This is a genomic window from Rhodococcus olei (assembly GCF_039540555.1).
Classification (GTDB): Bacteria; Actinomycetota; Actinomycetes; order Mycobacteriales; family Mycobacteriaceae; genus Rhodococcus_G; species Rhodococcus_G olei.
The window spans coordinates 1-46,945 of record NZ_BAABFB010000078.1 but is presented as its reverse complement, the minus strand read 5'-3'; the positions used below and the strand labels follow the sequence as shown (position 1 = coordinate 46,945).

45 protein-coding genes and 1 pseudogene are annotated in these 46,945 nt (G+C 68.4%); 21 read left to right on the top strand and 25 right to left on the bottom strand.

Features of this window, described 5'->3' with window-relative positions; genetic code table 11:
* The first annotated feature begins 1,111 nt into the window (after nucleotides 1-1,111).
* Nucleotides 1,112-1,633, top strand: coding sequence for a hypothetical protein (locus ABD951_RS27860; RefSeq protein WP_345353402.1), 522 nt, complete (start codon nucleotides 1,112-1,114; stop codon nucleotides 1,631-1,633).
* A 68-nt stretch (nucleotides 1,634-1,701) separates the two neighbouring features.
* Here the strand turns inward: ABD951_RS27860 and ABD951_RS27855 are convergent, their stop codons facing one another.
* The 4 genes and pseudogenes from ABD951_RS27855 to ABD951_RS27840 all read right to left on the bottom strand — a co-directional run.
* Nucleotides 1,702-2,259 (bottom strand): RES domain-containing protein, encoded by a 558-nt coding sequence (locus ABD951_RS27855; protein WP_345353400.1) that lies wholly within the window; start codon nucleotides 2,257-2,259, stop codon nucleotides 1,702-1,704.
* Nucleotides 2,260-2,673 (bottom strand): antitoxin Xre/MbcA/ParS toxin-binding domain-containing protein, encoded by a 414-nt coding sequence (locus ABD951_RS27850; RefSeq protein ID WP_345353398.1) that lies wholly within the window; start codon nucleotides 2,671-2,673, stop codon nucleotides 2,260-2,262.
* 159 nt (nucleotides 2,674-2,832) lie between these two features.
* The gene (locus tag ABD951_RS27845) at nucleotides 2,833-3,264 is read right to left on the bottom strand and encodes a hypothetical protein (protein ID WP_345353396.1); all 432 of its coding nucleotides are present in this window, start codon (nucleotides 3,262-3,264) and stop codon (nucleotides 2,833-2,835) included.
* 404 nt (nucleotides 3,265-3,668) lie between these two features.
* Nucleotides 3,669-3,878, bottom strand: a pseudogene (locus ABD951_RS27840) (integrase core domain-containing protein); the annotation flags it as partial.
* Between the two features lie 119 nt (nucleotides 3,879-3,997).
* On the opposite strand from ABD951_RS27840, the gene ABD951_RS27835 reads away from it, so the two are divergent.
* The 3 genes from ABD951_RS27835 (at nucleotide 3,998) to ABD951_RS27830 (ending at nucleotide 6,024) form a co-directional block, all read left to right on the top strand.
* Entirely contained in the window at nucleotides 3,998-4,879 is an 882-nt protein-coding gene (locus ABD951_RS27835; RefSeq protein WP_345353394.1) for a zeta toxin family protein, read from the top strand.
* Nucleotides 4,880-5,043: 164 nt separating this feature from the next.
* The gene (locus tag ABD951_RS28775; protein ID WP_425569981.1) at nucleotides 5,044-5,202 is read left to right on the top strand and encodes a transposase; all 159 of its coding nucleotides are present in this window, start codon (nucleotides 5,044-5,046) and stop codon (nucleotides 5,200-5,202) included.
* 282 nt (nucleotides 5,203-5,484) lie between these two features.
* Nucleotides 5,485-6,024 carry an IS3 family transposase gene (locus ABD951_RS27830; protein WP_345353408.1) on the top strand — a complete coding sequence of 180 codons (540 nt, stop codon included), beginning with the start codon at nucleotides 5,485-5,487 and terminating at the stop codon, nucleotides 6,022-6,024.
* Nucleotides 6,025-6,363: 339 nt separating this feature from the next.
* Here the strand turns inward: ABD951_RS27830 and ABD951_RS27825 are convergent, their stop codons facing one another.
* Both ABD951_RS27825 and ABD951_RS27820 read right to left on the bottom strand, forming a co-directional pair.
* Complete coding sequence (locus ABD951_RS27825) at nucleotides 6,364-9,870, bottom strand: DEAD/DEAH box helicase (protein WP_345353392.1); 3,507 nt, start codon at nucleotides 9,868-9,870, stop codon at nucleotides 6,364-6,366.
* Nucleotides 9,855-10,778, bottom strand: coding sequence for a hypothetical protein (locus ABD951_RS27820; RefSeq protein WP_345353390.1), 924 nt, complete (start codon nucleotides 10,776-10,778; stop codon nucleotides 9,855-9,857). Before ABD951_RS27820 ends, ABD951_RS27825 begins: the two co-directional genes overlap by 16 nt.
* A 714-nt stretch (nucleotides 10,779-11,492) precedes the next feature.
* Between ABD951_RS27820 and ABD951_RS27815 the strand changes: the two genes are divergently transcribed.
* Nucleotides 11,493-12,149 (top strand): ATP dependent DNA ligase, encoded by a 657-nt coding sequence (locus ABD951_RS27815; protein ID WP_345353388.1) that lies wholly within the window; start codon nucleotides 11,493-11,495, stop codon nucleotides 12,147-12,149.
* Here the strand turns inward: ABD951_RS27815 and ABD951_RS27810 are convergent.
* On the bottom strand, nucleotides 12,132-13,223 hold the full coding sequence (locus tag ABD951_RS27810) for a pentapeptide repeat-containing protein (protein WP_345353386.1): 1,092 nt from the start codon (nucleotides 13,221-13,223) through the stop codon (nucleotides 12,132-12,134). The two genes, ABD951_RS27815 and ABD951_RS27810, sit on opposite strands and share 18 nt — an antisense overlap.
* Nucleotides 13,224-13,395: 172 nt before the next feature.
* Between ABD951_RS27810 and ABD951_RS27805 the strand changes: the two genes are divergently transcribed.
* Entirely contained in the window at nucleotides 13,396-13,905 is a 510-nt protein-coding gene (locus ABD951_RS27805) for a GIY-YIG nuclease family protein (protein ID WP_345353384.1), read from the top strand.
* 154 nt (nucleotides 13,906-14,059) lie between these two features.
* On the opposite strand, the gene ABD951_RS27800 is transcribed toward ABD951_RS27805, so the two are convergent.
* The 14 genes from ABD951_RS27800 to ABD951_RS27735 all read right to left on the bottom strand — a co-directional run bounded on the left by ABD951_RS27800 (nucleotide 14,060) and on the right by ABD951_RS27735 (nucleotide 28,534).
* Nucleotides 14,060-16,108 carry an NACHT domain-containing protein gene (locus ABD951_RS27800; protein ID WP_345353382.1) on the bottom strand — a complete coding sequence of 683 codons (2,049 nt, stop codon included), beginning with the start codon at nucleotides 16,106-16,108 and terminating at the stop codon, nucleotides 14,060-14,062.
* 265 nt (nucleotides 16,109-16,373) lie between these two features.
* A complete protein-coding gene (locus tag ABD951_RS27795) occupies nucleotides 16,374-16,853 on the bottom strand; it encodes an N-formylglutamate amidohydrolase (protein WP_345353380.1) in 480 nt (159 codons plus the stop codon).
* A gap of 12 nt (nucleotides 16,854-16,865) precedes the next feature.
* Nucleotides 16,866-17,423, bottom strand: coding sequence for a hypothetical protein (locus ABD951_RS27790; RefSeq protein ID WP_345353378.1), 558 nt, complete (start codon nucleotides 17,421-17,423; stop codon nucleotides 16,866-16,868).
* Nucleotides 17,420-18,226, bottom strand: coding sequence for a hypothetical protein (locus ABD951_RS27785; protein ID WP_345353377.1), 807 nt, complete (start codon nucleotides 18,224-18,226; stop codon nucleotides 17,420-17,422). Before ABD951_RS27785 ends, ABD951_RS27790 begins: the two co-directional genes overlap by 4 nt.
* Nucleotides 18,219-18,653, bottom strand: a complete 435-nt coding sequence (locus ABD951_RS27780; RefSeq protein WP_345353375.1) for an HD domain-containing protein — start codon at nucleotides 18,651-18,653, stop codon at nucleotides 18,219-18,221. The genes ABD951_RS27785 and ABD951_RS27780 overlap by 8 nt, the downstream gene beginning before the upstream one ends.
* Before the next feature lie 678 nt (nucleotides 18,654-19,331).
* Nucleotides 19,332-19,874, bottom strand: a complete 543-nt coding sequence (locus tag ABD951_RS27775; RefSeq protein ID WP_345353373.1) for a hypothetical protein — start codon at nucleotides 19,872-19,874, stop codon at nucleotides 19,332-19,334.
* 77 nt (nucleotides 19,875-19,951) lie between these two features.
* Nucleotides 19,952-20,104, bottom strand: a complete 153-nt coding sequence (locus tag ABD951_RS27770) for a hypothetical protein (protein ID WP_345353371.1) — start codon at nucleotides 20,102-20,104, stop codon at nucleotides 19,952-19,954.
* A gap of 344 nt (nucleotides 20,105-20,448) precedes the next feature.
* Complete coding sequence (locus tag ABD951_RS27765) at nucleotides 20,449-21,264, bottom strand: N-formylglutamate amidohydrolase (RefSeq protein ID WP_345353369.1); 816 nt, start codon at nucleotides 21,262-21,264, stop codon at nucleotides 20,449-20,451.
* A gap of 679 nt (nucleotides 21,265-21,943) precedes the next feature.
* Nucleotides 21,944-22,468, bottom strand: coding sequence for a hypothetical protein (locus tag ABD951_RS27760; RefSeq protein ID WP_345353367.1), 525 nt, complete (start codon nucleotides 22,466-22,468; stop codon nucleotides 21,944-21,946).
* A gap of 41 nt (nucleotides 22,469-22,509) precedes the next feature.
* Nucleotides 22,510-23,235: a DUF8176 domain-containing protein gene (locus ABD951_RS27755; RefSeq protein WP_345353365.1), complete on the bottom strand. Its 726-nt coding sequence runs from the start codon at nucleotides 23,233-23,235 to the stop codon at nucleotides 22,510-22,512.
* 20 nt (nucleotides 23,236-23,255) lie between these two features.
* A complete protein-coding gene (locus ABD951_RS27750) occupies nucleotides 23,256-24,503 on the bottom strand; it encodes an insoluble domain protein (protein ID WP_345353363.1) in 1,248 nt (415 codons plus the stop codon).
* A gap of 92 nt (nucleotides 24,504-24,595) precedes the next feature.
* Nucleotides 24,596-26,002: a CpaE/TadZ family protein gene (locus tag ABD951_RS27745; RefSeq protein WP_345353361.1), complete on the bottom strand. Its 1,407-nt coding sequence runs from the start codon at nucleotides 26,000-26,002 to the stop codon at nucleotides 24,596-24,598.
* Nucleotides 26,003-26,004: 2 nt separating this feature from the next.
* Nucleotides 26,005-26,358 carry a hypothetical protein gene (locus tag ABD951_RS27740; protein WP_345353359.1) on the bottom strand — a complete coding sequence of 118 codons (354 nt, stop codon included), beginning with the start codon at nucleotides 26,356-26,358 and terminating at the stop codon, nucleotides 26,005-26,007.
* A gap of 40 nt (nucleotides 26,359-26,398) precedes the next feature.
* Nucleotides 26,399-28,534: an FtsK/SpoIIIE domain-containing protein gene (locus ABD951_RS27735; protein WP_345353357.1), complete on the bottom strand. Its 2,136-nt coding sequence runs from the start codon at nucleotides 28,532-28,534 to the stop codon at nucleotides 26,399-26,401.
* A 1,049-nt stretch (nucleotides 28,535-29,583) separates the two neighbouring features.
* Between ABD951_RS27735 and ABD951_RS27730 the strand changes: the two genes are divergently transcribed.
* The 8 genes from ABD951_RS27730 (at nucleotide 29,584) to ABD951_RS27695 (ending at nucleotide 39,349) form a co-directional block, all read left to right on the top strand.
* Nucleotides 29,584-29,889 carry a hypothetical protein gene (locus ABD951_RS27730; protein ID WP_345353355.1) on the top strand — a complete coding sequence of 102 codons (306 nt, stop codon included), beginning with the start codon at nucleotides 29,584-29,586 and terminating at the stop codon, nucleotides 29,887-29,889.
* A 45-nt stretch (nucleotides 29,890-29,934) separates the two neighbouring features.
* Entirely contained in the window at nucleotides 29,935-30,333 is a 399-nt protein-coding gene (locus tag ABD951_RS27725; protein WP_345353353.1) for a hypothetical protein, read from the top strand.
* Entirely contained in the window at nucleotides 30,330-33,395 is a 3,066-nt protein-coding gene (locus ABD951_RS27720; protein ID WP_345353351.1) for an ATP-binding protein, read from the top strand. Before ABD951_RS27725 ends, ABD951_RS27720 begins: the two co-directional genes overlap by 4 nt.
* Complete coding sequence (locus tag ABD951_RS27715) at nucleotides 33,392-35,521, top strand: hypothetical protein (RefSeq protein ID WP_425569980.1); 2,130 nt, start codon at nucleotides 33,392-33,394, stop codon at nucleotides 35,519-35,521. Before ABD951_RS27720 ends, ABD951_RS27715 begins: the two co-directional genes overlap by 4 nt.
* Nucleotides 35,521-36,363, top strand: coding sequence for a hypothetical protein (locus ABD951_RS27710; protein ID WP_345353349.1), 843 nt, complete (start codon nucleotides 35,521-35,523; stop codon nucleotides 36,361-36,363). Before ABD951_RS27715 ends, ABD951_RS27710 begins: the two co-directional genes overlap by 1 nt.
* A complete protein-coding gene (locus ABD951_RS27705; protein ID WP_345353347.1) occupies nucleotides 36,360-37,922 on the top strand; it encodes a peptidoglycan DD-metalloendopeptidase family protein in 1,563 nt (520 codons plus the stop codon). Before ABD951_RS27710 ends, ABD951_RS27705 begins: the two co-directional genes overlap by 4 nt.
* Before the next feature lie 232 nt (nucleotides 37,923-38,154).
* Complete coding sequence (locus ABD951_RS27700; RefSeq protein WP_345353345.1) at nucleotides 38,155-38,751, top strand: hypothetical protein; 597 nt, start codon at nucleotides 38,155-38,157, stop codon at nucleotides 38,749-38,751.
* 13 nt (nucleotides 38,752-38,764) lie between these two features.
* Complete coding sequence (locus ABD951_RS27695; RefSeq protein WP_345353344.1) at nucleotides 38,765-39,349, top strand: hypothetical protein; 585 nt, start codon at nucleotides 38,765-38,767, stop codon at nucleotides 39,347-39,349.
* A 180-nt stretch (nucleotides 39,350-39,529) separates the two neighbouring features.
* On the opposite strand, the gene pgfA is transcribed toward ABD951_RS27695, so the two are convergent.
* Together pgfA and ABD951_RS27685 are read right to left on the bottom strand one after the other, a co-directional pair.
* Nucleotides 39,530-40,564 carry a cell envelope lipid trafficking protein PgfA gene (pgfA, locus tag ABD951_RS27690; RefSeq protein WP_345353342.1) on the bottom strand — a complete coding sequence of 345 codons (1,035 nt, stop codon included), beginning with the start codon at nucleotides 40,562-40,564 and terminating at the stop codon, nucleotides 39,530-39,532.
* Nucleotides 40,565-40,687: 123 nt separating this feature from the next.
* On the bottom strand, nucleotides 40,688-41,050 hold the full coding sequence (locus ABD951_RS27685) for a hypothetical protein (RefSeq protein WP_345353340.1): 363 nt from the start codon (nucleotides 41,048-41,050) through the stop codon (nucleotides 40,688-40,690).
* Here ABD951_RS27685 and ABD951_RS27680 point away from each other — a divergent pair.
* From ABD951_RS27680 to ABD951_RS27670, 3 genes are all read left to right on the top strand, one after another.
* Entirely contained in the window at nucleotides 41,042-41,191 is a 150-nt protein-coding gene (locus ABD951_RS27680) for a hypothetical protein (RefSeq protein ID WP_345353338.1), read from the top strand. The two genes, ABD951_RS27685 and ABD951_RS27680, sit on opposite strands and share 9 nt — an antisense overlap.
* Nucleotides 41,192-41,301: 110 nt before the next feature.
* Nucleotides 41,302-42,273, top strand: a complete 972-nt coding sequence (locus ABD951_RS27675) for a hypothetical protein (RefSeq protein ID WP_345353336.1) — start codon at nucleotides 41,302-41,304, stop codon at nucleotides 42,271-42,273.
* Entirely contained in the window at nucleotides 42,270-42,872 is a 603-nt protein-coding gene (locus ABD951_RS27670; protein WP_345353334.1) for a phosphatase PAP2 family protein, read from the top strand. Before ABD951_RS27675 ends, ABD951_RS27670 begins: the two co-directional genes overlap by 4 nt.
* On the opposite strand, the gene ABD951_RS27665 is transcribed toward ABD951_RS27670, so the two are convergent.
* Complete coding sequence (locus ABD951_RS27665) at nucleotides 42,869-43,231, bottom strand: XRE family transcriptional regulator (RefSeq protein ID WP_345353332.1); 363 nt, start codon at nucleotides 43,229-43,231, stop codon at nucleotides 42,869-42,871. The genes ABD951_RS27670 and ABD951_RS27665 overlap by 4 nt on opposite strands.
* Before the next feature lie 239 nt (nucleotides 43,232-43,470).
* Nucleotides 43,471-43,902: a helix-turn-helix domain-containing protein gene (locus tag ABD951_RS27660; RefSeq protein ID WP_345353404.1), complete on the bottom strand. Its 432-nt coding sequence runs from the start codon at nucleotides 43,900-43,902 to the stop codon at nucleotides 43,471-43,473.
* A gap of 282 nt (nucleotides 43,903-44,184) precedes the next feature.
* On the opposite strand from ABD951_RS27660, the gene ABD951_RS27655 reads away from it, so the two are divergent.
* The 4 genes from ABD951_RS27655 (at nucleotide 44,185) to ABD951_RS27640 (ending at nucleotide 46,931) form a co-directional block, all read left to right on the top strand.
* Complete coding sequence (locus ABD951_RS27655; protein ID WP_345353330.1) at nucleotides 44,185-44,970, top strand: hypothetical protein; 786 nt, start codon at nucleotides 44,185-44,187, stop codon at nucleotides 44,968-44,970.
* Nucleotides 44,967-45,476, top strand: a complete 510-nt coding sequence (locus ABD951_RS27650; protein WP_345353328.1) for a hypothetical protein — start codon at nucleotides 44,967-44,969, stop codon at nucleotides 45,474-45,476. The genes ABD951_RS27655 and ABD951_RS27650 overlap by 4 nt, the downstream gene beginning before the upstream one ends.
* Nucleotides 45,473-45,778: a hypothetical protein gene (locus ABD951_RS27645; RefSeq protein WP_345353326.1), complete on the top strand. Its 306-nt coding sequence runs from the start codon at nucleotides 45,473-45,475 to the stop codon at nucleotides 45,776-45,778. Before ABD951_RS27650 ends, ABD951_RS27645 begins: the two co-directional genes overlap by 4 nt.
* A 400-nt stretch (nucleotides 45,779-46,178) precedes the next feature.
* A complete protein-coding gene (locus ABD951_RS27640) occupies nucleotides 46,179-46,931 on the top strand; it encodes a hypothetical protein (RefSeq protein ID WP_345353324.1) in 753 nt (250 codons plus the stop codon).
* The last annotated feature ends 14 nt before the right edge of the window (nucleotides 46,932-46,945 follow it).

Genomic DNA, 46,945 nt, shown 5'->3' with positions numbered 1-46,945 from the left:
CCGCGGCGCTCCTCCCGACGCTCCGCGTCGGGAGACGGGGCGGGTCGCTGCGCTCCCCGCCAGGGAGCCGCTGCGCGGCTCGACGGTGCTCCAGTCATGCTGCCGCCGAGCGGGTCGCTGCGCTCCCCTCGAACTCGAAACTACCGTCTCACCAACATATTTCATCGTCACCACCGCAACACCACCAGACCCGAACGAGAGCCCGGGACGCGCTGCGCGCGCCGAGGTCCAGCCCGCCACGTCACTCTCAACCCGTCCCGATGTCATGCCCCCATGGTACCCCACCATCCCGACGCAGGCAACACGGCACCAAGCCGACTAAAGCTGAATAATCAATGCTCCCAATGCAATACGTCATCTCTAGGAAAAATAGGATCAAAACATCCGAAATCATCATCTACACAAATAAACTCCCAAACAAATTGCACACCAACATAATTCCCGATGCAGCCACCGTGATATCCCCATGCCGCACAACTACGCCCACACCACACCCACCCCACCCGCAACACCACCACCCACCGAATGCTGGTAGGGCCCAGCGCGCCGGCCTCGAGGTGGCATGTGACATCACCGCGCGTCAACAGCTGGCGCTCCCAGAACTTGCAGAAGGCCCGAGCGTTCCAATGTTTCGGTTGATCAAACCGCGCCCCACAGTTGTGTTCCGGCTCATGCGGCCGCCTTGAATGCCGGCTTCTGTGTGATCGTCTCCGACCGGGCGTTGATCATCCGTGCATCGAGGGTGGCCGGGTCCGCGGTTCGCTTACTTCCGGCGTGCTCGGGTGAGAGGCTGAGGCTCGGATATCCGTCGCCCCACCACTCGATCCCACCGTCGACGGTCAGCACATCGGCTTGCGATCCGAGGGGCTCGCACACAGCGAGCCGGCACCGCTCGGCGTAGTCACGGGCGCTGTCGCGGCGACCGGGAGCGGGGACCTGGCTGCGGTAGCCGAGGACACGGGGCCACCACCGCGATCGGTAGACGATCCGGACGAACTCCGGGTCGTCGTACGCGACGCCGCGCCGAGCGTCGTGGTTTCACGCTCGCCGCCGGCGGACGCCGATACTGTCCGGTTTGTTCGTATCGGCACACACGTTGGAGGACACCTACATGCGATTGACCGCCCGCGCCGCACTCGTTGCGGCAGCGTCGATTCCGCTGGCCGCCATCACCCCGGCCCTGGCATCCGCCACCGCCGCAGGTGACGTCACCTTCGCCTACACGGTGAACGGATCGACGGTGACCAACACGATCACCAACAACTCCCACTCGACGCTGTTCTGTGGCACTGGCCTCGGGCTTGCACCGGGCGGGGTCCTGCCGCCGGTCGAGGACATCCTCCGCGCCGGTCAGACGCTGTACACAAACGGCGAGGTCGCGCCCGGCTCGGTGACACAGACGGTGACCGACGTCCCCGACGGCTCCTACGTCGCCCTCGCCTCGTGCAGCCGCAACGACGCCGGCACCACGACCATGTGGGTCTCGGACTACCCCGGCATCGCCGACTACCTAGCAGGCATGCCGGCCACCACCGCGTACACCGTGCAGCAGGCGTCCACCGTCGTCACCGTCCCCAACGTCGCACCGCCCGCCGGGGGCCTCCCGGACCTCGGTCAGATCTTCGCCAGCTGACAACACACCCCTCAACACCGAGGGCCCGCACCGAATCCTGGTGCGGGCCCTCGGTGTTGAGGGCGGCGTCAGGAGATGACGCGGTGCAGTGCCTTCGCGGCGTCGAGGATCGCGGGGTGATCCAAGTCCAGGTCCTCCACACGGACGAGGTCCGGGCGCAGCCAACTCGCCAGCACCGACCACTGCGGCCGGTGGAAGGACCACCACGAGACCGCCTGCCACGCCCGCTCACCACCATGCGGCCCGGTTTCCAACCAGATCCGATGCCCCCACCCCTGGGTGACGGTGAGGTTGCGGGTCACGACCTGAGTCGGCCGCAGCCTCAGCCGCACCAACTGGGCCGGGTCGTCGAGGTCGAGCACGCGCAGGTCGTCGGGAAGCTCGAACACACCGAGTGCGCGGCGTGCGCCGGGGACGGCGGGGAAGTCGAGCATCGACTCCTCCCACCGGGCGAGGTTGCCGAAGCTCTCCCCGCACGCGGCCTCGGCCAGGCGCGAGACGTACCAGACGTGATAGTCCGGGTGGTCGATCCGGCCGCCGCGCTGCGGGCGGTGTTCGTAGAGCGGGTGCCCCGGCTGACCGGGGCCGGCGGACGGCAGGTGCGGGAAGATGCGGTAGACGAGCACTCAGGCGGCCCCGCCCCACGTCTCGGCGTCGAGAGCCTCGAGGACCGGCGCCGGACCCGACAGCTGGAGCACGTCGATCGGCCGACCGCCGTCGAGGTAGACGTTCGCACTCTCGAGCCACGTCCGGGCCGCCGTCTCCCCCCACACCAGCCGGGCGCGAGCGAGCACGTGCTCGAGGTCGATCAACAACGGCGCAGCGCCAGGACCGGGCCGCTCGTCACCCTTGATCCACCGGCTGGGCTGCGACTTGTTCACCCCGACGATCGCCGCCAGCTGCGCGCCCCCGAACTCGTCGGCCAGGTACCGCACTCGCTGCGCCGAGAGCGGATCATCGGCCGCCACACGCGGTGACCGGACCAGGGCGGTCCTGCGCACCGGGTGCTGGTGGGTCTTCTTCCTCATCGCGTTCGCCATGAATCCATACTACCCAACTTTTAGGTTGGGTGACTAGCCCGAATGTGGCAGCGAGGCCGTGGGACGTGTCATCTGTGCAGGTCAACCCACAAGAATGCCCCTACACCGACCCAGGTGCAGGGGCATTCTCGGTACCGACATCCGCGGAGTCACGGCGGGCTAGCGCTCGTGCGATTCGGCCGGCGGTGCCTGCGGAGGCTGCGCCGTCGCCTGCGCGTATTGCTGCCGCGCAGGCATGTACTGCTGTGGGGCCGGCGGACCCACCTGCCACGGCTGCGGCAGACCGTGCTGCGGCAGACCGTATTGCGCCCGGAAGCGGTTCTTCCGGTTGGTCCACACGATGGTGCCGACCATCAGACCGACGCCGGCACCGATCACGGCACTGACCACCGCGAACATCATCAGAATCGAGATGAGCTTGCCGCCGTCGACGTCACTGAAGTCGTCGCCGTTCTGCTCGAGCCCCACGGTCACGAGGAACCAGCCAAGGATGAACCCGGCCAAGGCGCCGGCCAGCGCGCCGCCGATGGCGCCGACGGTCAGCGGGCCGCCCGCAGCCGGCGGCTGCGGCGCGACGGGCTGCACCCACACTGGCGGCGCAACAGGAACGTATCCGGCTGCCGAGCCGGGACACGGAGCTGCTCCGGGATTCGGCGGAACACCCGTCGGTGGTTGGATCGGATCTGTCACGGTATTGGTCCCCCTGAATGATGTCGTCAGCATCGACTCCCCCAGTGCGGCAGCCGAACCCGCTCCCGGGCTATTCAACCGTAGCGGTCGACTCTTCCCAACTCGTACTCCATCACGTTGAAGGCCCGCACCCAATCCGGGTTCGGGCCTTCAACACGTCGCTACGACGCGGGGACGAGATCCGACAGCTTGAGCGGGAACGGGTACTTCCCTGGGGCGTCAGTGGTCGATTCGATGACCGCTGAGGTTGACCCCGTCCAGCGGACACAGGGTCAAGCGGCTTCCGCCGCCCGAGCAAACTACCCCTCGAACTCGACCGGACTGATCATCCCGATCGCCGAGTGACACCGACGCCGGTTGTAGACCCGTACGATCCAGTCGCCGACAGCGACCCCAGCGTGCCGCTTCGTCGGCCACAAGAATCGGTTGAAGAACTCGACTTTCATTGTGGCCCAGAATGATTCGTCCTACGCGTTGCCCCAGCAGACACCGGTCCGGCCGACCGACTGTGCCAGCTTGTGAGCCCGGGCGAATGGGACCAGATCGAACGGGCCGGGGACCTGATCTCGGACACCGACTACCAGCACCTGTTCGCCTCGACCGCCGAAGCCCGGCGCGCGGCCGGGCGCACGTAGTGGCAGCCGACCCACGAACGGCGACCGCCACCGCACACGAGCGCATGTGCGCCGGCGGCGGCATCCTCGACAAGAACGGCGCCACCGCCACCCACCGCCTCCACGGCGCAGACCCCCGGCGGCGTCGCACCGTCGACGCGATCATCGACTCCTACCTCGCGGAACAGAACGACGTCATCCTCGGCGGCCAGTTCTGCGCCATCGCGACAGCCGGGGTGCCCGGCGCCGGCAAGTCGACGAACATCCAGAAGAACGGTCTCGGGGGCCAGGGCTGGCGCGTCCTCGACGCCGACCACGTCAAGGACCACCCGATCCGCGACGCACTCGAATCCGGCCCCTACCGCGCCATCCTCGACACGCCACTGCCGGACGGCGGGACAGTGATGCCCCGCGAACTGGCAACACTGGTGCACACCGAATCCACGAAGATCCTCGACGCACTCCAGGACATGTGCATCGCCCGCGACGAGAACATCGTCATCGAGGGCACGTTCAGCTGGCCCGGACTCGGGGAAGGACTGCTGCGACAACTCGGCGCGGCAGGCTACCAACGATTCACCATCATGGACGTCGAAGTCACCCGCGAGCGCGCCCAGGACCAAGCACTGCAGCGATGGTGGAACGGTCGGACCGACGGCAACGAGCTCGGGGGCCGATTCACGCCGGCGACGGTCATCGCCGCCCTGTACCCGGCGCCGGAATCCGAGTCGATCTGCGCGATAAACGCCCGCGCCACGTTCGACCACCCGCTCACCGCCGAAATCGACACGGTCGCACTCCTCGTCGACGACCACACCAGCGGCACGCTGATACACCGCTCGTCCACCAAGCACAAGGGAAACATCAACTACGAGACCGACACCGCACCCTCAAAACCGTAGAACAGGGCCAAGCAAAGTCCCCACCGGCCCCCACGGACCCGATCGTCACACCCGTCCGACATATCCGACCGGACGCTGACAAGTGCCGCGTCCGACAACCCTCGAACGAGACGTTTCCTGAACTTCCCCCAAAACCGTGGAGGCATGCGCTATGAGAGGTAGTCATGCCAGAGACACGTCGGAAGTTCGATCCGGAGTTCCGTGAGGGGGCGGTCCGGATCGTGCAGGAGACCGGGAAATCGATTGCACAGGTGGCCCGCGACCTGGGCGTCAACGCGGGGCACCCTCGGCAACTGGGTCGCGAAGGAGCGCGCCGATCGTGACGGCACGCGGGCCTTGTCGGGCGACGAGGTCGCGGAGCTCACACGCCTGCGCCAGGAGAACGCCGAGCTGCGGACGGAGCGCGACGTTTCAAAGCGATCGGTGGTTTCTGTGGGTGAAGGAGGCGACGAGGTGAGCGTGGCCCGTTTCGTCGCTGACCAGAGAACCATGCACGGGGTGCCACACGCGTTCTGCTGCCTGCTGCTGGGCGTGTCCGTCTCCTGGCTGTACAAGTCGGTCGATCGTGAGCCGACCGACCGGCAGCGGCGCCGACGTTCCCGGACCTGCTCAACCGGGATTTCACCGCCCCGGCGCCGAACGTCACGTGGTGCGGCGATCTCACCGAGATCCCCACCGACGAGGGCAAGCTCTACCTGGCGATCGTGATCGATCCGTTCTCCCGCACGTTGCTGGCCTACCCGACCAGTGTGCACCCGGACGCGCGGTTGGCGGGCGATGCGATCAAGATTGCGGGCGCGGTGCGCGGCGGCCGGGCGGCGATCGACGGGGTCGTGTTTCACACGGACCGCGGATCGACCTACACGGCAAAGAGTTTCACCGATCTGTGCGGGCATCTCGGGCTACGCCAGTCGATGGGCCGGGTCGGATCATGCTTCGACAACGCCGCCGCGGAGGCATTCTTTTCCACCCTCGAGCACGAGGTTCTGTCCCGGCACCACTTCACCACCCGCGACCAGGCCCGGCAGGTGGTCGTGGGTTGGTGTCTGGACTTTTACAACACCCGTCGACGGCACAGCGCCGCGGGATTGCAGTCGCCCGCCGACTACGAGAGGATCGCCGCAGACCAACCGGCCGCAGCATAAGGAACCCTCCACGATCCGAGGGGAAGCCCAAGGGGCCGCCCCACGACGCAGGGCCCTGCATCGCGATACCCACCCGGCGGGCGGCGCACCGATCGACGACCCGACGCGACACCGACCGCCGACCCAACGACCAGCCCTGCGACGGGGCACCCCCGCCTGCCCGAACCTCGGCACGGCTCACGCCCAGCGCGCGCCACCACAACCACGACCGCCGGAGCCGGCCCCACACCGCAGCCCCCGCCGGGACATGCCATCACGCCAGATCACAGGCCCGTACGCCGCGACCAGCGGTGGTTCGACCGACGGCCCAGCTCGCACGTTCCGAATATCCACGAAGGGTTACAGGAAACTGAGTTGACCCGCTGTGGCGCGAGTGATCGTCACAGTGGTGCCCTGAAGGCTGAAGTCGAGTAGCAGGCCGCTGTCGAGCACCGCGGCGACGCCGGCATGATCACGCGCCACAATCAACCCGAGAACGGAGCCATCTTCGGCCAGGATCCTCAGCTCATCACCGGTGGTCGACGCGACCACGGTCACGGGTACCGGGGCGACTTGCTCGTCGCCCTCAAGCCGAGACTGAGCGGTGACAGCACCGGTTGCCATCATCTCGGCCAGCTTGTGTCGGTCTCTACCCTGGACGTACTGGAGCAGGTCAAGAACATCCGTCGGAGTCGCTCCGAGGATGGCGCGCCACCCCTGAATGTGCTGCTCGCTCAAGTACTCGCGCAAGCCTTCTTCATCCAGCCCGGCATCCCCAGCCACGCGCCCCAGGTGCTGCGCCAGCGTCCGGGACTTCACATCTCGGACGAGCAGATCGATAGAGAGGGGAGTATCTACGCCGTAACGCAGATGGGCGGCAGTGCTGGCGAACAGCTGCACTGGGCTGAGTCGCGACAGAAGGATGTCGTTCGCTTGGACGATGATGAGACCGACAGTCCAGGACAGGTAGTGCTGTACTCCTTCGCTGATGCCGTCGACCATTTGCTCAAGTCGGAACGCCCGGTTCGTCACCTCGGTGAGGTGGGTGTTGGCTAGTTCGGTGAGTGTTCGTCCTGCGATCCAGTCACGAATCACGGCGTCAGCGTCGACCTCGATGTCCGCGCCTCTGGGTGACTTTCGGAAGCGCAAGTACTTCCGTGCTTCTGGCAGTTTCAAGAGACGGCTGTACACGGCCTGGCTGGTGAGGACGTCGAGTGTTTCCTCGAGTGTTTGCTCATCGGGGCCACCAAGTTGTTGCACATGGTCGGCGAGTTCCTCGGCGATCGTCTCGATCGCGGCGGCTGACGCCAGGCTGGTTCCGGCTTGTGCCCAGCGTCGACGTGACGCGGGTGGTGTCTGCTCGTACTGACTTGCGACGAGTTCGGCGAGTGCCAGCCACCGCTCCTTGAGGTCTTCGGGGAGCTGGGTGAACGCGAACAGGCGTTCCACGACTTCGCGCCAGGTCCTGGTGTTCGCGAGGTCGGGCACGTGCTCCAGGACGTGGAGAATGAACCAGACGTAGTTGACGAACCCTCCGGTCTCCTGGTCGGGGGTCAGCCGCAGTATCGCGTCCTGTGTCTGCGCCACCAGCGCCTCGGCTTCGACGAGAGCTTCGAGAGCGGCCGGTTTGGCTACGGTCGAGCGAACTTCAAGTTCGTCAGGGCCGGGGGTTAGCCGGTCGAAGTCGCTGCCGGTCAGTGCCTTCTGAAGGGCCAGCACGATCCAGCCTTCGGACTCCTTACCGGCTCGGCCTGCTCGGCCGACGGCGTTGAGGAGTTGGGCGGCAGTCATCCGGAAGGCTGGGTCCTGACCGTCGTACTCCGTGGTTGCGATGACGACGGTGCGAACGGGCAGGTTCACACCGTCGGTGAGGGTGCTGGTTGCGACGACGGCCTTGATTGTCTCGCTGCGGATCCCGTCTTCGACGGCTTCTTGTACTTCGACGGGCAACCCGGCGTGGTGGTAGGCCACGCCCTTGCGGACTGTGCCGACGAGGGGATGGTCGTCGCCGAGGCGTGCAGCGAGGGCGTCGGCAAGGCCTTGGGAGCGCGGGTCTTCCTCAAGCTCGTCGGCCATGACCTTCGCGGCGTCGCGTGCGGTGGCTCGGTGGGAGACGACCATGAGGAGACTGCCGGCGCGGAGCAGCAATGTGGCTGTCTTGGCGGTTGTCGAGTAGGCGGTGGAGGTGTTGCCCTTCCCGGTGATGCGCCTGTTGTCGGGGCCGATGACAAGCTGACCAATGGGGGTCTCTTTGCTGGTCTCCAGGTGCCGCGCCGTGGCACTGGTGGGGCGGACCGCGAGGTGGGCACGCAGGTCGTATCGGGTCTTGTCTATACCTCCGCGGTGGCGAGCTGGGATGTCGGTGCGGCTCTCCTCGATCTTCTCGGTGCCCAGGAGGACGTGCAGCCGTCGTGGTGCTCTCCACTCGTCGGTGAACAGCACTTCTGCCTGTCCAGTGGCGGTCCATGCGGCGAGGGATGCGGCGTTGCCCATCACGCCGGAGAGGAGGATGAGTCGTGCGCCACTGGCGTCGAGCAGCGACAGCAGTCCTTCGAGCAGCAGTCCCCGGCCGCCGGACTCGGCGATGAGGTGGACTTCGTCGATGATGAACAGGCTGAACCGGCTCAGGACTTCCTGTGGGTTCTGCCGCAGAGCGTTCATGAGTCGCTCGGGTGTCATGACCTCGACCTGCGGCAGCCGACCGGTGCCGTCTCCGCCGTCGGTGGTGTCGTCGCCAAAGAGGTCCTGGGCACCGAAGCCGTCGGGGAGGTCTGCGCCGAGGCGCCGGTCAAGGTAGCGCAGGCGGGGCCGCAGTCCTTGTCGCATCTCCCGGCCGAGGCTGCGCAGCGGGGTCACGTAGCAGACGTCGCGGTCATCGCGTGCGGTGTGCGCGCAAATGATGAGCTGTGCGAGCAGCGTCTTGCCGGCGCTGGTCGGGACGGAGACGAGCAGCCTAGAGGTTGCGGGGTCGAGGGGGCTCATCGTCGGGTGGGCGACGAGGCTGCGCTGTGGCGGCCACAGCGTCAAGATGGGCTGCTGGTCGAGGGTGAACGCCTGCTTGACGGCTGCGGGGAGGTCGGGTGGGAGGACTGCCCAGATACTGCTGTCGACGAGTCCGTCGGCGAGGGCGAGGAGGTGCCCAGCTACCCAACGGGTATCGAGGTCGCTGAGGCCAACTTCGTAGTCGACGACGAGGCGCAGGTGTCCACGGGCGGTTTCGAGCGCGCCGGGGCTGCCTTCGCGCAGGTACTGGACGAGGTCGGCGACGCCACGCAGGAGCCGCTGGGTCGGGCCGAACATGGTGCCGTCGAGGCTTTCGAGCTCGGTACCACGGGTCAGCGCGGCGGCGGCGGCCGCCCAGGTACGTAGCCGCCGGTTGAGGGTGGCCATGTCGAGGCCGAGGAACAGAATTCCGGCCCGGAGGGCGACATCTGCGCTGTCGGTGAAACTGGCTGGCTCGACCACGGCGTCGCGCATCTTGCGGTAGATGGCGCCAGCGTTGGGGCTCTCGTCGGCGCGGTGGTAGCCGACTTGCGCTGCGAACGCAGTCGCCATTCGCTCGCGGCCTGTTTCGGCTGGATCCTCGAGGAGGAGATCGTGGACGTGGGCGCTGACAGCGAACGCGCGGCGGCGCTGCTCAAGCGGGTACCGGAATCCCTCGGCGGTGGAAGCGATCCCGTGCAGATACCAGGCAGTGCGTCTCAGTGCTGTGAGGTCGGCACGGAATCCGGTGTCAGTGAGGCCGCGGACGAGCTCGATCTCGAGTTCAGCGATGAATTCAGTGAGCTCGGTGACGGTGGGGAGCTCGGTGAGTTGGTCGTCGCCGAACGCGGCGTTGAGGTGCTCGGCGGCTAGAGCGCGGTCCACGCGAACCTCCGTACAGTTTTGGCGAGCTCGTCGTAGCAGCTGATGCTGGTAGCCAGGCCGCGTAGCTGACCTGGTTTGTCCAGCAACGGCAGATTCTCGCTCATCTTCTTGAACGGCTTCACCGGCAGCGGCTGGTGGGTCGCGAGCGTCACCCCGGCGCCGACTAGCTCGTCGCCTTGGGTCCATGCGGCGGGCACCCGGGCGATGAAGGTGAGCATCTCGTTGTCGTACGAGCCCGACGTGAAGGTTCCGACGATTTTCGCGACGTAACGCTGGCCGGAGTCAGCGATCTGTTTGTAGGCCTTGTTGAGGCTGGTCGATAGCGATCCGGACCCGGTGTTCTTCTTGCTCTCCCACAGCCGGAATCGCAGCGCGCCCGTGGGGTTCACGTAGATGGAGAACCCGTCTCCGCCAGCGTCGGTGACGTCACCCTTCGGGTCGGGTTGAACGCGGACGGCTGCGTTGTCCTTGGTGAGCAGGTGCCACAGCCACTCACCGACATGGCCGTACAGGTGGTCCTCGCTCTTCGGCTTTTTCGGCAGCCCGAAGACCGGCTCGACGAACGAGGCGACGGTCTCCTTTTCCGTTGGCGGGATCTTGGTTCCTGCGAGTGTGTGCTTGCGCCACGTGTCGTACAGGCTGATGGCGGGGCCGAAGCGGACCTGCATCATCTCGTCGATGAGCACCCAGGCGAGCGCGCCAGCCTCCTCGGCGGTGAGGCTGGCGGCGATGTGCGAGCTCCACTCGCACTTACTTGCCTCGGCGGCGCCGTCGTGAAAGGTCTGGGGCAGGTAGTCGTGGATGACCAGCCGCTGACGGGTCCGGGCAAACTCCTCAGACTGCGCAGCGGACAGCCGAGCAAGAGCCGAGGCCGCCTGGTTCGTGGCGGGCGCCTTGGCTTTTGTCACTGCTGCTCCTGACGTACGCGCGCTGTGGGCCGTTGATGTATGAGAGATCGCCTTGAGGGCGGTGGCTCGTCGGCCGCCGCGGCTGCCTGTACACGGCATGCGGTGGCGAGGGCTTCACTCTATGGCGAGCCGCTCACGGGCCTTCGCGCACGTCCGAGCCTGACGCCCACCGCATCCCACTCGGCGACAGCCGGGCGCAACGGAGAATAGTCGAATCCAACTACTGGGCACCTCGTCGGGCTGAGACTGTTCCCCCGGCTCAATTCACCGCCACCGCTCGTGGGCGGATTGCCGACTCATGCCGACTGCGTCGCCGATCTCCGCCAAGGAGGAGCCTTCCGCTCGGGCTGCCGCTACTGCGTGGTCGAGGCGCGTCGGCGGCTCGCCGATCCTCGACGGCTTGCCGGATCGCCAGGATGCCCACATGCGGCCGGACGTGATCGAGCCACTCAGTGTTGCAGCTCTCCTCAACCGAATATGGTGCCGGACCGCCATCAGGGTCGTACACCTGGTGAAGCGCCAGATCGCAGTCGGAATCGGCTACCCGCTCGAACATCAGCGGCACTGCCAACCCGCAACTGCACCGCGCCTGCCACCCCTGCGTGTCTGACGCCAACAGTGTGGTGCCGTCGTCCACGCGCAGGGCACCAGCCAGCTCAACGCGGCCGGGCAGGAACTGCGCGATCTGATCGCCAACGCCTGCACCCCACACCGATGCTGGCCACGCTCGGTGAGGTGCCGTCAGGCCCCGGTTGGGCTGTTGAGTGGAAGTGGGACGGACAGCGCGTGATCGCCACCGTCCGAGACGGTGAGTGCCGCCTGCTCAGCCGCAACGGCAACGAGGCCACCAACTCCTTCCCCGAACTGGCCGAAGCGCTCTCCGGCGCGTTCAGGGGCCGAGACGGCATCGTGGACGGTGAGGTCGTCGCCCTCGACGACAGGGGCCGGCCGTCGTTCGCCTGGATCAAGACCCCGATCCGGAACAACACCGAGGCCATCGTCATCGGCTGGGTCGACGGCACCGGCTGGGTCGACGGCACCGGCATCGCCCGCGACTGGGTCGGTTCACTGCTCCTCGGTGCCTACGACGACGATCACCGCCTGGTCTACATCGGCCACGTCGGAACCGGATTCACCACCGCCGACCGACGAGCGCTCCGGCAGCAGCTCACGCAGATCGAGCGCCCCACCAGCCCACTCGCCACCGCCGCGCCGGCACGCGACGCCCGCGGCGCGCACTACGTGGAGCCAAGGCTGGTCGGGGACGTCGAGTACCGCGAGTACACCGGCGGAAGTCTGCGTCACCCGAGCTGGAAGGGTCTGCGCGACGACAAGACCGCCGACGAAGTCGATCTACTTGGACGGCACTGACTCCGATCCGTCGTTGCTGATCTGATCGTCGTCTTCTCGTGGTTCTGTCCAGTCCGTGGCGTTCGCTGGTGGAACGAACGTGTCGTTCGGCCATTTCGTCGTGTCGTCGTATTTGATGTGCTCGAAGATCGTGTCTTTCACAGAGGCGCCCGTCAGGTCCGCGTCTCGCAGGTCCGCGCCGTGCAGGTTGGCGCCGTCGAGATGCGCTTCCCTCAGGTCCGCGTCTCGCAGGTCCGCTCTCTGTAGGTTGGCGTCGTCGAGATGCGCTCCCCTCAAGTCCGCGTTGTGCAGGTCTGCTCGCGCGAGGACAGCCTTCTTCAGGTCCATCCGGTCGAGGTACGACCGCGAAAGCTCAGCGCCATGTAGGTCCAGTTCGATCCCGAGGTCGGCCCATGCGCCCTTCTCGACACTGATTCCGTTTCGGTTCGGGCCCTCAAGTCCGAGGTGGGCGCGAAACTGGGCAATGATCGCCTCGTTCACCACCTTCTCGCCGGCTTGGTCCTCTTCCGGGCCCTTCTTGTGTGTGTTCTGACGCAGGTATGCGCAGAGGGTGTCGGTGATCGTTTCGCACTCGCCGCGCACAGTCGATCTGCCGATGCCGAGGGCTTTCCGGCGTTCGTGATGCCGCAGCCAGTCACCGGCCAGTCCGACGAAGGCGTACACCCCGGCCACGCGAATCATGAAGTGGTCCTCGTCTGCAAGTTGTTTGGCTGCCCCCTCGAAACGAGTCCAGAGGTCCTTCTCCGCGTCCTCGGCGCGAGTTCTGTCGGCGTTTCTCGTCTGCGCTATCGCCAATCTCGCGGCGCCGGCCGACGCAATCGCGGCCGCAACGATCGCCCCGAGCGGACCGAGAACTCCGCCGTAGCGAGTAATCAGCCATTCCTTCCAGATGCCCATGACGACCAGGACGACCAGCGCGACCACTGCAACCACGGCGGCACCGACCGAAACCCGGAACCACACCGACAGCCCGTCCTTGGCCGGCCGGAACTGCACGCTCGGACGAGTCCGCCACAGCGCCCACCATCCGGAGACGAACGCTAGTGCTGCGACGACCGTGAGGATCCATTCCACCCTGTTCACCAGAGGATCTTGTCATCGGCCGCTGCGGTGAGGTCCCTGGCATCCCGTCCCTTGCCGACCCGGACCATCAACGGGGCCGCAGAGACTCGGGCCAAGTGCCGAACGACCCCCACCTGCCACCGGCGAATCCGAGTTGTCGGCCGCACGCGGCACACTGTCGGCCATGCAGACCTCACCCCCGCCGGATGCGCTCGATCCGGCCGGGACCGTCACCGCGCTCAGCGCCACCAGCCACGCACTCGACGACCTGTCCGCGTTGCCGGCCGCGTCCGGCCTGTACGCGTGGTGGGCGGCTCCCGACGTGTTCGCGCATCTCCCCGGCCCCGCGCATCCCACCGAGCCGGGTGTGCGGCTGCTCTACGTCGGTCTCGCGAAGAATCTGCGCCGCACCCTCGCCGGGCTGCTCCTCGACACCGAGGGCTACCAGACCCGGCGCACCGACCGCGTCGTCCTCGCCGATGAGGACGAGATCCGTCTGACCGCGTGGATGCACACCCACCTGCGGCTGACGTGGTGCCTGCACCCGGCCCCGGCCGATGCCGAGGCGGCCGTTATCGCACAGTGGGCGCCGCCGATGAACATCGCACACACCACCGCTGGCCCGGTCCTCGACGCCATCACCGCCGCCCCGCGCGGCGTACAACACCAGCGCCTGACCCCGCTTGATCCGTAGGGGAATCAACGCAGTTGGTGTCGTCGCCCCGACACCTGCGCCCACCACTGACAACCCATCCTGACCTTCGTCGACTGCACAGTCGTTACGGGGCGCTCGAAAATTGCAGATTGGGGCGAACCGACAGGCTCATCGCCCCTTGTGAGGATTGGTATCAATCCCCGGATCTTGCGAGATGGTCTTGAAGTTCGGCGTGTCGGAACTGATAGACCCCTCCGACGGTCCGCAGCAGGCCGAGCCGGTGGGCATCGTCGAGAAATCCCATCAGCCGTCTCGGCAACTTGCCCCTCAACGCCAGCCATCGGGATGAAAGGACGAACGCGAACCAAGCAGGGTTTCGTGCCATCCCGACCACCAGCACGACCACCAGCCCGACCACCGCCCCGACCGAAAGCCCGAGCGTCAGCCCGACCGGCAGCACGGTTATCAGTCCGATCACCAGTACGACCGCCAGCACGAACGTCAGCGCGGTCGTCAGCACAGTCAGGGCGAGGAGGTTGCGGGAATCCCGGTAGGTCGATGTCGGGGTTCGAGATCGGTCGTTGCTTGCCGGCGACCGCACCCAACTCGCCACCCCGAACGCCAGCCCGAACGTCAGCCCGAACGCCAGCCCGAACGCCGGGCCGAACGCAGGTCCATCCGTCAGTTCCTCCGCCAGTCCGTACGCCAGCCCCAACACCAACCCCAACGCCAGCCCATAGGCCAGCCCGACCACCAGATCCCGGGCAAGTCCGCGGCCGCGGCCGCGGAGCCGAAAATTGGCATATGCAGGCTCTGGCAGCGTCCTGTGGATTCTGTTTCCGTACGCCAGCCCGACCACCAGCCCGACCACCAGCCCGACCACCAGCCCCGCCACCGGGAACACCGGCAGCGCCATCATGAACACCCACCCGAACACCAGCCCGGCCACCAGCCCGACCAACGTTGTTGCGACTCGGCGCGGGAGGAACGCCGGGAGCTGCCACCAGCGCAGGTCGCGCTCGCCGCGGAGCTGAAGCGCCAGGTAGGTCAGCCATCGCCGGGTCGCGTCGGGTTCCCAGTCGCGGCGCGGGCGCAGTGGATCGGATCCGTCGCGCACCGGGCGCCGTTTGGTGATGACTGCTGGGATCAGCTCGTCGAAGAGGTGCGCCTTGATGGTGTCCGCGTCCGGGTAGCGGGCCGGATCGACCAGCGGGGTGGGATCGGTCTTGTTCTCGATGTGCACGGTGCGCAGCAGCCACAACCCGAGCGGGGTCGCGCATGTCTGGGCCAAGGGTGTATCGCCGTCAGAGCGCAGCTGTTCGAGTGCCTCGTTCCACCCGGGGCGCCGCCGGGGCGGAAGACAATCCTCGAGATAGTCCGCGGCATCGCGCGCGGTGAGAGGTCGGGCCTCGATGACCGCGGCGGCGGTGAGCACATCCGCGTTGTCGACGGCGGCGACGTATTCGTCGGTGCGACTGGTCAGCACCAGCGGATCGGTGGTTCCAAGGGATTCGTTCAGCGCGCTGAGAAGCGCTGCCCGGTGGTCCGGGTCGAGTTCGTCGAGCCCGTCGATCACCGGCACCACCATGCGATTGGTGACGAGTTCTTCGGGCATGGCCCGGTCGATCGCGCGCAGGGCCGGGTAGTCCTCGTTCAGGCGGAGGGCGAGCCAGTCCTGCATGCGCGGATGGGCGGTGGTGTTCCAGCTGGTCGCGGTCAGCAGCACCGGAACCGGATCCGTCGGTGCGCGGACCTGGAGGAGCCGCAGGAGCAGCTGCACGGCCAGGGTGGTCTTGCCGGAGCCGGGCCCGCCGAGGATCACCAGCCGTCGGCGTTGCAGGGTGTCGAACCGTTCGGTCAGGTCGTCGATGCGATCGCTGCTGCCCTCGAATCCCGGTCGGCCGTGGAAGACGTGGTGGGGATGGTCGGACACGTCGTGCCTGGTGAGTGTCCAGCGCACGGGCATCGGATCCGGGTCGGCCAGACCCCGGATCTTCGCTTCCTCCTCCCACTGGAGACGCACCGACTCGGCCAGCCTTTCGACGGCATATTCACGCTGCTGGGTCCGCGGTACCACCGCCACCGGGTGGCGGGACAGGTAGAGACCCACCGCGGACAGCAGCAGGCCGCACACGGTTGCGACCGCGCTGAATTCGATCCGTCCGCGGTTGACGGCGAAGAGTGCGACGCCGAGGAGAACGACGAAGACCCCGACCACGAGGGCGGGCCGTCCGGATCGCATCGCGTCCCTCACCGTCGGGGGTTCGCCCGACCGTGCACCGGCCGGGCGCCGAGTCTCCCTACAGATCGAGAGTTCTCGCCCATCAGAGGAATCATCGCAGAACCGGCCGGTATGCGACCGTCAAACAGGGCACCTGGCCGACCGGCCACCCGACGTCCCTGATCAGAAGAATGGCCGTGGTCGCCCACACGCACCCCTTCTGACATGCGGCGATGACACGTCCCCTCCGTCTCGTACACACGCCTCAGCCCCGCGCGCATCCGACTCAGTGCAGAGATCCGATCCAGTAATGGGGCGTGCCGACCAACTGCGGAGGAACCCGGATCGGCGTCGCGTCCTCGTCGAGGTAGAGGCGGTAGGCGACCAGGCCGTGCTCGGGACGTCCGGTGTCCGGGTCGATGCCGCCGAGCAAGTAAATCCGCTGGGCATCGTCGTCGAACTCGGCGAACACCGCCCGAGCCCACGCCTCCGGCTCGTGCGATTCCACGTGCCGGCGAGCACCTGACTCGCTGTCGGCGCTCGCGACAGTCACCGTCACCACGGTTCCGGCGGCGGCCGGATCCCATCGCCCCGGCCCGACGGCGAACCGTCGGGAGGTGATCGTGACCGTGAGGGTGACGTTCTCGGTCACGAGCGCTTCGGCCACCACGGTGCTCGTGATGTCGTCGACGACACCGGTGGTGAACGAGGGAAGCCGGTGCGCTTCGCGGATGCGGGCAGCCAGGAGGGCTCGGTCGGTCTGCACTTCGCCGAGCCTCTATGCGGTCCGGGCGATCTCCACGGCGAGGCGACCGTCGGCGGTCGGGGTGACTCGGGAGTCGATGTGCAGGCCGGACTTACGGACCGCGGCGATCTTGCCGGTGCGCAGGTCGCGGGCGGCGACGCTGGCCAGGCGGCGTTTGTCCTGGCCGTAGACCTTGTAGGTGACCCACTTTCCCGGTTCGGCGCTGGCCAGGGCGTTGACCTTGGCCGCGGCGAACTCCTGCGGGGTGGGTGTCCGTTCGGGGACGGGCTGGGCGCCGAACACCTCGTCGACGGTGCGGCAGTCGGGTTCGGCGATCAGCTCGTCGAGCAGGTCGCTGTGCCGGCGGCCGTCGAGCTTGCCGAGTACCCCGGCGTCGACGAGTGCGTGGCCGGCGGCGGCGTCGACCGGGGTCCAGTCGAGTTCGTTGTCCCAGTAGAAGTCCTGGCCGAGCTGGCGGTGCAGGACGAATCGGCCGAGGTTCGGGACGTAGGCGTAGATCCGGGCGGCCTGGGTGTCCTCGTAGGCGAGCCACTGGTCCTGGCCGAGGTAGCTGACGGTGTAGAGGCTCATTGTGCGTCCCTTCCGCGAGTGATCTTGCGTGGTGCGTAGGTCTTCGGTGTGACCGGGCAGCCGCCGAGTTCGGTCAGGTCCGCGAGCCCGGGCGGGGTGGGAACATCGGCCCAGCGGGCGGTCATCTTCTCGATCAGCGCGGCGCGCTCGGTGGCGGGAACGCTGGTGTCGCGGGCGGTTTCGTAGTCGAGGTGGGTGTCGTCCTTGACCTGCTGCGATTGGTCGGTGTGGAACTGGAACTCGGCGACCAGCCCGTCGGGGTGGCGGTCGAGCATGTGCAGGCCCTTGTACTGGTTGCCGTCGAGGTAGGACTGTTCGGCCTCGATGATCGTCCAGCCGCGATCGGCCAGCCGCGCGGCCATCGTGCGGGCCGTGTGGACGACCTGCTCGGGGCGCGCGATCGCGGTGTAGCGGACGACGTCGGTGATCTTTTCGACGATCCGCTCCGGTGGGGCGAACGGCGCGGCCTTGACACGGTCACCCAGCTTGCGGGCGAGCGAGGCCGGGCTTTTCATCCGGAACGCGAGTCCGTGCATCCGAGCATCGGCAGGGAGCGCGGCGAGCACGTCAGCGGTCATCGCGGCCTCCTGCTGCTTCGCGGTGGCCATCGTGTCGACGACCAGGGCTGCGACGTGGGTCGGATAGTCGGCGTAGAGCTGGCGCGGGGTGCTGGCCGGGTCGGTGGCCCAGTCGACGTCGGGCCGGTCCGGTAACGGGTCGGGGCGCAGGTCCTCGATCGACTTCGCCTTCTGTCGTCGGTGATCGGTGCATCTGCGGCCGCCTTCGTCCTCGGCCCTACACACCGGCGGTCAGTTCGGCCCGCGCACGGGCGTACTTGGCGATCAGGCGGTCTCGGGTGGCGGCGTCGAGCTTGGCCAGGCGCTGCGGGTCGCTGTTGTCGGCCATGTCCGCGAGCTTGACCGTCAGCGCGAGCGGCACCGTCCGCACGCGGGCGTAGTAGTCGGCCGGGGCCTCGCCGCGGCGACGGGTCAGCGCATCGACCGCGGTGGTCACCTCGGCCGGGAAGGATTCCTCGAGGTCCGCGAGCGTGACCGCGGTGTCTTCGACAACGTCGTGCAGCCAGGCGGCCGCGACGGCGTTCTCGTCGCCGGCTACACGTGCTGCGACGCGGGCGGGGTGGGTGATGTAGGGCTGGCCGGCCTTGTCGACCTGCCCTACGTGGGCGGCGGCGGCGATCTGCTCGGCACGCTCCGCGATCGACCGTCTCATGTCCTCCTCCATCTTCTCTCATCTTACCCCATCTTTCCAACGGCCGGAGTGCCGCACACGGCCCGGACCAGGCACAGAGATGCACTCCCCGCGTCATCTCAGGGCATGCGACCGATCGCGCTGCAGATGCTGATGTCGGCGATGCCCGGCAGGTGACCCGTTCGTCACCAGGAGAGAACCCGATCGAGTGCGGCGCGGCCTGCCAGCCCCATCTCGGCTTCCCCCTGGAAGGCCCCGCTCCCGGTTCTGCCCCATGAGGATCAGGAACAGGCTCTTCAGCACAGCCCGTCCGCGGGCCCTCCGAATCGTCGCCTCGTCGGCTCGCGCGTAGACCTCGAATAAGCGGGAATGTTCGCGGCAGTCGGATAACCGAGATACTGCACGGAGGACTTGCCTGGCGGACCATGAAGATCGCGGACTGATTCAGACATGTGCGCCGGTAGTCGGTGCCAGCCTCAATCGCGGCGCTCTTGGAGTTCTCGCGAATCTCACAGTCGAGGAACCGATTTCGAAAAGAGGGCGAGCAGCGTGAGCAAGGCCTACTTCGTCTCGTTCGGATGGCTCGTGTGCACCTGCTCGAGGAACACCGTGCGCTCCTGGGCGTAAAACCAGCCGACTCGTAAGTCGGGAGTGGGCCTTTGCCGCGATGGGGACGGATTTGATCCACGGCCTTCCGTATCAGCGCGGCCGGTACTGCCGGGCACGGGTGATTCCGTCGTCGTAGTCGTCGATGTTCTCCCCCGCCCCTCGGGTGTACGTGCCTCCGACGTGATCGGGGTCGTATGCCATGAACACCACATCGGGACGGCCGTTGTTGTACTCACGGAAGGTGTCGTAGTCCCAGCCGTCGGGGGCGTAGTCGTCGTTCCACTTCAACCGCGCGACGGGCACGAACCCTGCCTGGGCGTAGAGCTTGGGCAGGACGGTGTCGAAGCAGTCCAGGCGGCGGCCGCCGAGCGCGGTGGCCTGGCAGAGCATCGACTGCACGGACTTCGGGTGCGCGCAGTCCTTGTGGGCGAACGCGGACACGATCTCGTCGTCCTTGAGTGCGACGCCGGCTTTTCCGTCATCGGTCACCAGAAGACGCATTTGGCGGTATTCGTTCTCGTCGTAGACATGCACGGACGCAGCGTAGGGGTTCTTTTCGGTTAGCTCGAGTATCTGGGCGCGGTAGATGTCGGAGTCGGACGGGGCCAGCTCGTAGAGTGTCGGTGCCGACATCCCTGCCGTGGTGAATCGCTCGCGCGCGGCATCGGAGAGTGTGTGCTCAGCGGTTGGGGTGATCTGCTGGCCGTTGATCAGAAGCCGAGGGCTTCGGCCTCCTGGATCTCCGTGTCGCTCCAGTAGTCCTCGATCTTCTTGCGCTGGTCCTCCGGTAGCTCCGGGCTCCACCCGTGCTGCCTCCAGAATGCTTCGCGGCGTTCCTGTGTCATCGGTTCCTCGTTGGGCATCGTCGGTTCCTTCCTCATCGGTCTGTCCTGCGCGTGCGTGGTGCAGCGCGTCGATCTGCTCGGTTCGTAGCCTCTCAGCATCTCGTAGACGCGTGGTCAGCGCGTCCCGATCTCTGGGGTCGCTGGATGCCTCGATCGCGGCGCGTAGCTGGTCCTGGCCGCCGGGAGTGGCGTCGAACAGCGCGAGGGCCTTGGCGTGGTCTGCCTCGGCTGCGGCGAGGCGGCGTTGCAGACGCGGGAGCGCCGGGTTTTCGGCCAACCGTGCGCGTGCGGTCTCGACGCGCGTGGCGGCTTTGTTGAGGCGTTGGCGCATGTGGGGGGTGCATCGTGGCCCGGGTTTGGGTCTACACACTGGCGGTCACCCGATCGGTGGCCGCGTCGCTCAGGCGGGCGAGGGCACGGCCGATCCGGTCGACGCGCGAGAGGTCGGGGGTGCGCGGGTCGGTCAGATAAATGTCCCGGCGCAGCTCGATCATCACGGACACCACGCGCTCGTCGCGGCTGTAGTGGCGTAGCGGTACGTAACACCCCGCGTAGGGGGTGTTCTCGGCGATGTGACCGATCTCGGCGAGGGACGCGAATGCGCCACGGGTGGCGTCGATCAACCAGTCCGGGGTGTGGGCCGGGTCGGTGCCGATGCACAGCGCAGGGCGCGCGGCGTCCGGGTTCTCGAACCCGGACGGTTTTTCGGGATACGAGTGCAGGTCGATGATCACCGCGCGTCCGCACGCGTGCAGGCGATCCTCGACGGCCCCGGTGACCGCGTCGGTGTAGGGACGGAAATGAGCATCGAGCAGATCAGCGGTGCGCGGGTAGGGCTCGGCGCGCAGCGGTGCGCCGTTGCAGGTACGGGTGTAGACCGCGCCCCGGCCGAATTCGTTGGCCGCCTCCCTGGCGTCGGGGAACCGCTCGGGGTCGATCACCAGCCGCGAGAGCGTGTTGACCACGGTGGTCGGCCGCCACCGTGTGTGGCGCACCGCTACCGCTGCGATCTCGTCGGTGGCGGTGTCGGTTGATTCGTCGAGTTCGGCGGCCAGCTCGACATCGTTCAACCGCAGGTCTGCGCGCACCTCGGACGGAATGATGCGGGAGGCGTGCGGGACGTGTATGAGCACCGGAGATCGACTGTCCCCCGGTGTGATCAGTGCGGAACTAGACATGTCTTCCCTTCTCAGGTGGTAGAGGTGGCGGCCTCGCAGTGGTCCGGACACAGCAGCGGGCCCGGGACGCGGATTGTCTTCGAAATGTGGGTGATTCACCAAGGGGGTGGTCGTTCGGCGGTTGTGTGGTTGGTGTGCACGCACGGCCGACTACCTGATCCAGTTGGTTCCGATGCGACCGCCAGAGCGAGTGGTTGGCGTCGTCTCGCGCTCAGCCTGGCAACTACTCTTCGAGCTGATCGTCGTCCTTGCCGCACCGACGCCGCGGCGGGGCGTCGATCGTGGCGACTGAACGTCCGAACTCGCGACGACGTCCGTGCTTCTCGCCTGCGGGCCAAGGACTCCGCCTGCCACTGGCTCGTACTGTCGAGCCACCGGTCGCATCCGGTGGAGTACTTGTCGTCAGGCAACCATGGGCTATCGACGAGGTCGATCTGACGCCGGTTTCGTATCGGTACTCGACCGGACTCGAATAGTCGCCCCCCGCCGGGAGTCGCGTCCAAGCCGCAATAGGTCATCGTTTGCAAGACCCGCCCTTGTCGTCGTCATCCCCGTTTTGCGGCAGCGGTTGACGATTCGCGCCACGCTGCCCCACCCCGTAAGACGCGCTGAAGGCTTGCAGGGAACCAACCCCTTGCCGCCAGTTCATGGCGTCGCGACACGGGCGGAGAACTGCAGTTCAGCGGCAGTCGATATGGATCGAGAGCTGTATGCGGCCGCTGTGGGTGGGTTTCCAGTCAAGTGGTGCGTCAGCGGTGGCTGCGATGTCGACCTGGTCGGTCTCGGACCAGTCGACGCCGTGCAGGACGTCGAGGACCTGGTGGGTGGTGTCGATGTCGGCGGCGGGGAGGTTCTGGTCGGTGTTCGCGACGGTCAGGACCGGTGAGCCGTGCCGGGCCTGGATCGTCCAGCCGTGCGGTGCGGCGATGTCGACGGCCAGGTCGTCGCCACGGCCGGTGCAGCGCGCGGTGACGTCTTCCGGTCGCGGAGTGGTGATCTCGGTGTCAGAGTGCCGCTCACCCCAGCCGAGGACGATGCTGCCGAGGTCGGTGCTGGTGGAGGTGACGACGGCGCCACTGGTCGAGGTGGTGACATCGGCCGCCGCGCGGGCGCCCACGCCGCACGCGGTCAGCAGCAGGGCCGGCGCTCCGGTGGCCAGAGCGGCCGCGGCGGCCGCGCGGCGGCGAGTGGAGGGCAACGACATGGGGGTCCTTTCACGATGCGCGGCCGGGCCGGCCGGGCCGGTCACTTGAAGATGTCGACGTACCAACGGCCGTCGATCGTGGCGGTGGTGACGGTCTGGGTTCCGCGTTCGACGGGCACCCCCGGCTTCATCACCGACAGGTCGACCAGGAACACCCCGTCGGAGAGTTCGATGGTGCGGATGCAGTAGTTCGTTCCGACCGGCACGGCGTCGATGAATCCCTGCAACTCCGGTCCGGGGCGGACCGAGGACGTCGGGGTGGCGAGTGCTCGGGCGGCAGTTCCGTTGCGCTGGCTGTAGTAGGCGTGGTTGAACGCCGCGATCACTCCGGCGCCGCTGCGCTGGTCGCCGCGGTCGGCGCGGCACTCGTTCACCGGTGCGGGGGCGTCGATGGTCGGTGCGGGGTGGGATTCGGGCAGGTTGAGTACGGGAATGCCGTTCTCGTCGACGGGAGCGGCCCCGGCGGGCTGCGCGGGGGCGTCCTGCGCGGAGTCCGGGTCCTCACCGCCGAGCTGGCCGATTGCGATGGCGCCGGCCACGACGATGGCCGCGGCGCCGAGCGCGGCGGTGGCCGTGCGGCCGGGCCGTCGCAGGCGGGTCCGGGACGGACTACCGGCGACGGCCGGGGCGGTCAGCTGCGCCGCGGCGGCGCCCGCGCGGGGAGCCGTGGAGGCGACTCCCCGCGAGGTGCTGGTGGGCGCGCCACCGAGAAGGTCGATTACTGCGGGATGACGCGTCGACTGACGGCCAAACGTCGGCTTCTTCATGTGTTGCACCCACTTTCAAATCAGTTGCTGTGCTGGGCGATTCCGTCGCCGATGGCCGTGGAGAGGAGGTTGCCGGCCAGGCCGGGGGTCGCGTTGGTGAAGAACTCGCCGAGGGTGGTGTCGACCTGCTCGACGATCTTCTGGCCGCCGGGCTGCGCGGCCACGAAGTCGCGGGCCTGCTGGTCGAGGGCGGGCGCGGTCGTGGTGACGAAGTTCTGGACCGCATCGGCCGCGGCGGCGCCGACCGGGCCGGAGTTCTCCCAGTCGGTCAGGACGGTCTGCGCCTGGGTGCTCACGGCGTCGTGTTCGACGTCGGAGACCTCGACGGTCTGGGGTTCGCCGAGGTCACCGGCACCGAAGTTGGTGGCCGCGGCGACACCGGCCGCGCCGCCGGCGAGCGCACCGACCGCGGCCGCCGGGGCACCGGCGACGGCGGCGCCGATCGCCGCGCCGCCCGCGGTGCCCGCGACGCCGGTGGTGACGATCGGCAAACCCGGGATCGGGGTCGGGATGATGCCACCGAGCGCGGCGCCCTGGACACCGCCGATGGTGCCGCCGATCAGGCCGCCGACGACCGCGGCGGGCACGCCGGCCGCGGCGACGCCGGCCACGGCACCGGTGGCGCCGCCGGCGACCTGCGAGGCGGCCAGCCGCTCGGCTCGGGTGGTCTCGACACCGACCGACCGCCAGAAGTCGGTGACCTGGGCCTCGATCACCGAGCTTGTGTTGTTGGTGCGCTCGGCATCGGCGTCGGCGATCCAGTTCGGCTGGTCGAACAGGGTGTCGCCGAACCGGATCTTGTCGCGCGGCGCGATGATCGGCGCCGTCGGTGCGACCGCGACGGGCATGTGCAGCTGCTCGAGCGGGACCGGCTCGTAGTAGGTCTGCGCGGGCACGGTGTAGGTCTCGGTCTCGTAGTCGTAGTTCGGCATCGGCCGCCACGCGGCGTTCTCGGGCTGGTACTCGGCCGGGGCCTCGATCCAGGTCTGCACCTGGGCCGGCGGCTCCGGAACCCCGGCCGCGGGTGCCGGGCTGGCGGTGGTGGTGCCGCCGGTGTCGGCCTCGCCGGTCACGCCGCCCTGGTTGGTGCCGCCGGTCACGCCGCCCTGGATCGGGTCTCCCATCGCGGACGGGGCCAGGGCGATGCCGGAGGCGAGGGCGGCGGTGGCGACGGCGAGGGCGGTCGCGGCCTGCGTGGCGGTCTGGCGGCGGTGCCGGCCGCCGGCGCGGCGGGCGGCGCGGTTGCCGGTGGGAATGTCGTGGCTCATGGGGTGCCTTTCGTTGGTGGCCGGTCAGGGCCAGGGATCGGGTTCGGTCGGTGGACGGGCGGTCAGACCCGGATCGGGACCTGGCCAGCGGATCAGCCCACGGCGCCCGCCATCAGGCCGACGACGGTCGCGGCGAGCACGGTCAGCGCGTCCCGGGTCTGGGGGCGCAGGTGGGTCAGTGCGATCCGCTCACCGGAGGCGAAGAGCGGGTCGTACGGCATCCGGCACACGGGCACCCCGAGTGCGGAGAACGCGTCGACGGCCTCGGTCTCGACGATCGGGGCGTCTCCGGGTCCGTCTGTGATGACGACGATGGTGCGGGGCATCACGTCGGGCCGGTTCGCCGTGATCGCGGCGAGGGTGCGCTGGGCGGCCGCGGCGGCGTCGCGGCGGAGCGGGACCGGGACGACGACCGCGTGCGCCGCCGCGATCGCCCACCGCCAGCTGCCGGCGTGGCTGGAGTTCCCGGTGTCGGCGATCAGGACGTCGCGGTGCTGGCCGAGGATCGCCCCCAGCGCGGCGGCGTCGTCGCGGCCCAGCGGTGTCTCGGCCCCGGGCCGCCCGGCGATGACGTAGGAGCCGGACGGCTGGCGGGTCAGGAAACGGGCGAGCGTGGACGGCCGCACCTCGGTGGTGGGGTCGACGCCTGCCAGCAGAGCGACCGCGTCCTGGCCGGGTGTCGGGGGGACGGCAACGCGGTCGGCGAAGCTGCTGTCGACCTCGCCGAGGTCCACGCAGGTGACGGTGGCGGGGCCGCGGTACTCGGCCAGCGTCTCGGCCAGACTGATCGACATCGGGGTCTTCCCGACGCCGCCCTTGAGGTTGGCGAAGGTGATCACGGCGGCCTCGGGCAGCGGGCGCGCGATCGTCGACTGCGCGTCGCGCAGGCGCATCTCGAGCGAGTCGGTCTTCGGGGCGAGCTTGAGGCCGAGCACCGCGTTGAGCCGGCCGCGCAGGCCGATCCGGGCGGGTTCGCTCGGCTCCGGGTTCGGGCGGGGCGCGGCCAGCTGTCCGAGGGCGTCCAGCGGCCCGGTGGTGGGCGCTGTGGGCGCCTGCGCGGGCCGCGGCGCCGCCGGGGTGGGGATGGGGTCGGGGCCAGGCTTCGGGGCGGTCTGGGCGGGTTCCGGTGCCCGCTCGGTGGGCGCGTCGTAGGCGAGCGGTTCGGCCGCCACGACCACCGGCCCGGCCGGCGCCGCGGAGACCTGCTGCGCGGCCAGCTCGGAGGCGAGCGTGACGACCGGCATGGGGACGCTCGGGGCGTTCTCGACGACCTTCCCGTCCGCGCCGACGGTCAGGTACCGGGTGTTCTTCCCGGTCTTGTAGACGACCTCGACGGCGAGTTCCTGGCCCTCGGCGAGGGTGCGCACGAACTCGTGCACGACCTCACCGATGGCCCTGTATTCGGTCGCGACGAGGTCCATCGGCGGGACGTCGGCGTCCGCCAAGGTCGCCCGGGCAGTGGTCTTGGAGGTGATCTCGACATCAACGGTCGTCGTCATCGTCAGTCGATCCCGCCGCCAAACGCGCCGGCGCCGGCCAGCGCGGTGTCCATGTCGTCGACGACCGCCTCGGCCTGGCTCAGTTCCGCCAGGGCCTTCTCGCGTGCCGTGCCGGCGGGCAGCGCGTCGATGACCACGCGGCGCTTGGCGGCGGCGTCGCGGATCTCGGCGAGTCGTTCGCGGGTCAGTTCCTGGTCCTCGCCGAGCTTGGCGAGCCACCCGGGGGCGGTGTCCTTGAAGTAGTCGCGCAGAGCCTTGATCACCGGGTCGTTGGCGCCCTTGGAGATGAACGGTCCGCGCAACGCGGCCACGTCCTCGGCGGTGGGGGTGATCGACTGGGAGATACGGCGGCTCATGGTGATTCCTTTCGCTGGTGGTGGTGCGGACAACTGGCGGTCAGACCGCCGCGGGTACGCGGTCGGCTTCGGGCAGGACGACGACGCCGGTGGCGTCGAAGGTGATGCGGGTCTTCACGCGGCCGGCGCCGACGGTCAGGACCGTCTCGACGACGTCGCCCGCGGCGTCGCGGCGCACGTCGACCGCGTCGACGGTGACCGGGACCAGCTCGCCGTCCTCGCTGTCGATGAGGACCGTCTGGCCGGCCTCGACCCCGGCGGCGGGGATGACATCGGCGAAGTCGTCGGCGTCGGCCGTTTGGGGCGTGTCGGCGTTCGGTGCAGTGGTGGTCGTCGCGGCGTCGGTGCCGGTGCCGATGACGACCGGTTCTGCGGCCCGGTGGTGCTCGCGTGCCCGCTTGGTCAGTGCGCGCTCGGCTTGGATGAACTCCGCCAGTTCCGTCGAGTAGCAAGTGAACCCGGGCGCCTCGACGGGAGCGAGACCGTCGATGATCGCCTTCTCGCTGTCGGAGAGCTGGTTCCACTTGTTGGGGTGGCGGTCGACGTTCGGGGTCCACCACATCTGCGCGTCGACGGGGCTGCCGTCGTCACCGATCGCGATGCCGCGTCCCGCGACCGAGGTGTCGACCTCGCGCCCGACGGTGGAGTCGCCCCACATCATCAGCGCGCCGTCCTGCGAGAGGTTGCCGAGCGAGATGCGGGTGCCGAAGTTGTCGCGGGCGTTACCCGAGGCGCCACCGAACAGCGACGCGTCGGGGCGCTGGACACCGAGCAGCAGGCGGATCCCGGCCGAGCGAGCGAGGACGGCGAGGTCTGCCCAGGCGCCGAGCGGGTCGAGTTCCTTGAGCTGGTCGCGGGTCTCGTCGTCGCCGGTCTTGAGCAGCCGCTGCCACTTGCCGGAGAGGATGAAGAACTCGTCGAGCACCGCGATCATCAAGGGCAGCTGCGAGCCCTCGATCTTCATGTCGTGGATGTAGGCGTTGCGGGCCATCATCTCCGAGTGCAGGGCGCGCACGAACATCGCAGCGCGGACCGCGTCGTAGATGATCGCGCCGCAGCCGGGGTAGCCCTCCAGGCCGTCGAGCTCGATCATCTTCGGATCGACGCCGACGAACGGGATGCCGCGGCGCGCGGCCTCGGTCAGCAAGGTGCGGATCACCGACGTCTTACCGCCGCCGGTCGGACCGACGATCAGGCAGTGCGGCTTGTTGGATCGGGTAGAGACGTCCCAGAACATCGTCCGCTCGGCACCGCCGGTCGCGTACGGCAGGTGCCGCAGGTTCTCGTCGACCAGCTCGAGCGGGTGGTCGACGCGCGAGGGCATCGGCGCGACAAGGCGCATGATCAGGTGGCCCTTGTCGGGGTACCAGTCGGTGGTCCAGTTCCGGCCGGACTCGTGCGCACCGGCGAGGGAGGCGAGGGCTTCGTCGACCTTGATCTGGAATCCCTTGGCGCCCGCGTTCATCGACTTCTCGAACGAGATCCGGTAACCGGTCTCGACGCCGGCCTCGTCCTGCGCGGCCACGGTGACCTTCGGGTCCTTGAAGATCGCGGTGTCGCCGAGCGCGGCCTGGAGAGCCTTGTGGCGAGGCGATCGGGTGTCCGGTTCGATCGTCTCGCGGGTGACGAGGATGCGGTCGCGGTGCGCCTCGTGGCGGACCTTCAGCTCCCACGCGGTGGTGCCCCGGCCGAGGGTGTTGCGCACCGCGACGGTGAACTTCTCGAGTTCCTTCGGCTGAATGACGGTGCCGCGCGGCAGTTTGATCGTCGCGCGGCGGATGGTGCGCAGTCCGGAGGGGAACGCGACGGTGATCTTGCGCGGCGCCTTGCCGGTGGTCTGTCGAACGTGCGCGTCGAGCACCTGGCGATGGAGATGGATGCGGTAGCGGGCGACGTCGCAGGCGGCAAGGCCCGCGGCGGCGGCGATCAGCGGCCATTGGTAGGCGTGCAGGGTGTCCGCTGCCGAGACCAATTCCGGCGAGCCACCGGCGGTGATAGCGAGCTGCGGCGCGTACACGGCCAGCGCGGCGCCGGCCGCTGCGAACGGTGATGCTGGGATGAACTTGCCCACCGCCGGCTTCTGCGTGCCCTCGCCGTCGCGGGACGGTTCGCCGACGATGTCGCGGTACGTGGCGACCAACCAGTCCTTGACCGGGTCGTACTGACTTCCGCTCACCGCCTGCACCTTTCCCTCGTGTCGCCGTGGTCCGAACCCCGTACGGGATCGCGTTGGCGAGCACAGTGACAGAAACGCGCGAGTTTCCTCAACGGGGTGTCCCCTCCCCCACCGCGGACCGTTGGCGCTCGCCGCGTGCGGTCGGATCACGACCCGCGACAACGCAATCGGCCTCACCGTGGCGGGCGGCATGTCGCGCGATCGGTTCGGCGTTGGCGACCCCCGCGTCCGGAGCGGTGTTGCGCACGCTCCGCGAGCGGTCGCCGGCGGCGCTCGATACAGCGTCGTGCGCGCGCCCTGCGCACCGCTCGTGGGCGGGGTCGACGGTGGCGGTTCGGGCGCTCACACGAGCGGTGCGGTGAGTGGTCCACGGAGCGGTTCGGTGTCGCGCTGTCGAGCGCCTGACTGCGCGGCGGACCGAGCGCCGCGCACAGCGTCCGACATGGGCGTTTCGAAACGCGTTGGCGCGGAGCGATTTCTGGATGTACACTCCCCCTAGGGACGAAGTCCCGGGGGAGTGGCCCCCGGAGGGGGTGGGCGCGGGAGCGCCGGATTCGAGCGCTCGAATCCACCGCCGTCCCCACCGCCTGTCCGGCGCCCTTTTCGCACCGCCCCGTCGAGCGCCCCGTCGAGCGCGCTGTCGACCCGCCGTTCACCGGGCACCGTTCCCTGCGTGATCACCCCGCCGGCGCACCGCGTCCGCGGACCACTCGACCACGCCCCTACTCGACCCCCCCAGCCCATACAGCCCATAGGGCCACTCATGGGCACCCCCAGGCACCCCGGTCCACTACGGGCCGCACCGGTGCGCGAATCCCGCTCGCACACAGCGCCTCCCCGGGCGCTGCGGGGGGCGCACAGCACCGCTCCCCCGGCCGCCGTGCGCGGCGCCGCCTACCCGCGGCACCACCACTCGGGACGCCGGACTCCGCCCGGGAACCGAACGCCCGAGGCAGGACACCCCGTTGAGATGAAACGCGGTATCGACTTACGGTCGCGCGCATCCACTTTCAGATGCACCTACCGAATCTCACCGTTGGAGTGTGCTCATGTCTCTCACGTCCGCAGTTGTCGACCTCGCGGTTGCTCGACCGAACGTCGACGTGCTCGCCCAGACCACGGAGGTGTCGACCGGCGGCCTGCGCCAATGGATCGGCGACAACATCGTCTTCACGATCCTGCTTCTCGCCGGATGCGTCATCGGGCTCGGCGGCATGCGCGGCAACCTGTCGAAGGTCGTCACCGTCGGCGGCCTGTCCCTCGTGGGGCTGGCGTGGTTCTCGATCGCGCAGAGCGAGACCGCGGCGACCGGTGTCGGCAACTGGCTCCTCGGCCTCATCGGCATCCAGGTCTGACGTGCGTGCACCCGACCGCCGACCGACGCACGAAGGGAGCCGACCGTGATCGACAATGACGACCTGCTGCACCGGGTTGACCGCCACTACCTCGGCCCGACCGGCTTCACGTTCCCGTTCCGGCTTCGCTACGCCGCGTTCGGACTCGGTAGCGCCGTCTTCGTCACCGTCTTCGTCGTCGCCCGGGTGATCGTGCACGTGCCACTCGGATTCAGGTCGCTCGCGTTGATGGTCGTCATCACCGTCGTGCTGACGGCGAAGGTGACCAAGTACGTCAACGCGGATCGGACGATCCGGTCGGTGCTGCGGGCCGCGTGGAACGACCTCAACGCGCCGCGCCCGCCGAAGCCCGGACAGACCGTCGTGTTTCGTCTTCCCGCCCTCCCTCGCGCCGACCGCGGCGCTCATGCCCGCCCGCTGATCGACGAGGAGTCACCCCGATGAGCTTGCAGTCCGACAACGAGATCGCCGCGCTGTTCGATCCCAACTTCGACGACCCCGAGCCGCCGGTCCTCCCCCCTGGTGCGCTCCCGCCGTCGTGGGCGGCCGCGATGGCGGCCAACCGCGCCGCCGCCGCACCGATCGAGACCGGCCCGGTGCGAGAGCCGGAGTTGGCCTGGTCCCAGGCCCCCGCGCCCGCTCCCCTGTCGCCGGCGCCGGTGGCGGTCCCCGAGCCGGCGCAAGCGACCGAGCACGACGCGACGACCAGCGGTCGCGGCCGGCGGCGCACGCGCGGCCGGAAGGCCGGAAAGTCGGAACGGACACGGCAGATCAAGGCGGCGAAGAAGCGAGCCGACCGCGACCGCAAGGCCGTCCGTCTGGATCTGGTCGGGGTCGAGGGCAACGTCACCCGCACCCGCCGGCAGTCGACGGCGTGGTTCGTGCAGCCGCCGGGGCCGTGGAACATGCGCCCGGTCGGGCGGCAGCGCCGCTACATCCAACGCGAGGGCCTGGTGGTGGCGAACCTCGCCGAGGCGGGCGTGACGGGTCTGCACCGCAGGCTGGTGCGCACCCCGTGGCCGGTGCGCCAGTGGGCGCAGGCGCACGACGCGTGGGCGGATCCGATCCCGGACGTGCCGGGCGCGTTGTCGTGGGCGGACTACCTGCGCGGGCAGCAGCACGCGATGCTGTGGGGCAATCCGACGCAGAAGGGCCGCTACTGGGGCGTCGAGCTGCCGCCGCGGTCGGTGACCGCGCAGGGCCTCGACCTGGTGGGCCAGTGGCTGCTCCCGGTCGTCGACGCGCCGCTGCTCGGCACGTTCGCGCGGCTATGGCGCAAGTGGGCGCGCGATGCGTTCCTGGGCGAGCAGAAGGCGATCGCCGATCATCTCGCCACGATCGAGCGGCACCTGGCCGGCCAGGGCGTGAACGCGAAGCCCGCGACCGCCGCGCAGATGGACTACCTGTTGCTGCGCTCGGCGACGCTCGGGCTCCCGCTCGACGCGGACGGCGTCATCTCCGGTGGCGGCGACTGGGCGGAGTCCGACATCGCCGCGCTCGAAGACCTCACCAACCTCGAGCTGACCCCGGGCGACGGCTACACCACGGTCCGCGGGCAGGTCGGCGGCCGCGACTACACCGGGTACGCGATCGTGCTGACGGTCGGGCGTATGGCGCCGCTGCCGATCCCGGAGCGGATGCTGCCGTGGCAGGTGATCGGTGACCCGTCGGGCGAACCGCTCGAATGGTCCGAGCGGATCACGCTGAAGACCAAGAGCCAGACGCTGCACAGCCTGCGCCGCCTGACCTCGCGGATCGAGTCGCAGTTCGACCACTACACCGTCGAGCACGACGAGATTCCGCCGCAGGAGCTGGCCGAGCAGCACGCACGTGCGCAGCAGGTCATCTCCGACATCGAGGAGGACCACTCGGGGCTGTCGGTGCGCACCGAGGGCTGGTATCGGGTGCTCGTCGTCGGCGCGACCCCGGCGGAGGCGAAGGAGAAGGTCGCGCTGCTCCAGGAGATGTACGCGCCGCGCATCCGCCTCGAGCACGAGCACGGCCAGTACCAGTTGCTGCGGGAGTTCATCCCCGGTGAGCCGCTGGCGAACACCGCGCACTGCCGGCGGATGAACGTCGAGGCGCTGTCGGCCGGCATGGCCGCGGTCGGAGACCGGATCGGTGACCGCACCGGCGTCGTGATCGGGCAGACCGCGTCGATCGCCCCGCGCCCGGCGGTGTGGGATCTGTTCGCCGCGCACGAGAAGAAGCACAAGTCCGGACTGACCCCGATCGTCGCGGTCCCCGGCTCCGGCAAGACGTTCCTGGCCGGCATGCTCGTCTACCAGGCCGTGCGCGCCGGCGCCTACGGCGTCGTCCTCGATCCGTCCGGGCCGCTGAAGACGCTCGCGCAGCTCCCCGAGTTCCGCGGCATCGCCGAGGTGCAGGCGCTGACCGGTCGCACCTCGCGTCCAGGTTCGCTCAACCCGTATCGGGTGATCGTCGACCCGCGGCCGGGCGATCCGGAGTACGACCCGACGAGCGCGGACTACGCCGAGGACGCCGACCCGGTCGCGGCCGCGCAGGCCCAGTACGAGGCCGACATCCGGGCCGCCGAAGCCGAGCGGATCTCGGTGGCGGTCTCGGTGCTGAAGATGATGCTCGCCCCCACGCGCCTCGATCACGAGTGGACCGAGACGGTGCTCCAGACCGCGGCGAACACGGTCGGCGGCGGGCGGCACCACAACCTGCGGGAAGTCCTCGACGCCATCGCCGCGATCGGCGAGACCGACGCCAACGTGGACCTGCGCTCGTGCGCTAAGAGCGTGCACCAGGACCTGGCGATGATGGCCAACCTCGCCGAGGCCCGAGTGCTGTTCCCCGAGCAGGGCGCCGGATCGGAGGTCGACGACGACGGCGGCCGTGACGTGCGCCTGACCGTGCTGACGATGCCCGGCCTGCAACTGCCGCCGGAGGGCACGGACCCGTCGCAGTGGACGCCGCAGCAGCGCATGGCCTGCCCGCTGATGCACATGGCCGCGTGGATGGCGAACCGGCTCGTCTACGAGCTGCCGCGCTACGAACGCAAGATTCTGTTCCTCGACGAGAACAAGTACCTCGAGCAGACCGGCGCCGGCCGCACCCTGAACCTGCGGATCGCGCGCGACTCGCGCAAGTACAAGGTTCGCGCGCTCGTCTGCTCACAGCTCCCGGACGACTACCTCGGTGTCGACGGCACCGACGACAAGTCCGCGCTGACCTACGAGGTGATCATCGGTGATCTCGGCGGCAACGCGCACGCGATCGAGGGCGCGCTCAAGCTGCTGAACCTTCCGGTCGGCGAGGGCTACGAGGCGCTGCTGGCCGATCTCGGTGGCGGTGGCGAGGACACCCTCGACGAGGACACCGACACCGAGCACCTGGACCAGGCCCGCCGGTTCATCGTGAAGATGGCCGACGACATCGAACTGATCCGCTCGGACTGGACGCACTTCGTGCACCTGGCGCACGTGTTCGAGGCGTTGGACTCACGGGCCACCCGTGCGGTGATCGGTGGTGCCGCATGAGCCCGCAGCGGCCCCGCGCCGCGCTGGCAAACACTTCCGCCTCCCCGCGCCGTTTCGGGCGGCGTACGGGGCGCGTGGGGTGTGTTCTGGTGGTGTTGATGCTCGCGGCCGTGTCGTTCATCGCTCTCGGCGGTGGAGTTGCGGCGGCCGGCGGGTTCGACTGCAAGGACGTCCCGTCACCGGAGTTCCCGAACGAAGTCCTCGAGACCACCTTCGACTCGACCAGCGCGGACCGACCCACCACCGGCGGCACCGGGTATCAGACCTACGGGTGGGCCGGCCTGAAGTGGAACACCTACGACCTCGGGTGCGGTGCGGACCTGGTCCGCGCGCCGGGTGCGGTCGGTGACACCAGCCTGGGCAATGCGTTCCTGTCGATCGGCAAGTCGATGGCTGCCGCGGCGTTCTGGCTCGACGACCAGACCAAGACCGGCGAGCAGGCCCGGGAGGCCGGCGTCACGCCGGCTCTGGACCGGTTCGACCAGATCGTCTACTCGATCTCCAAGGGCATGCGCGCCGTCTACGGACAGTGGATCGGGATCGCGCTGGTCGTCGTCGCGGCGATGGTGCTGTGGAAGGCCCTCAACGCCGACACCGCCGGGGTCACCCGGACCACCGCGTTCGCGGCCGCGGGGCTCGCGTTCGGGGCGTTGATGGTCGGCGCGCCGCAGAAGGCGCTCCAGGTGTCCGACGAGATGTTCGGGTCGTTGATCACCGAGACGCAGGACCAGATTTTCGGGGTCACGTTCGGTGACGGACCGGATGCCGGCACGCTCGCCGGTGGCGGTACCGATCCGCGGAACGTGCTGATCGACAGGATTTTCCTGCCCGACTGGCGCAAGGGTTGGTTCGGCACCAACTACGACCCGGAGGACAGGGCCCGGCTCGGACCGGATCTGCGGGACTCGCTGGCGTTCACCTACGACCAGCAGCACGAGGTCAAGGACGATCCGAAGGCGCAGGCCGCGCTCGCCGAGGAGAAGGCCGACAAGTTCCGCGACATCGTCTCGAAGCTCGAGAGCGACTACCAGCTCTCCTACCACCAGTTCCAGGGCAAGGACTCGGGCCGCACCAGCACCGGCTTCATGGCCATGATCAAGCTCGCGATGCCGGCGCTGATGTGGATCGGCGCGTCCCTGCTGAAGCTGGTGGCGCTGCTCGCGATCCGGTTCGCGGTTCTGTTCTCGCCGCTGTGGATCCCGCTCGCGATCGCCTCCGGCGGATGGCTGACCCGGGTCATGCGGATGCTCGCCTCCGCCTACCTGTGGGGCGTGTTCGGCGCGGTCATCGTCGCGCTGTACCTGATGGCGCTGGTGCAGCTCTACGTCGTCGACAACGGCGGCGTCGACGGGTCGTGGCGGTTGTGGTTCATGGTGCTGCTGACCGTCGTGTGCTGGGCGATCATGCGCCCGTTCAAGCGGATGACCCAGACCTTCACCCAGAACTCGGCGAGCATGGTCAACCGCAAGGCCCGCAGCGCGAAGAAGTCGCTCAAGCGCAAGGCATTCGACGCCGCGAGCTTCGCTGTCGGCGGCCCGGCGCAGGCGGTCGCGGAGAAGGCGGTCGGCGCGGTCGCGCGGCGCCGGGGACGCGACGCAGAGGACCAGGCCGACGGCGCTGTGGCCACCCGACCCGAGGGGCGGGCGCTGAACAACCGCCGCCAGCAGGCACTCTCGGAATCCCGGGCCGCGGCACGCAAGACGCAGGCGCTCAGTCGTGCCGGGCGTATGGGGCAGGCGGCCGGCGCCGCGGCCGAGCGGGACGCGCGTATCGCCGGCATCGCGGCGGTCGCGAGCCGGGAGGTGGCCGGCGGCAAGGGTGGTGTCAGCGGCAAGGACGCCGGGCACGCCGTCCGGTCCGGTGCAGCTGCGTGGCGGCGGTTCGACAAGGACGAGGCCGACAAGGTGGTCCAGGAGCGTCGGGCCCGCAAGGAACTGCTCACCGCGAGCGTCGGGCAGCGCTGGGACGGCGGCGACCGGTCGGCCATCGCGCCGATGAGGGTCTACACCCCCTGCCGTGACCGGGCGTCGGCGACGATCACGCGCGGTTCGCAGCTCATGCCGGCCGATCGCCGGGTGTGGGCGGCCGCGACCTCGACCTCACACGCGAAGGACCGGTACAGCTGATGTCGTCGTCCGGACCCAACCCCGTCCTCGCTCCGGTTCGCCGGTGGGTGCTCTACTCCCGCACCAACCTGGCGATCGCCGTGGCCGGTTCCGTGGCGGTGCTGTTCGTCGCCGGCGCCGTGTTCGGTGAGGATCCGCAGCCGCAGGCCGCGGCCCACGCGGCGCCGGCGGCCATCGCGCCGGCGGCCATCGCGCCGGCGGCATCCGCCGAGACGGTCCGCTACGACCTCGACGAGGTCAGCGAATCGCAGGTAGTCGCGAAGACCGCGGACTGGGTGGACGGCAGCGCACCGGCCACCGCGATGGCCTACGCGCACGCCTTCGTCGACACCACCGCCTCGGACACGAAGTGGGCCAGCGCCGTCGGCCGCTACACCTCGCGAGCGCCGGGTGAGGACGTGGTCGCGGCCCGGCCGCGGACACCGGTGGTCATCACCGGGCCGACCTCGAGCACTCGCTCCGACAGCCCCGACGGCCGGCCGGGCGCGCGGGTGACCGTCCCGACCCAGGCCGGGGACCTGCGGATCTCGCTCACCGTCGACGTGGTCGCCGGCGGGAAGCGGTTTACGGTCGACGCTCCCCTTCCCACCCTCGATCTGACCGAGGTGGCGAAGACCGCGCCGGCACCCGCCACGACAGCGCAGCGCGCCCCGGCGGCGACGACCACCGCGGCGGAGCCGACACGCTCCCCCGCCCCGGCGACCTCCACCACGGCGGTCCCCGGACCGACGCTCGACCTGGACGACCCGGCACCGACGACGAACCGGCAGGCCGATCCCGTCCCGGTTCCCGGACCGATCCCGATCCCCGAACTCGACACCCCGATCCCGGGGGAACGGTGAGGATCGGCGGCACCTGGCGGGCGCTGCTGCTCGCCGGCGCCGCCGCCATCGCCCTTGGCACCGCGGCGTGTTCGATGGGCGCGCCGGTCATCCCGCGTGACCCCTGCCGCAACGTCCCCGGTGAGAACAGCGGATCGAGCGCCACCACCGACGACCTGAAGCTGGCCGCGGCCGGACCGATCCGGCTGCCCGTCGAGTCCGGGACCACGTCGTACACCTCCGGATTCGGGGAACGGTGGGGAACCCAGCACCAGGGCGTCGACCTCGCCGGCCCGGTCGGGACGAAGATCCTCGCCGCGCTCGACGGCCGAGTCGTCCAGTCCGGTCCGGCCAGCGGATTCGGGAATTGGATCGTCATCGACTCGAACGTCGATGGACAGCCCGTCAGCACCGTCTACGGGCACATGTTCGACAACGGCCTGAAGGTCAAGGCCGGCCAGATGGTCAAGGCCGGCGACCACATCGCCGACATCGGCAACAGCGGTCAGTCCACCGGCCCCCACCTGCATTTCGAGTATTGGCAGGGCGGCCGGTTGCAGGGCGGCACCGCCATCGACCCCGTCACCGTCCTGCCCGACGTCTCACGGCAGCACGGATCCGGCGGCGGCACCCTCGAGTCGAACACCGGCGCGGTCCAGCTGGTCGCCTCGGTCCGCTCCACGGCGGACTGCGCCGGGTTCGGCACAGCCGGAGGAGGCGAGCTGGCGTTCGGGGTCGTGCCGGCGGCATTCGAGCCGTGGCTGCGGCGCGCCGGCGGGGTGTGCCCGGAGATCGACTCCCCGCTGCTGGCCGCGCAGCTCAAGCAGGAAAACGGATTCCGCTACGGGGCGAACGCTCCTGTCTCGCCCGTCGGTGCGCTCGGACCTGCGCAGTTCATGCCCGGAACCTGGGCGACCTGGGGCAAGGACTACGACGGCGACGGGAAGGCCGACCCAAACTCGATCGGCGACGCGGTGATGTCGCAGGCGCACTTCATGTGCGCGCTCTACCAGAATGTCTCGTCGATCCCAGGGGAACCGGTCGCGCTGACGCTCGCCGCGTACAACGCAGGCCCGGGAGCGGTCCAGGCGCACCGCGGCGTCCCACCGTACGCGGAGACACAGAACTACGTCGCCAAGATCACCGCCGGCCGGGCGGAGTTCGCCAACCCCAACGCCCTCGGGCGGTTCATCCCGAACGCCACTGGCGGCAGCGGCCAAGTCGTCACGGCCGCACGCGAATACCTCGGCACCCCGTACGTGTGGGGCGGCGGCGGTGTGGCCGGCCCGTCGAGCGGCGGGTTCGACTGCTCGGGCCTTACCTCGTACGCGGTGCACGCAGCAACCGCCGGCCGCGTCTCCCTGCCCCGGACGTCCGAGGAGCAGTGGACCGTCGGCGCCGAGATCCCGATCGACCAGGCCCGACCCGGCGACCTCGTCTTCGGAGCCTGGGGACCGAACGGGCCCGGCCACGTGGGGATCTACGCCGGCGGGGGCCAGATGGTCCACGCCCCCACCACCGGGGATGTCGTCAAACAGGCCCCGCTCCAAGCAGGACTGAAGGCCCGCCGCATGGTGTAGGGGACGTGTCACCTATGCAGGTGGAGAGGCATTTTCAGGAGGGCGGGGCGCAGGTGTCCACCTCACCCCTGCCCCTGCCTGCCGTCGCCGGCCGAGCGCGGGACCAACCTCGCCGCGGTCGGCACGGCGCGGCGGACCGCCCGACCGGACGACGACCACCCGTTCGGCGTATCCGGGACATGCCACTTATCCTGTTCAGCCGCCCAATCCTGGGGCGTGGGAGGGAGATTCAATGAGGGCACGCACACTCGCCATCGCGGCACTGATGGTTGCCGGTTTCGGGTTCCTGGCCTACTCCTGTTCCTCCCGGACCGACGGCGCCGACGGCGCCGACGGACCAAGGCACAGCCTGGTGTCGGCCGCTCCCAGCGCGTCCACAGCGCCGACCCCCGCCCCGCCAGTGGATCCTGCCGCAGCAAAGCCGCCGGCAGCCAGCCGCGCCGCCGAGGAAGCCGCCCGACAGGGGCTGACGGTGGTGTTCACCTGGTATCCGGCCACCGACGCCACCCAGCAGGACGCATACGGGCGGGCCCGAAACTGGCTGACCGGCAAGCTCGCGGACCGGATGATCATCGCCGCGGCGACCGAGCGCGGCCCGGGCGTGCAGTGGTCGCAGTGGGCGCAGCAGGGCGCCAAGGTCATCGCCGACGTGAGCATCGGGTGCTCGGGCTGCCCCGATGACACCGACACCACCGTGTCGCGCGTCGCCACCGTCACGCAGACCGCGGTCACCGCCGACGGCACCGATACGGTCAAGCCCGACACCACGGTGTGGGTCACCGTCGTTCGAGAGGGCGACCGCTGGCTCATCGACGACATCCGCTACTGACCACGGAGAACCCATGACCCGCAAGAGCATCACCGCAGCATTTACCACAGCTGCTCTCGCAGTCGTCCTGACCGGATGCAGTAGCGACGAGCCCGACGCCCCGCCCACAAGCGCCGCGACCTCCACCGCCACACCATCTGCATTCGGCGTTGACACAATCAGCGACCTTGGCGCCAAGATCGAGCGCGACAATGCGACGGCGATCGTCGAGACCGTGGAACAACGTCGAGGATCGCCGGACCAGGCGCTAGCGGCCTTGCTCGCGTCCGAAGCCGAGACCGGCTGGACGTCCGGGCTGCCGATGGCCCCGCCGACAACCAACATCCGGGACATTTTCGGCTGGCGACTGAGGTACAACCTTCCAGCCGATTCGACCGACGCCGTACGGGCCGCCACGAACACGTTCATGGACAACGCCGCCGCGGTGACCGTCAGCGCGAGCGATCCGGTCTCCTACGCCCTCGCCGCCCAGCACGCGGATCGCCGCGGCTACGACGAGAAGGAGCACTTCCACCGGAAGGGCGAGACGGCTGCCGGCGAGTACGCCGCGGCGCTCCCCAAGGCCCAGGCGGCCTACGCCGAGCTCCGCCGCCCCTAGTGGCGCGAGGGGACGTGTCATTTGACCTGGTTAAGGGATACCTCCGGGAACAAACCCGGATTGCGGTACAACGACGGAACGCCCGCTCCGAATGGGCGCTTTCACGCGGTCGTCGCAACACTCTCGATGTGGGAGGTTGCGGCGACCGTGTCGGAGTGGGCGTTCTGTCTTGGCGAGGGCTCAGTCCACGGCGACGAGTTCGGGTTCCGTAGACGCCTCGGGTTGCAGGACTGGCGTTTCGCGGCGCCGACCCGTCACACCGAGGTAGATGCCTCCAGCGAGGAGGAGAACTCCGGTCACGGCTCCCATGATCGGGCCGTAGACGGTGCCCCACTGGATGAGCCTCCGGTACTTGTTCGCGAACGCGACCTGCTCACTCTGTGTCTGGGTGTCGAGTTTCGGTGCAACGTCGATGATCGTCACCGAGTTCGGATCATCGACTGCGGTACCGAAATACTGGTGGTAGTGCTGCCGCACCTGGACGACGGCCCCCGATGTCGGCTCGACCCACAGGTCGCGGGTGATGCCGTAGAAACGCTTCATCGTGACCGGCTGCGCGCCGGCCCTTCCCCAGGTCGATGCGGGCAGGGTGATCGTGCCGCTGATCAGGGTCGGTGCGATCTCCTGGTGGAACTGGTACACCGGCAGACCCTCAAGCTCGGTTTCGCCGACGAAGTCGACGTCGTGGCTCGCCCGCAGGGTGGTGTCGAAGTAAGGGTAGGACCACTTCTGGGTGTCGAAGGGGAACTTGAACTGGAGGCCGTCGTGGACGACCGGGTCGCCGGGCTTGTCGATCGACGACTGAATGGACCCTGCCGGCTCCTCGACAGCGAGCCCGGTACGCCTGTTGACGGTCGACCGGTCGACGCTCGCGTTGACGATCGCGGTGGGACCCGTTCGATCGTCGCGGGTCATCTTGACCGTGGACTGCAACGTCACGACATCAACGTCGGACGGGTCCTGAACGGTGACGAGCTGATTGATTGTGACCGGCACGTCATGATCGATGATCAGCTTGCCCTTAGCGAGCGCGGCCGCGTCGAGCAGGACGGCGGACCCGGTGGATACGGTGTCGGCCTCGATGCTCAGTGGGATCTTCACCAGGCGTTCCGCAGCGTAGGTGGGCGCGAGTGCACTGGCCGTCAGCAGGAAGGTTCCTGCCACGATCGCTGCACAGGCAGTACCGCGGCGAGATGGGCGGGTGCTGATAGACATTCGGTCGAGCGTAGTCGGTTCAGTGAATGACATCGCAGGTCCCCTTGAGGCCCGGGGGACTCGTGTGCGCGCCTCCTTGTCGGCCGATTACGGTTACCTGTCGGCACCTCGGGGGGATGCCGGTCAGGAGGCTTGGAAGTGGCAGACAAGGCAGAAGTGGCACGCGCCGTCGATCACCTGTTCCGCATCGCGGAGGGTGACGAAGCTCGATCGTTGGTAGGTATGGCCGATGCCCTCGCACGCGACCGCGGGCGCCCCCTGGTGGTCTGCGAAGGCATCGACTTGCCGTCCGGAGTGTTCGGGCAGTGGGTCCGGCATCCCGATCACGACGAAGTGCGCTACGCAACGTGGGTCCATGCACGGGAACGAACCATCGCCCACGAACTCGGCCACATCGCGTTGGGGCACGTCGGAAGACCCGCGATCGACCTCGCGCTCGACCACCTCCCGCCAGACCGACACGATCTCGCGGTCTTGATGCTGCAACGCGACTGCATCGAGGCGCAGTCGACGGAGGAGTCCGACGCCGAGGCGTTCGGGAGCCTGCTGCTCCGCCGACTGAACGGCAGCAGCCGGACCAACCGCAGCCCCGCGATCAGGTCTCGACTCGACGAGGCGCTCGGGTGATCACTGCACTGGCCTCGGCACTCTTGGCGGTAGCGGCGGCGACTCGGTTGTACCGGTGGTGGTTTCACCGCTCCCTGACTCTTGCGGGAGCATTTATCGTTCTCGCCTGCATGTCGCTGCACATGCTCCTCAACATCAAGTCCGTCGAAGTGACTGTTCGCGATACCTTCGGCGACAGCATGCCCGGCTCGCTGAAAATGCTCTTGGTCTGCGGGATCTGCGTCGGCACGGCAATCGTGTTCACGGACGTGACGAGCAAGGCCGGCCAACGTCGAATCCTGATCCGCACTCACGTGTCGCTCTCGCTGTTCACGGCCGCCCTGTCGTTCGTCTTCTTCTTCAGTACGCCGTGGCCGGCTCACGTGGACAACATCACGTTCGACAACGAGTACGCATTCCTCCCCGGCTACGCCGAGGGATTGATGTTGGGAATGACCTATCCATTCCTGCTGTGCCTGATGGTGACGACCGTGGTTATCGTCCAGGCGGATTGGCAGACACTGACCGGCCGCGCACTGTTGCTGATCTGCCCCGGAGCTGCGCTTCTCACCGCCTACGCAGCGCTGCGAATCGGGTATCTCTTCGCGGCGCGCTATGGCCTCATGGAGCCCACCCCGACGCCCTTCGCGATCTCCCGGGTTCTCGCTGTGTCCGGCGTCTTGTTCCTCGCTGCCGGAGTGCTCGGGGCCCTGGCATTGAACTGGCTCGGCGCCAGGTCCGCGTTCCAGCAGTTCACCGCGCTTCGGGACGAGCTGCTGGAACGGTGGCCAGGAGCGGAGCGAGAGTCGAAGCCCGGCAGCAGCACAGCCGAACAAGTCGACGACCGCGCCGCCGAGGTGCTTGACGCACTCAGCCTCGAGGTCGACCACAGCGACCTTCCGGGCGGCGAACCACTCCCCCCCGAGGTCGCGGCCGCAGCGATCGCGGACTGGCTCGTCACAGGCCGGATCACGGACGGTTTGGGGTACAACAGCTTCTTTCCCGACGCCCAGACGACCGACACCGCGTGGGCGGGTGTGTTGGGCAAGGCGTACCAGGGTGCACTCGACGAGAACGAACGAAAGATGGTTGCAGGACAATGACGAACACCGACGTGCAGGACCGACACACCACCCTCGACCGCGCCGCGCGCGTACTCACCGAAGTCGGAGCACCGTGGGTTATCAACATCGTGACGTCGATGATCATCGGCGTCGCGATCGGTGCCCCGGGTTGGGGTGTGTTCGTCGCAGTGTGCGCGGGGGTTGTCCCGATGGCCGTCATCCTGGCCGGTATGCGCCGGCAGAAGATCGGCGATCACCATGTCACCAAGATCAACGAGCGGCACCTGTTGATTGTTGTGCTGCTGGCGGTGACCGTCGGCGCTCTGGTCGTCCAGATCGCCGCTCACGCGCCGATCGAGATGATCGCGTTCCTGTCGGCGGGCCTGGTCGCACTGATGGTTGCAGCCGTCATCACGAGCATCTTCCACTGGAAAGTCAGCGTCCACACCGGTGTATCGGCAGGCGTGACTGTGGTGCTCGCCCTGGCGTTGTCACCGTGGTGGCTGCTGGCCCTGATCTTCACGCCGCTCGTGGGTTGGTCCCGGGTCCATCTCGGTGACCACACGAAGGGGCAGGTCGTCGTCGGTGCGATCGCAGGAGCTGCCGCAGCCGGCCTTGCCTACGCGCTAATCGCCTAGGACAGGTCTTCGCGGTTGGCCAGCTTGCGGAACGGATCATAGGTGCGCGCCGCGACCTGTCCGTCCTGCGAGTCGCGCAGATTCTGAATCCATGCAATCTGCTGCTTGATCTCTTCGTAGGTCTCTTCGTCGCCGAAGAAATCCATCGGCACGCGGAAGACCCCACAGATGTCTCGGACCGTCTCCACACCGGGTGACGTGCGCTTACCGTTGAGCAGCTGCGACATGTAACCCGTGGTCATCTTGCTGCCGCTGAGTCGGAGCATGTCCACGACTTCGGTTTGGGTGTAGGGGCCACGACCCTTTGGGTGGACCGTGTCGAAGAGGTACCGAAGCCGTTCGGCGAAGCTGGTGCTCACCTGTCCTCCCGACCTCTACGTCGCTACCTCTGCCTGTAGACGCGGCACCCCCACGCTGTCAACCCATACTGTCAATTGCATGGATTGATTGCAACTTGCGATCGCAAGTTCGTGGTTTTACGCTGACCTGGTTCGAAGCTGGGGCAACGATCGGGGAGGGTGCAGCCTTGCAGGATCACACAGAGGCCCGTTCACCGCTGGCCGAATCCCCCACCCGTCGGATCGCCTGGCGTACGACCTCAGGCGGGGGCGCCCGCCGGCCTATTTCGCGCCCGCTCGTAGCTGGCACGCAGCTCGCTCTCCGGAATCTCGAGCGCAGCAGCCAGCTTTACCGCGACATTGCCGGAAAGCGAGATGACTCCGCGTTCGACACTGCTGACTATCTGCGTGGCGACGCCCGCTTTCGCCCCCAGTTGAGGCTGCGTGAGCCCCAGAAGCACGCGCCAATCTCCCGGGTAGCGCTCACCTTCCGGGATGTGCACGACATCAGCGATTTCCACACCCAGAGCGCCGGTCACTTTGGCGAGCAGGTCGACCTGGGGGGAGCTTTCGCCCTGCTCCCATCGCCGAATCGTGTCGGCGCCGACTCGTGCGACGCGGGCCGCCTCCACTTGCGAGATGCCAGCAGCACGACGCGCAGCGCGCAGGGAATCGGGACTGAACCCGCGCATGATTCGTCGGCTCACGGACCGAGCCCTACCGGAGAAGTCTTCATCGCTAGACACTGTGCAGTCCTCTCGATACGATGCGCACATCTGAGTGTGATTAAACAAGTATGAATAGATGAGGAGAACAGGGTGTGGTGAATGGGTGACGGAAAGCGAACGGTCCCCCAGCTGTTAGCGCAGCTGAGGGACCGTCTCGGTAGCAAGTCGACTGTTAGCGCAGTCGAACAAGCCTTGAGACCAAACGGGTTAGCGGCCCGCGGTCTCGATTGCAGATTGGAGCCTGCGATGAACACGTTAGTTGGCACTGGCGCATTGCGCCTAACGACTGCTCGATCCCATGCCGGGACGAAGCCGGCAACTCGCGATCGCATCGCCGATGCGCAACGCCGCGCGGTCCTGGCCCACCACCTTCCGAACCGCGACAGCACGTCCTGCACTGTCTGCTCGTTCGTCTACACCACGAAGCATCCGTTATGCCCTGCCGTCGCTGACGCTCTCCGTGAGCTGTCCGACGGCCGCGGCCGGCCCAACTCCTCGTGGCAGCCTCTCGCCGGTCACTCGACCGAACGCCTCCACACGATGGCGCGCGAGCACACCGGCGAGGGGCGCTGCCGACGGTGCGGCTTCATCTACTCCGGCCAGGTCCGTACATGCCCGCCCGCTCGACGGATCGCTGCTCTGCTCGAGGCCCGCGGCAAGACGCCACTGACCCAGGACCGCGCAGGCCAGGGCCTGTGCGCAGGAAAGGCCGAGGGGTGGCTCGTCACTGGAAACGAGCCCGCACCCTGGAAGCGCGCAATGGCCGCGTGCACGGTGTGCCCGCTGCTCGAAAAGTGCGAGGAGAGCCTGAACGCAAGGCTCGCAGCCGGCGAGAAGATCAGCGAACAGGTACATGCTGGGCGCCTCTTCACCACCACAGGACGTGAGGTCGCCCCCGCCGACATCGACCAGTTCGCGGTCAATCGCGGCAGGACGAAGAAAGAGAAGAAGACGGCCGCCGTGTCAGCTCCGGCACCGACACTCGTCACCGCGCCCCGGCAACTCGCACTCTTCGAGAAGGTGGCCGCATGATGCCTGCGAACGAGGGGCAAAGCATGCTCAACGCCCTGGTCCACGGTCTCACCGAACCGCCCGCGAGCGACGCCTACCCTGCCGCGGACCGCTGGGGTTGGTTCGCTGACCTCTACACCGACCCGACGTGGGGCCTGACGGCCGCGGTCCCCGAGTTCCCCCGGATTGCGGCCGAGCAGATCGCCGCCGCGTGCCGGGCGGCGGCCGACGAGTCGGCGACGGTCGAGCAGTGGCAGGCCATCAAAACACTCGCGATGGCCGGACTGGCCGTGGACCAGCAGCCCCGCAGCCTCACCTCGGCCTGGTCCGTGGTCGCCGACACCTGCACCGACGCGATCGACCACCTCGACGGCGTCGACTTCGGTGGACTCGAGGCCGTCCTCGGTTTCGCCGAGGCGATCTTCCACCGGTACCCGTACCCGGATCCGAGCGCGGCGATCTTCATCAACGGCGCCCTCAACGCGTGGGGCCGCCAGCTCGATCCGTCCGTTCGGAGTGCCGCATGACCATACCGATCGCATCGGACCGCGAAGGCCGCGAGTGGGCGCTCCTCGCGGTGCACGGCGCCTTGCGTTGTCGTCTCGTCAGCGGTACCGCGACTCCGGCCGTAATGGACCTGACCGATCTTGTCGACGTGTACGGGCCGCTGACCATGTCCTCCACCCGCCCCGCTGTCACCGGCGGGTTCGCGACGCTGATCGACACCGTCGACCTCGTCGCCGCAGATCCGGAAACAGCCACGGTCGAACAGATCGACCAGGTCGCCGCATTCGCGAAGTCGATTGTCCAGCCAACGAATCGTGCATGACCGCCTGCACACCGCTGGTTGCTCGCATGCGCGCCCTGGTGATGCGCCGAGGTACACGAGGGGTGCCGACGTGGGTCTACCGATAGCGGAGAGGCGCCAGTGACTGGGTGATCGGGACCGATCGACCTCATAGCCAACTACACAGCGCAGTACCTCAAAAGTTAAACCCCCAGATGGGGGTGGGTTCAAGTCAGAGAATCCGTTGGGAGAGTTTGGCGACCTTCCCCCGCTGAGGGCGATCGTCTCGGTAGGACGGTCACTCCTCTGAGGTGAGTGGAAGAAGTTGGCGCTTCTTCGACTCGGTACTGCATTCCCCGAAGGGACTACCTTGCACGGTACGTCTCAGGGTAACGCACACCCTGAAAACAGCTCAAACGTACAGACTTCCGCCACCTCCGGCGTGTCGCCCGAGGTCAGCGATACCACCCCAGCCCTGCAGCAGCCGTTCGCGGACAGCGAGTGGGAGGAAATCGTCGCCGCAGCAGTTGCCGCCGTCGCCGCGATCGAGGCAGCCCAGGCGCAGGACACCGCCACGGACCCGCTGGCCGAGGCCGCCATCGCCGAGATGCTGGAGGCACAGCCCGCTGGCGCCCGCACGTTCTCGTTACCGATCGCTCCCGGCGCTTCCGCGTGCGTGCTGACGTGGCACAGCCGCAGGTACTGGCTCACGCTCTGCGAGTGGGTCGTCACCCACACCGATCGCGGTCGCAGTGCGCTGAAGAAGGCCGGAATCGCCGCCGCCACCTTCGTTCGGGGATGCGCCGCGCATGCCGAGTTCGCGGAGTCTGCCACCGGTCGCCGCATGTCGGCGTCCCTGGACACCCTCGTCGGTCGATCCGGACTGTCAGTGGATCAGATCAAGCGGTGCCGGCGCGCACTGAAGGCCCTCGAACTCGGCGTCGAGCAGGCCCGAGGAAAGCTCCTCAACAGTCTCGAGCGTGAAGCGGCGGCCCGGCACTACGAGCAGGTCCACGGACAATCACCTGCGCAGCCTCAGCGTGGCGCTGCGAGCGTGTGGACGCTGTCCGCACCCCAATGGGCCACTGAGGCCATGCCCATGCCAGAGAAAGCGCCTAGGCCCCGACGTCGGCCAGCGCAGAGCAATGATCAGAACCTGTGGATCCCCGGGAGGGCGTGCCTTCCCGGAAGATGATCTGCGAGGAATCC

Coding starts and splice junctions, on each gene's coding strand:
- ABD951_RS27860 (WP_345353402.1), top strand. CDS start 1,112: ATGCGATTGACCGCCCGCGCCGCACTCGTTGCGGCAGCGTCGATTCCG.
- ABD951_RS27850 (WP_345353398.1), bottom strand. CDS start 2,673: ATGGCGAACGCGATGAGGAAGAAGACCCACCAGCACCCGGTGCGCAGG.
- ABD951_RS28775 (WP_425569981.1), top strand. CDS start 5,044: ATGCCAGAGACACGTCGGAAGTTCGATCCGGAGTTCCGTGAGGGGGCG.
- ABD951_RS27815 (WP_345353388.1), top strand. CDS start 11,493: ATGCTGGCCACGCTCGGTGAGGTGCCGTCAGGCCCCGGTTGGGCTGTT.
- ABD951_RS27805 (WP_345353384.1), top strand. CDS start 13,396: ATGCAGACCTCACCCCCGCCGGATGCGCTCGATCCGGCCGGGACCGTC.
- ABD951_RS27800 (WP_345353382.1), bottom strand. CDS start 16,108: ATGCGATCCGGACGGCCCGCCCTCGTGGTCGGGGTCTTCGTCGTTCTC.
- ABD951_RS27790 (WP_345353378.1), bottom strand. CDS start 17,423: ATGAGCCTCTACACCGTCAGCTACCTCGGCCAGGACCAGTGGCTCGCC.
- ABD951_RS27780 (WP_345353375.1), bottom strand. CDS start 18,653: ATGAGACGGTCGATCGCGGAGCGTGCCGAGCAGATCGCCGCCGCCGCC.
- ABD951_RS27775 (WP_345353373.1), bottom strand. CDS start 19,874: ATGTCGGCACCGACACTCTACGAGCTGGCCCCGTCCGACTCCGACATC.
- ABD951_RS27770 (WP_345353371.1), bottom strand. CDS start 20,104: ATGCCCAACGAGGAACCGATGACACAGGAACGCCGCGAAGCATTCTGG.
- ABD951_RS27765 (WP_345353369.1), bottom strand. CDS start 21,264: ATGTCTAGTTCCGCACTGATCACACCGGGGGACAGTCGATCTCCGGTG.
- ABD951_RS27760 (WP_345353367.1), bottom strand. CDS start 22,468: ATGTCGTTGCCCTCCACTCGCCGCCGCGCGGCCGCCGCGGCCGCTCTG.
- ABD951_RS27755 (WP_345353365.1), bottom strand. CDS start 23,235: ATGAAGAAGCCGACGTTTGGCCGTCAGTCGACGCGTCATCCCGCAGTA.
- ABD951_RS27750 (WP_345353363.1), bottom strand. CDS start 24,503: ATGAGCCACGACATTCCCACCGGCAACCGCGCCGCCCGCCGCGCCGGC.
- ABD951_RS27745 (WP_345353361.1), bottom strand. CDS start 26,002: ATGACGACGACCGTTGATGTCGAGATCACCTCCAAGACCACTGCCCGG.
- ABD951_RS27740 (WP_345353359.1), bottom strand. CDS start 26,358: ATGAGCCGCCGTATCTCCCAGTCGATCACCCCCACCGCCGAGGACGTG.
- ABD951_RS27730 (WP_345353355.1), top strand. CDS start 29,584: ATGTCTCTCACGTCCGCAGTTGTCGACCTCGCGGTTGCTCGACCGAAC.
- ABD951_RS27720 (WP_345353351.1), top strand. CDS start 30,330: ATGAGCTTGCAGTCCGACAACGAGATCGCCGCGCTGTTCGATCCCAAC.
- ABD951_RS27715 (WP_425569980.1), top strand. CDS start 33,392: ATGAGCCCGCAGCGGCCCCGCGCCGCGCTGGCAAACACTTCCGCCTCC.
- ABD951_RS27710 (WP_345353349.1), top strand. CDS start 35,521: ATGTCGTCGTCCGGACCCAACCCCGTCCTCGCTCCGGTTCGCCGGTGG.
- ABD951_RS27700 (WP_345353345.1), top strand. CDS start 38,155: ATGAGGGCACGCACACTCGCCATCGCGGCACTGATGGTTGCCGGTTTC.
- ABD951_RS27695 (WP_345353344.1), top strand. CDS start 38,765: ATGACCCGCAAGAGCATCACCGCAGCATTTACCACAGCTGCTCTCGCA.
- pgfA (WP_345353342.1), bottom strand. CDS start 40,564: ATGTCTATCAGCACCCGCCCATCTCGCCGCGGTACTGCCTGTGCAGCG.
- ABD951_RS27680 (WP_345353338.1), top strand. CDS start 41,042: ATGCTGCAACGCGACTGCATCGAGGCGCAGTCGACGGAGGAGTCCGAC.
- ABD951_RS27675 (WP_345353336.1), top strand. CDS start 41,302: ATGTCGCTGCACATGCTCCTCAACATCAAGTCCGTCGAAGTGACTGTT.
- ABD951_RS27670 (WP_345353334.1), top strand. CDS start 42,270: ATGACGAACACCGACGTGCAGGACCGACACACCACCCTCGACCGCGCC.
- ABD951_RS27660 (WP_345353404.1), bottom strand. CDS start 43,902: ATGCGCGGGTTCAGTCCCGATTCCCTGCGCGCTGCGCGTCGTGCTGCT.
- ABD951_RS27655 (WP_345353330.1), top strand. CDS start 44,185: ATGAACACGTTAGTTGGCACTGGCGCATTGCGCCTAACGACTGCTCGA.
- ABD951_RS27650 (WP_345353328.1), top strand. CDS start 44,967: ATGATGCCTGCGAACGAGGGGCAAAGCATGCTCAACGCCCTGGTCCAC.
- ABD951_RS27645 (WP_345353326.1), top strand. CDS start 45,473: ATGACCATACCGATCGCATCGGACCGCGAAGGCCGCGAGTGGGCGCTC.